Raw genomic sequence first — 42,867 nt, forward strand, 5'->3', positions numbered from 1 at the left:
CTCGCCCTCGTGCAACAACCACGCATCGGAAAGACCGAAGACCGAAGACCGGATTCTCCGGGATTCTCCGGGATTCTCCGGGATTCTCCGGGATTCTCCGGGATTCTCCGGGATTCTCCGGGATTCTAGAAATTTATTGTAGCCCATTCCGTGGGGAAGGACGATCAACGGCGCGTTGACCTCGTGCAGCGGTCCGCCGTAGCTCGCCGAGACGGCGAGGTCGAATTCGCCGCGCACCGCCTGCTCCCAGTCGATCGGCGTGATGCCGCGCTCGGCGAGGAATTCGGTGGTGCCGGTGGTGAACGCGCTCGATCCGATGCAGGTGAACGCGGTCTGGACGCGAAGGTCGCCGGCCCAGAGCGGCACCACGTCGAGCAGTCGGGTGGCCGCGGTGACGTTGTGCACGACCACCAGCACGCGCCGGGTGGTCGGGGTGGTTCGCCACCGCTCGCCGGGCGCGCCGATCAGCAGGTCGTTCCACTCCAGCGCCACGGTGATCATCCTATCGGCCGGGTGCGGTTGCCCGATCGCGGGAATTCGGGCGGCCGGTAGCGCGGTGGACCTGAGGTCGGGTTCTGGGGCCAGTCCGCGCTGTTCAGCGGCCGTGGTAGGTGAAGGCCGCCCGGCGGAGTGCCGCAGGGACCTCGTGGTGCGCGGTCCAAGCCACGATGCGCCTGCCCCGGCGGCGGAGTCGTGCGCTGGCGCTTCGCGGCCCTCGGCGACACCTGATGCCGCCCCGGAGCCGGGTGCTGAGTGAGTCCACCGGTGCGCCCCGGGTGTTGACGGCACGCGGGGCGTGTAGGGTGAGTGGTGGTCGTTGTATTTCTGGGTTCGTGTTTTGTGCATGCTCGCAGGATGTTGATGCGGGCGAGCTTCTTTCTTTGGTTTGCAGCTGGAGTGAGCCGCCGTCTGAGATCCCCCGGCCCGGGCCTCCGCACGGTGTGGGTGCCCGTGATACCCCAGCTCCCGAAGGAGACTGACATGACCAACGGAACCGTGAAGTGGTTCAACTCGGAAAAGGGCTTCGGCTTCATCGCCCCGGACGACGGCGGCCCTGACGTCTTCGTGCACTACTCGGCCATCGACGCCGGCGGCTTCCGCAGCCTGGACGAGGACCAGCAGGTGACCTACGAGGTCAGCCAGGGTCCCAAGGGCCCGCAGGCCGACCTCGTGCGCGCGGTCTGAGACTCCGCTGAGTTTCTTCCCGGCCCGCACCTCGTGTGCGGGCCGGGGACTACGGTTTCACCCGGCATCGCTCCCGCACCCGCCATTTGCGGTGCGGTGGAGGCGGGCCGAACCGATCTAGTCCAGCAGCACGCTCTCCGCCGTGACGACGCTGCCCGCCACTGGGCGCGCAACGAAACGGCTGGCCGCAGCCTGCTGCAACACCAGTTTTCTCTCTTCCGGTTGAGCCGAGCGCGTTTGCGCGGTTCCCGGAGCCGAGCCTTGTTTCTGCCTGCGGTCCTGCAGCGGCGACTCTCTGCGTTGCGCCAGGCCACAGGATCCTTCGACGTGCATTGGAGCCCGATGCGGGCTAACTACAGCCTGATCACGACCCTGCCCACAGTGTTCACAGTGGATGGTGACCTCGCTGGCGACGGTGTCACCCTGCTCGCCGAGCGGCTCTGGCCGCACCTGCTGACCGGACCACCGGACACGCTCGTGGACCTGGCCCTGGCCAGCACCATCGATACCGCCGGGCTCGACCTCCTGGTCGCTGCACGCACCTACGCGGCCCATCGGCACATCCCCCTCCACATCATCAACGCGGCGCCCCGGGTGCTTCGCGTGCTGCATGCGGCCGGAGTGAGCGCACTCCCGGGCCGCAGCCCCCGCGCCGAGTTCGCGACCACCACGGCCGCGACGCCTGCGCCTCGGCAGCACACCGCGGCGGTGATGGCCTGATGCGGCACTCCCGCCACGTCGCGCGGACGTTGTCCGATGACGCCTGGCAGATCACCGATGCCGAAGGCCAGCACACCGCGCGCATCGCAGGCACCGAACACGACGCGATCGCCCGCGCCCACCACCAGCTCGCCGCATACGGCGGAGGACGCGTGTTCGTCACCGACACCGACTGACCACCCCACTACCTGCCCGCTGAACGTGAAGCCGAAAAAGGCTGCGCCCGTGGGCATGAGCCTCCCCGAAAGGACCTTCCTGTGAACCTCTCCACCTCCCTCCGCCCCGGCAACGGGCCTCGGAGCGGCTCCGCGCAGGTTGACCGGCGCGGGGCTCTCCCGCGTCACGACCCGCGCCCACCCCGCGATCGGAGGCCGGTGGCGCCGGTGGCGTTCCTCGAGCCCAGCACGCCCCGCACCACCCCAGCCCCCCAGCCTCGGCGCACAGATCAGGACGAGGAGACTCTGCGCCCCCTCCGCGCCCCGTTTACCGCCGACGAGCCCGGAGGTCAGCGATCGAACGCATAAGCCCTGCGCAGCACGAACATTCGTACCCTGGTGGCATGAGCGAAGTTCTGACGACGCGTCGCGCCTACGCTTCGGTCAAACCCCGGATGCGAGGGTGGATTCACCTGGCCAGCGTGATCGGGTTCTCCGCATCCGGCATCGTGCTGATCACCCTGGCCGCCACGACCGGCCGGCCGACGACAACCGTGGCCGTGGCGCTCTACACGGCCGGGGTGCTCGGCCTGTTCGGTGTCAGCGCCGTCTACCACCTCATCACGTGGCGCTCCGAACGTGCTCGCACCTGGATGCGGCGGCTGGATCACTCGATGATCTTCCTGCTGATCGCAGGCACCTACACTCCGATCAGCCTGCTGGCCCTGCCCCAGGACACCGCGCGCATCGTGCTGGGCGTGGTGTGGGCCGGAGCGCTTGGCGGCATGCTGCTCAAACTCGCCTGGCCCCACGCGCCGCGCTGGGTCGGTGTCCCGCTCTACATCGCTCTCGGCTGGGTCGCGGTGTTCGTCCTCGGCGACCTGCTGCGCACCGCCGGTGTCGCGGGACTGGTGCTGCTGCTGGCGGGTGGCGTCCTCTACACCCTCGGCGCCCTCAGCTACGCCACCCGGTGGCCCGACCCGTGGCCGAGCACGTTCGGCTACCACGAGGTCTTCCACACCGCCGTCACCGCAGCGGCGATCTGCCACCACATCACGGTCTGGCTCCTCCTGCCCATCACACCCGCCACCTCTTGACGCGGCGAGCAGACCCCCGGCTCTCCCACCTGGGAGCGCCGGGGGTCTGTCATGTGGCGAGGTTGTTCAGGAAGACCATGCCGCTGTGGGCTGCGGCGGCGAGTCCGTCCAGCACTGCGCGGGTCAGATCAGCGGCCTCAACAGGCGCGGTCACCACGAAGTAGGCCACCAACGCCGCGGACAGCCACGCGGCGGCCAGTCGGGCACGCACAGGCACTTCTCCTCATTTCTCCGGCGGGCCGGTGTGCTCGGCGAGCTGGTCCTCGAGGGTGATGATCCGGCACGCCGCAGCAACCGGAGTGCCTTGGTCGATGAGTTCGCGGGCGCGTTGGGCCCGCCGCAGTTGCCGCCGCGAGTAGCGCCGGTGCCCCCCGGCCGAACGCTGCGGATCGATGAGGCCGGCCTCTTCCAGCGACCGCAGGAACGGCTGGGTCACCTCCAGCATCTCCGCAGCCCGCCCCATCGTGTAGGCGGGGTAATCCTCGTCGTCGAACTTCGCGTCGGCGCCGTGCCGATCCTCGTTCAATACCGCTCCCTCACCCCTCAACAAGGCCCCCGGCGCACCACTGGTGCACCGGGGGCCGCGAGGAGGTAATTACTCACTACTCAGGCCGCTCATCCATCCACGAACACCGGGAGTGGGGCGGCGGGGAAAACAATGACTCGACGACCCCCTTCTCACTCGCGTACGGATTGCGGACTTACCCTTTTTCGCTCCCTGGGGGCAACCGGCCGGTTGCCCCCAGGGAGCTGCCAATACAGCTCCACTTTCATCACTCGCGGCGCCGATTCGTCGATGATGGCGCTTTAGTGCTCTCCGTCTGTGGAGAGATACCCTAACAGGGCCAAGCGAGCATGTCTACAGCGGCCATCGCAGAAATTTTCCCGGGGCGAGGAGCCTGAAACTCGCAGCGGACGGGGCCTGCCGGAGACGGCTTAGACGCAGCCGTCCTCGTCGGGTTCGGACGGGTCGCGCAGCGGTCGCAGGCCACCAGCCAGCTCCGGAGTCAGAAACGAGTAGCGGCCGAGCATGTTGATGTGATGGCGCACGAACGGCAACAGCCGTGCGGCGTCGGCGTCGCGGACCTCGTAGCTGCCGGCGCGTAGCGCGGTGATCGCAGCATTGAGGTAGCGGGTGGTGAACAGCACGATCGCGTTGTGCACCAACAGGCGATGTCAGTAGGGCACGGTTTAGTGCTTGCCGTGATCGCCGGGCGCGTAGCGCTTCCATGTGGTTCTGGCTTCGGCGGCAAGTTGCTCGGTGGTGTTGGGGTGGTAGCCGAGCATTCCGGCGACGACGGGGGCGGGTGCTTGGAGGACGAGTTGGCGGATCGTGGTGGTGCGGCCGTCGCGCCTGGGGAGGCCGAGGTTGCGCAGCCAAAGGCGTAGCGAGGATGCGGGTCCGGCACCTGGAGGCCCAGACCGAGCAGGCTTGGTGCCTGACGCTAGTGACCAACGCCGTGGTGACCTGGACGACCGAGTACTACGGCCTGGCGGTGGAGTCGATGCGCGCTGCCGGGCGACGCATCGACGACGAGGTCCTGGCCCACATCTCCCCGGCGCACAGCGAGAACATCAATCCCACCGCGCGCGAATCTCCACGTGCACCGGCAGTTCGTCGTCGAGCAGCGGGCGCATCTCCCGCAGGTGCGCCAGCGCGATCAGCAGGGCCTGCTGGCCCCCGCGCGCCCAGTGCCCCATGGCGAGGTGGAGCAGCGGGAAAGCTCGAGCGGGGGAGTCCGCTGGGAGCGCCTCGTTCAGCCCGCCGGCGATGCTGATCGCCTCGGCCGGATCCTCGCCGGTCAGCTGGCCGCGCTGCAGGAGCAGGTCGACCAGCTCGACGGTAGTCCGATAGGCCTGCTCGTCGTCGGCCTCCCGCGACAGGGCATCGCGGCGTGCGTCGATGGCTTCGGTGAGTTCGGCCGGAACCTCGGTCATCCCGCCCCCTGCGCAGTGGCCCGGCCGTCAAGACCAGATGAAGGCGGCGGTGGTGGGGTGCGTCTTGCCGGCTCTGCTACCTTGCCAATCGTGACTGCCGGGTCGGCTGAAAGCCGCGCACAGATGGGGTTCCCGGCCGCGCGGTGAGCGCGGCGCGGGCTAGAAGCCCGCCCTCCGAACGCGTCCCAACGATCTTTCGGGATTGCGGAAGGAGGTGAGATCGATGTCCTCTCATGAGGTTTCGCCTGCTGCCTGGCAGGCCTTCCAGGACGAACACGAGGTGGGCACCGTCGTCGACGCGACCGTGGTGTCCGTTGTTCCGTTCGGCGCGTTCGTCGAGGTCGCGCCCGGGATCCACGGCTTGCTGCACAAGGATTCATGGGACCGGACCCCACGAGTCGGCGAGTTGATGCCGGTTCGCATCGCGGAATGGGGACCGCCGCGACTGAGCGTCGCTCCCGCTCGGTAGCACCTGGTGCGGGGCCAGGTTCACGCTGGTCCCGCACGAGCGATCGCAGGCGGTCACGGAGCCGTCCTGGTCGCGCACCCCCGTCACCTGCCAACACAGGCAAACTCATCCAGCACGAGAGGGCTGCGCCCAGGTCCCTTCCGTCCACAGTGGTCATTCGGCGGCGGTGGTCCGGGCTACCTGCTGGCGCGGACGGAGACAGGGACGCCGAGGAAGCGGATCGTGCCGTTGGTCGGCGCGTGGAGCGTGGGGATTCGGCTGGCAGGACGTGGTACCGGGCGCACCGATCAGCATGTCGTGCCCGCCTGATCGTGGGAATTCTGCTGACCGACCAGTGGGATGCCGGTTCCTCCGGGCTGCGGTGGGCTTACTGTTCCTGGCGTGAAGAAGACGATCACGCGACCGTGGCGCCTGACCACGGCAGTTCTGGCCTCCGCCCTGATCGGCGCGGCCGCGCCCGCCGCCTACGGCGCGTTCGGCGACGAGGCTCCGGTGCAGAGCGGACGGGGCACGCCGTACGTCGAGACCAGCCTGATGTTCGGCACCGTGCGTCCCGACGGCGGAGCTCCGGTCACCGACGAGCAGTTCCGCTCCTTCGTCGACGAGGTTGTCACGCCGCTGTTCCCGGCGGGGCTCACGGTGCAGGACGGTTACGGCCAGTACCGCGACGACAACGGCGTGATCGAGAAGGAGCGCTCCTTCGAGCTGGTCCTGCTCTACCCGGTCGCCGAGTACCAGGACAGCGACCCGAAGATCGAGCAGATCCGCTCCGAGTACACCAAGCGCTTCGCGCAGGAATCGGTGCTGCGCATCGACGACCGCTCAGCCGTGGACTTCTGAGCCGCTGAGTCACGTCGATCCGGGCTTGGTCGTCGTCGGCGGGAGCTGGCTGACCGCCGCTCGTCCGGCGTTTCCGAGGCGGCACCCGGCCGCGTCACCCGGGGTCGCGCCACCTCCGCGAGGAATTGAGGCGGGCCCCGGGTGACGGCGGATCAGGTGGTGCGGGGAGCGCGGCGGGAGATCGCGACGCCGATGAGGCAGATCACGCCGCCGAGCAGGGCGTAGGCCGTCGGAACTTCGCTCAGCAGCAGCCAGGACAGCCCGGTCGAGACCGCCGGGACCGCGTAGGTCGAGGCGGTGAGCCGGCCCGCGTTCATCCGGCGCAGGGCGTAGGACCAGGTGGTGAAGCCGACCGCGGTCGGGAACAGTCCCAAGTAGACAGTGCTGAGGATGGCGTCGAGCGGAGCGGTCTGGAGTTCGTCCAGCAGCTGCGGGGTCCACGGCAGGAGAACCGCGGTCGCGACCACGCAGCCGAGCCAGATCGCGATCAGCCCGTCGATGCCGCGCAGCGCGACCTTCTGGAGCAGCACGCCCGCCGCGTACAGGACGGCAGCGACCAGGCACAGCACCACACCCATCCCGTCGCGGTTCCCGGCCGAGCCGAACGCGATGATCGAGAGCCCGCCCAGGGCGACCAGCGAACCGGCGATCAGCACCTTCGAGTAGCCCTCGCCCAGGAACAGCCCGGCGCCGAACGCGACCAGCAGCGGTGCGATGTTCACCAGCAGCGCGGCCGTTCCCGCGTCGATGTGCAGTTCGGCGGTGTTGAGCACCACCGTGTAAGCGGCCAGCCAGAGCACCGAGTACACCGCGACGAGCACCAGGGTCCGGCGCGAGTTCGGCACCGGCGGGCGGCCGCGGAACCGGATCAGCACCAGGACGGTGAGCGCGGTCGCCGCGACCGCGAGGCGCAGCAACGCCATGGGTGCGGGGGACAGCGACTGCCCGATGCTTCGGATCGCCACGAAGGACGACGCCCACAGCAGCACGGTCACGAGGGCGGCGGCAGCGGCCCGGTTGCGCTCGTCAGTGGCGGGAGCGGGTTGGAGGGTCTGGGTCTGTTCGGTCACGACAATTATCGTTGCCAAGCCAAAACGAAAGGACAAGTGATTATTTCTACCGAAAGATTAAGCAATGCTGTACGGTTCTGGGTGTGCTTGACCTGCCAAGACTGCGCGTGCTCCGGGCGGTCGTCGCCACCGGATCGATCCGCGCGAGCGCTGACGCGCTCGGCTACACGCCGTCCGCGGTGAGCCAGCAGCTCGCCTCGCTGCAGCGCGAGACCGGCCTGCAGCTGTTCGAGCGGGTCGGTCGCGGGATCGAACCGACCACCGCGGGACAGACCCTCGCGGCCGAAGCCGAGCCGCTGTTCGCCGCGGTCAGCCGGCTCGAAGGCGTGGTCGGCGACCTGCGCGCCGGACGCATCGGCAGCCTGTCGATCGGCTACTTCAGCACCGCCGGGGCGACCTGGCTGCCCTCGATCGTCGCCGCGCTGCGCGCCGAATTCCCCGAACTGCGGCTGGAACTGCGGCTGACCGAGCTCGATGCGTCCGATCCGGACATCGACATCTTCGTCGAGCGGCCCGGCACCGAGCACCCGCCGCACGTGGAGGTGCGCCACCTCACCGACGACCCGTACCTGGTGGTCGTCCGCGACGACGACCCGCTCGCCGGGCGCAAGGAGGTGCCGCTGGCCGAACTGGCCGAAAGGCACTGGGTGGACAACGACTTCGCCGCCGGAGCGTGCCGGCAGGTGCTCCTGGAAGCGTGCGCCGAGGCGGGGTACGCGCCGCGCTTCGCGGTGGAGACCCGCGACTACCAGACCGCGATCCCGTTCGTGGCAACGGGAATCGGCATCACCGTGATCCCGCGCCTGGGCATCGGGAACCTGCCCGCCGGGCTGACCGCGGTCCCCGTGGTGGCGCCGGCGCCGATGCGCCGGATCAACGTCGCGGTGAAGAAGTCGATCGCCGACCACCCGGCCGCGCGGCGCACCGTCGCACTGCTGCACGAGCTCACCGCCGTCGACTTTTGAACCTCGCCCGGTGCGGGCACTCCTGTTGCACGAGCGATGGGAGGGAGCCATGACTTCCGAACCGAGCGCAGGGCGGACCGAGCAGCGCGCCGGGACGGCGCACAGCACCTGGGCGCTGGCCGGCTCGCCGCCCGCCGGGGCCCCGACCGGATGGCTCGCCTTCGCCGGCTCGATGCTGGGGCTGCTGGGGATCTTCAACATCATCACCGGCGTCACCGCGCTGGTCCGCCCCGGGTACTTCCTGGTCGCCCCCACCCGGCTGCTGGTGTTCAACTACCCGGTCTGGGGCTGGATCTGGGTCGTCTTCGGCCTGGTGCAGGTGGCCGTCGGCATCGGCGCGGTGTACGGCCGGGGCTGGGCCCGCTTCATCGGCATCGACCTCGCCGCGCTCTGCGCCATCGGGCACCTGGTGTTCCTCACCGCGTTCCCGCTGTGGTCGGTCCTGGTCATCGCCCTGTCGGTGATGGTCATCTACGGCCTGGTCGTGCGAAGTCCAGCAGGGCACGGATGACGTGGTGCCCGCTCATCGGCACGTGATCCGGACCGAATGCCACCCGGTCGCGCCGTCGGGCACCACGCCCTGCCGCCGCGGGGTCTGCGTCTGCCCGGTCCGGTCGGTGGCGCGGCATTCGATCACGTGCTCGCCGGGCGGGAGTTGCAGCACGGCCCGCCACATCCGCCAGGTGTCCCGGCTGACGTCGACGGCGAGTTCGGCGACCTGCCACGGCCCGCCGTCGGCGCGGACCTCGACCCGGTCGATCCCGGTGTGCTGCGCCCAGGCGATCCCGGCGACCGTGACCGCCCCCGCGGGCACCGGCGGCCCGGGCTGCGGCCGATCGATGCGGGACTCCGTCTTGATCGGTGCCTGCCGCGCCCAACCGCGCCGTTCCCAGTAGTGGGGCCGGTCGAAGGTCGTCACCTCGGCGTCCACCAGCCACTTGGTCGCCGAAACGTAGCCGTACAGGCCCGGTACGACCATCCGGACCGGGAAGCCGTGCTCGGCGGGCAGCGGCTCGCCGTTCATCTCGACCGCCAGCAGCGCGCCCCGGTCGGGTTCGAGCAGCACGTCGAGCGGTGTGCCCGCGGTGTAGCCGTCGACGCTGGTGGTGAACAGCTGCTGCGCCCCGGTCCGCACCCCGGCTTCGAGCAGCAGGTCGCGCACCGGTACCCCGGTGAACGTCGCGGTGGAGATCAGGTTCCCGCCGACCTGGTTGGAGACGCAGGTGAGCGTGATCTGCCGGGCTTCCAGCCTGCGCCGGAGCAGGTCGTCGAAGCTCAGCACGAGCTCGCGCTGCACCATGCCGTGCAGCCGCAGCTGCCAGTCCTCCGCGCGGAGCTGCGGAACGGTCAGCGCGGTGTCGATCCGGTAGAAGTCGCGGTTCGCGGTGAGGAAGGTCGGGGTGCCCGAGGACGCGAAATCGGCGCCTCGCGGGACGGGCGGGGACGGAACTTCCGGGATCCGCGCGGCGGCGGTTCGCCGCGAGGTCGACACCCCGGTCGCGTTCTGGAGGAAACTGCCCGCCAGACCGGCGACACCGGCCCCGACCAGCGTGATCCCAGTGGTGATCAGGAACCGCCGCCGATCGGAGTCCAGGCCCGTCGAGGCCATCCCGGCGACGTGGTGCAGCCACCAGAACACGACCACGCCGACAACCAGCGAGGTCAGCGCCGCGGCCAGGCCGCCGTCCGAGCTGGCCACCGCCGCGCTCACGCCGACCAGCCCGAAAACCGCGATCAAGGCGGCCCCGGGCCACGCGCGCCGCCGGGACAGCAGCCCGGCGCAGACGGCGAGCAGCGCGATCACGAGCGTCATGCCCACCATCAGCGCCATCTTGTCGCCGGTGCCGAACACGGCGATGGCGAACTCCTTCACCGGCTCCGGCGTCAGGTAGATCACCGAGTTGCCGACGGCCACGAGCGGTGAGGTGCGGGTGCCGGTGATGCCCGCGACCAGGTGCCCGGAGCCGAGCGCGGCGGCGGTGGCGAACAGCCCGACCACGGCTGCGCGCATCCGCGGGATGGGGACAGGGGTCATGGCTCCATTCGACGGCCCGAAAGCGGGCTGGGCCAGTCATGACGACGATTCGTAAGACAACGGCAAGACCTTGTGGATTGCTTACGGCCGACCGCTCGGACAGCCGGATCGGGCTGGTCGCTCGTACGGTCGTGGCGTGCGAGTTCTGGTCACCGGCGGTGCCGGGTTCATCGGATCGGCGGCCGCCGACGCGTTGGCCGCGAGGGGCCACGACGTCGTCCTGCTGGACGCGTTCCTGCCGCAGGCGCACGGGGAGGACCGGCCTTCGCGCCATCCGCTGGTGCGCGGCGATGTGCGCGATCCCGAGCTGCTCCGCGAAGTGCTCCGGGACGTCGACGTCGTGTGCCACCAAGCGGCGATGGTCGGGCACGGCCTCGATCCGTCCGACATGCCCGACTACGCGTCGCACAACGACTACGGGACGGCGGTGCTGCTCGCCGCCATGCACGCGACCGGGGTGCGCCGCCTGGTGCTGGCGTCCTCGATGGTCGTCTACGGCGAAGGGCGTTACCGCTGCCCCCAGCACGCGTTGGTCAAACCGGCGCCGCGGCAGGCCGAGGATCTGGCTGCCGGCCGGTTCGAGCCGAGATGTCCGGACTGCGCGACACCGCTGGAGCCCGAGCTGGTCCCGGAAGACGCCGACCTCGATCCGCGCAGCACCTACGCGGCGACGAAGCTGGCCCAGGAACACCTCGCCGCCGCGTGGGCCAGGCAGACCGGTGGCGGCACATGGGCACTGCGCTACCACAACGTCTACGGCCCGTGGATGCCCAGCGGGACCCCGTACGCCGGTGTGGCGTCGCTATTCCGCTCGGCCCTGCACCGAGGTGAAGCTCCGGTGGTCCTGGAAGACGGCCGCCAGCTGCGGGATTTCGTGCACGTCAGCGATGTCGCGGCGGCGAACGTCGCCGCGGTGGAGGCCGAGCCGCCGCCGGGCGAGCTGGACGCGCTGAACATCTGCTCCGGCGAGCCGCACACCATCGGCGATCTCGCCCGCGAGCTGGCGCGGGCGTGCGGCGGGCCGGAGCCGCACGTCGCCGGTGGTGCGCGGCCCAACGACGTGCGGCACATCGTCGCCGATCCGGCGAAAGCGCGCCGCGTGCTGGGTTTCCGGGCTGCGGTCGCGTTCTCGGACGGGGTGGCGTCCTTCGCGCACGCGCCGCTACGGGCGCCTGCCGCGATCGGCCTGGGCGAGCGGTAGCCGGACCTCGAAGCGGCACCCGGGGCCGTGGTTGCGGGCGGTGATGGTGCCGTGGTGCGCCTGCACGAGTCCGCGCGCGATCGCCAGGCCGAGCCCGGCCCCGGCGGTGTCGTCCCGCCGGGCCTGGTCGCCGCGGAACGCGACGTCGAACACCCGCTCCAGCTCGGCCGGTGCGATTCCGCCGCAGGCGTCGTCGACCCGCAACCACGCCTGACCGCCGTCGGTGCCGGAGGTCAGCACGATCGAGCCGCGGGCCGGGGTGTGGCGGATCGCGTTCGACAGCAGGTTCCGCAGCACGCGGGAGAGTTCCGGATCGCTGCCCTGCACCACCGGCCAGTCGCTGGTGGCGGTCCGCAGCTCGACCTCGCGGTGCCGGGCCAGCGGATCCACCACCGCGACCACTTCGTCCACGACGTCGCGCAGCGGCACCGCGGAGAACTCCAGCTGCACCGCGCCCGCGGTGATCCGGGACAGCTCGAAGAGGTCCTCGACCATGGCCGACAGCCGCTCGCTCTCGGACCGGATGTGCGTGGCGTAGGCGCACACCTCGTCCGGTTCGCCGACCACACCGTCGGCCAGGGCCTCGGCCATCGCGCGAATTCCGGCCAGCGGAGTGCGCAGGTCGTGGCTGATCCACGCGACCAGTTCCCGGCGAGCGGCCTCGGCGGCCCGCTCCCGCGCGCGTGCTTCCCGCTCCCAGACGCTGCGGCGGGCGATGCTGCGGCCGAGCAGGACCGCCACCGGCACGGTCACCACCGCGACCGCCGTGCAGATCACCACCGCGGTGGTCAGCTGCGGCCCGAACATGAAGCCGGTCACGCCGACGATCCCGGCCAGGGTGGCCAGCAGCGGCGTCAGCACCAGCGCGGTCAGCGCCGAGGTCAGCGACCGCTTCCGCAGGAAGTAGAGCAGCGCGGCACCGGCGAACGCGACGGGCAGCGAGAGCCCGACCGCGTAAGGGACGACGTGGGTGAGTTCGGTGATCACGTCCATGCGGTGGCCCCGGTCGGTGGCTCCGCGGGATCGTAGCGGTACCCGACACCCCAGACGGTGCTGATCCGCCGGGGACGGGCGGGATCCGGCTCGATCTTCTCCCGCAGGCGCCTCATGTGGACGGTGACGGTCGAGTGGTCGCCGAAGCTCCAGCCCCACACCGCTTCCAGCAGTTCGGTCCGGCTGAACGCCCGCCCCGGGTTGCGCAGCAGGAACACCAGCAGGTCGAACTCACGACCGGTCAGCGACAAGGCGGCACCGTCGAGCGTGCACCGCCGGGCACCCACGTCGATCTGCAGGCCACCGTCGCGCAGCGATTCGGCCGCAGCCGTGAGCGCAGCGCGCGATCGGCGCAGCACCGACCCCACGCGCAGCACCAGCTCGCGCGGGCTGAAGGGTTTGACGACGTAGTCGTCGGCGCCGAGCTCCAGCCCGAGAACCCGGTCGGCCTCCTCGCCCAGCGCGGTCAGCATCACCACCGGGACCGGGCTGTCCTCGCGGATGCGGCGGCACACCTCCAGCCCGCCTATCCCGGGCAGCATCAGGTCGAGCACCACCAGGTCGGGCGCGGCCGCGGTGAAGGACCGCAGTGCGGTTTCCCCGTCACCGGCGAGATCGACCTGGTAGCCGGAGCGCTCCAGGTACCGGCGGAGCACGTCGCGCACCGCGTGGTCGTCGTCGACGACGAGGATCCGCCCCGCCTCGTCCTGCTGCTTCATCCGATCACCAGCTCGTCGCGATCAAGTGGTTCACCGCCAGCGCGGTCATCGCCTGCCCGGCCAGCCACCAACGCCGCTGCCGGTCGGGCAGCAGGGCGGCACCGACAGCGAACCACACCGCGAACGGCAGCCAGATCCGCTCGACCTCGGCCTTGCTCAAACCGGAGATGTCGGCGGCCAGCACCGCTGCGGTCGCCGCCAGCACCAGCCAGGCAGCCGCGCCCCGGTCCACCGCGGCTCGGCGGACGGCCACCGCGGCGAACGGGCCTGCGGACAGCAGCAGAGCACCGATGTTGCCGAACACCCAGTACTCGTACGGCCGTTGGGCGAAATCGCCTTGGTGGTAGCGCTGGACGACCAAGTGGTAACCGTCCAACCACCAGAACCCGTACCACGCGAACACGGCGACCACACCGGCCACGCCCGCTGCGGCGAGCAGCAGCGCACGGGCCCCACGAGTCCACAGCACCACCACGACCACGAGCGGGAAGAGCAGCACCAGCCCGTAGCTCAGGAACAGTGCGAATCCCAGCAGCACGCCAGCGCTGACCGCTGCGCACGCGGCCCACAAGCCACGGCGTGTGGCGGCAATGGCCAACAACGCGATCCCGGTGGTGGAGACCCCGGTGAACATGCCGTCGGCGGACACCCCGACCCACACCGCGCCGGGGAACAGCACGAGGAACGGCATGGTGGCCCGGGCCGCGTCCGCGCCCGCGAGAGCCCGCACGGTGACCGGCACGGCCACCGCCGCGAGCTGACCGACCGACATCGACACGACCGCTGCCCAAGCCCCACCACCGAGCCCGATCCGGTCGAGCCACACGTAGCTCAGCAGGGCGCCGGGCGGATGCCCGGACACGTGCACGGTCCAGGAGTCGGGCTGTCCGGCCAGGATCCGGTCGGTGAAGACGCGGAGCGCGGCACCGATGTCGGTGACCCGCGGTACGTCGTGCAGGTATTCGGTCCACTCGGTCAACCGCCCGGCGATGCCGTTCTGCCACCCGTCCACCAGCGCCAGCGACACGGTCCACACCATCCCGGCGAGGTACCCGGTCACGAGCAGGCGGCCCCACGGCAGGCGCGCGGCCAGCACCGGACCCCAGGTGATGACCGCACCGGCGGTGACGATCGCGAGCGGGGTTCCGGGGCCGACGCGGGGCAGCCAGTACCCGAACAGCGGTGCGGCATCGGCGTACAGCGGACCACCCGCGCGGTTCAGCAGGAAACCGGCTGCGGCCGAGCCCACCACGACGACGACAGCGACGGCGAGCGCGACCAAGTCGGCCCGCCACCGCCGGTCCGCGGTGGGGCTGGGGGTTGTCGGCACCAGCGCGAGGCTAGTCCGGGCGCAGACCTTCGCCAACGCGCCGGCGGCAGCCGTCAGCAACTCGTAAGAACTCTTCTCGCGTAAGGAATCCATAAGGTCGGTTGGAGTTCTCGGCACCGACCGCAGTGCGTTTCACTGGCCTGTGTGAACGACGTCGATGTGGTGCTGCCCTGCCTCGACGAGGCCCGGGCACTGCCCGGTGTGCTCGCTGCGATGCCGCTCGGGTTCCGCCCGATCGTGGTGGACAACGGTTCTTCGGACGGGTCGGCCGAGGTTGCCGAGGAGCACGGCGCGGTGGTGGTCCGGGAACCCCGGCGGGGTTACGGGGCGGCGGTGCAAGCGGGCTTGACGGCGGCGACTGCTGAGTTCGTCTGCTTCCTGGACTGCGATGGCTCGTTGGACGCCGGGGAGCTGCCGACGATGGTCGCGCTGTTGCGCGCGGGACAGGCGGATCTGGTCGTCGGGCGGCGGGTTCCGGTGACCGCGGCCGCGTGGCCGTGGCATGCGAGGACGGGCAACGCGCTGATCGCGGGACTGCTGCGGCGGCGGGGGATTCCAGTGCACGACATCGCCCCGGTCCGCGCCGCGCGGCGGCTCGACCTGCTGCGCCTGGGAGTCGAGGACCGCGCCTTCGGCTACCCGCTCGAACTGCTGTGCAAGGCGGCGGAGGCGGACTGGCGGGTGCACGAGCTGGACGTGTCCTACCGGCCCCGCGCGGCCGGAACCAAGTCCAAGGTCTCCGGGTCGGTGCTCGGCACGGTCCGCGCCGTGCGCGACATGGCAGGTGTGCTCTGGTGAGCCCGACCGCGCTGCTGGTGATGGCGAAGGCCCCCGTGCCCGGGTTGGTCAAGACCAGGCTGTGCCCGCCTGCCACGCACGCCGAGGCAGCGCACATCGCCGCCGCGAGCCTGCGCGACACGATCGACGCGGTGCAGGGCACCGCACGGGCCCGACCGGTGCTCGCATTGGCCGGGGAGCTCGATTCGGCCACCGGCGCAGTCGAGCTGCGCGACGCGCTGCGCGGGTGGACCGTTCTCGGGCAACGTGGCGACGGCTTCCCCGCGAGGTTGGCGGCCGCCCACGCCGACACCGCAGCGGCGCATCCGGGATTGCCGGTCGTGCAGATCGGGATGGACACCCCGCAGGTGACGCCGGATCTGCTTTCCGAGGCGTGCGCTGCGCTGGACGTCGCTGACGCGGCCCTCGGCATGGCCGAGGACGGTGGCTGGTGGGTGGTCGGGTTCCGCGACCCGGCCGCCGCGAGCCTGCTGGAGCTGGTGCCGACTTCCCGTCCGGACACGGGTGCGCGCACGCTCGCGGCGTTGCGCACTGCGGGTCTGCGGGTCGCTTCGCTGCCGCAGCTGACCGATGTGGACACCATGGGAGATGCGTTGCGGGTCGCCGGTTCCGTGCCGGATTCCCGCTTCGCTTCGAGCCTGCCCGCAGGGCTCCGCCGCTGACCGGTGCGGTTCCTGCTCATGCGTCGGATCGGCGGAGCTCGCTCGCGAGGTGGCGCGTTGTGCCCCACGCGGCCAGGCAGAGCACGAGCAGCGCGGGCCACAGCAGCACATGAGCGGTACCGGTGAGCCATCCGGGGCCATTCGGTGGCGGGTTTCGTTCTCATGGCAGATGGGGGTCTCCTTGCTGTTGCGTTGTGACCGGTCTCTTCGGTGTCGGCGGGTGCGATGATGTTGAGTGGCGGGTGGCGACCTCTGGAGGAGGCCGGGATGAGCGATCCGGACGAGCGCGAAGTGATCGACGTGGGAGGTCCGAACGCGGCGCGGATGTACGACTACTACTTGGGCGGGTCGGCCAACTTCGAGGTGGACCGGGCTGCGGCCGAGGTGGGCCGCGCCGCGATGCCGGACGCGGAGACCTATGCGCGCGCCAACCGGGCCTTCCTCGGGCGGGCGGTGCGATACCTGTGCTCGGTGGGCATCGACCAGTTCCTCGACCTCGGTTCCGGCATTCCGACCAAGGGCAACGTGCACGAGATCGCGCAAGGGGTGAACCCTCGGGCCCGCGTGGCTTACGTGGACATCGAGTCGGTGGCCGTGGCCCACTCGCGCCGCATGCTCGCGCAGGTCGACGGGGTGACCATCACCCGCGCCGACATCCGCCGCCCCGAGGTCGTGCTGTCCGCGCCGGGAGTTGCCGGACTGCTCGACTTCGACCGGCCGATAGCGGTGCTGGCCGTGGCGATCCTTCCGTTCGTGCCGGACGACGTGGAGGCCGCGGCCGTTCTCGCCGCGTACCGCCAGGCGTGCGCACCGGGCAGCTACCTGGCGATCTCGCACATCTCGCAGTTGGCGGCCAGCGCGGAGCAGGTGGCCGCGGCGGAGCAGGTCATGGCCCGCACGCCGACGCCGGTGAAGTGGCGGTCCGCCGATCGCATCGCCCCGTTGCTCGACGGCTACGAGATCGTCCCGCCCGGGCTGCTCCCCGTGCCGCTGTGGCGACCGGACGGTCCGGTCGAGCCCGAGCAGGTCGTCCGCGCGAACGCCTTCGGCGCCGTCGGTGTCCTGCGCTGACGTGCTGCCGGTTCGGCGGCTCTTCGGTGCCGTGGGCTGCTCTTGCGCGGCACGTGAGGGAGTCCTGAATCATGTTCGCCACCAATGCTGTTCGCGGTGAGTCCGAAGTGGACATCGGTCGGTCGGCCCGTTCCGGGTGTTGCGTGCTCGTCGTCATGCATCGATGATGGCACCGGGTCGAACGGGTTTTCGAGCGATTAATGGTCGCCCGATGGGATGATCATCGGTGGCCGGACGTTGCTCGCCCGGTGCCGCGGGCTCCGGAGGCTCCTCGGAATAGTGCTCTGACCTGCGGAGTTGTTAAATGCATGGGAGACCGCTCGACACGAGGTGGTACTGACCGGGCGCAGGAGCTGCTGGCCCGGGAGCGCGCGGACGCGCTCGCCAGGGTCGAGTCGCTGCAGCGGCACCTCGCCGCGATCGGTGACATCTCGACCTGGACCGGCACCGATGACGAGCACGACCCGGAAGGGGCGACGCTCGCCTACGAGCGCGCCCAGGTGCAGGGCCTGCTCTCCGATGCCCGGCACGAGCTGGATGCGCTCGACCGCGCCGTCGCGAAGCTGGAGAAGGGCACCTACGGAATCTGCGAGCGCTGCGGGAAGGACATCGCCCCGGAGCGGCTGGAGGCCTTGCCCGCCGCGACCACCTGCATCAGCTGCGCATCACTGCGGCACTGAGTCGGCGGTCCGGGCGAACGCCCGGCGGTAGTCGCGCGGTGTCACGCCGACGATGCGGCGGAAGTGGTGGCGCAGCAGGGAAGCGCTGCCGAACCCGCACTCGCGCGCGATCTGCTCGATGCCCAGCTCGGTGTCCTCCAGCAGTCGACGCGCGTGCAGGACGCGCTGCGTGGCCAGCCACTGGTTCGGCGTCGTGCCGGTTTCCGCGACGAACCGGCGGGCGAACGTGCGCGGGGACATCTGCGCCCGTGCGGCGAGGGCGGCGACGCTGTGCTCGACGTCCAGGGTTTCCTGCATCCAGGCCAGCACGGGTTCGAGGCTTTCGCCGGTGCATTCGGGTACGGGCAGATCGATGAACTGCCGCTGGCCGCCGTCGCGCTGCGGTGGCACCACCATGCGCCGGGCGATCCGCGTCGCAGCCGTCGAGCCGAGCTCGCGGCGGACCAGGTGCAGGCAGGCGTCGATGCCGGCCGCGGTCCCCGCGCTGGTCACGACGTCGCCGTCGTCGACGTAGAGCACGTCCGGGTCGAGCTCGGCGGTGGGGAAGCGGTGGCGGAACTCGGAGACGTAGAACCAGTGCGTCGTGCAGCGGCGACCGTCGAGGAGCCCGGCCGCGCCGAGCAGGAACGCGCCGGAGCACACCGAGAGCATGGTCGCCCCGCGCACTGCGGCTGAGCGGAGCCCGTCGAGCACGTCCTGCGGGTAGTCGTCCCGGATCCGCGCGGCGGGCACCGCCACTACGTCGGCGCGGGAAAGCTCGTCGAGCCCGTGCCCGGGGACCACCTGCATCCCCACCGAGGTGCGCACCGGCTCGCCCGGTCGTTGTCCGCAGATGCGGAAGTCGATCGGCGGCACCCCGTCGGCGGTCCGGTCCAGGCCGAAGACCTCGCACAACACGCCCAGCTCGAACGGGGCGACGTCGTCGAGGACGACCGCGGCCACGCTGCGCAACACGTCCTCCACGGTAGCTGGCAGGATTTTGACGCACAATGGCATTGCTGCCGCTTTCGGCGGGATCCGGTGCATCCCACGCTGGTGCTGAGCGAACCCCGAGCGACCAGGAATGGCACACCATGAACATGCCGCTCGACCGGCCGTTCGCCGCCGGACTGGCCGGAATCCGCCGCTACTTCGCGGTCCAGAACTGGCTGTGGTCGCGCTACTTGACCACCTTGCAGCCGTGGGAAGCGGAGACCGAGATGCGCTGGGTCCGCAATCCGCTCAACCGGCGCTGGGAGCTGCGCGGCGGTGTGCTGCCGCCGTGCGAAGCCGAATCCACTTAGGACGCCTCCGCCCGTGCACGTCCGGCAGGGCCGCGTACGTCGGGTGCGGTACCGCGAGTGTCGCTCGCTGACGGACGACTCGGCGCCTCGCCGGGCCGATGCTGGATCCGACGTTGGAACGGGTTCGGAGGTGTCGTGATGTTGACCGAGTTCATCGCCCAGTGGGGTCCAGGCATGCACGGAGGTCCGGGGTGGTTCATCGGGCCGATCTTCTTCCTGCTGTTCCTCGGCCTGATCGCCACCGTCGTCGTCCTCGCGGTGCGCCGTCGGCCGTGCCGGAAGGCCGCGGGTGAGCGGGCGCGGGAGATCCTCTCCGAGCGCTACGCCCGCGGGGAGATCAGCTCCGAGGAGTACCGGGAACGGCTCGACGGCCTGAGCTGATCCTGGGCGGAGTGCGGACGCGGTCGGTTGCTGCTGGTCAAGGCGCTGTTGGCAACGGCCGCGTTCTGCGCGTTCCGAAATGGTGGAGAAGAAACAACCAGTTACTCGTAGGCGCCGGTGAATTTCCAACATATCCCCGTTTGGGGGAGCGCGTTCTCCGTCGTGGCGGGTTACCGTCTGGGCAGGTGCGCACTACCCCGGATTCGTCCGGGACAACACTGGGGGGAGAGGTCGAGGACGGCGGTGCATCGCCGTCCCTCGGCCGCTCGATCGACCACGGGAGTGGTCTGCGATGGATCTGATCACGAGGTGCAGCGAACTCCCGCACGAGAAGTTGTGCGAGGAGATCCGGATCGCCGGACTGGCCTACAAGCACGCCTTGGACGTCGGCTCGAAAGCCGACGTGGAGATGGCCGAATCGGTGCTGAACTGGTTCCTGGACGAACTCGCCGACCGGTTGCGGGGCAGCGCCGCGCCGATGGCCCGCGACAGCCGGGAGGACGAACCGGTCCCGCAATGACCGGTCGGGGCTCTGCGGCCCGATGCCGCACGCCCCGGACAGGTGCAGGTCAGTGCATGCGGGAGGCCATGCGGGACCCCGGTTCGGAGAGCCGGCCGCGGGCGGTCACCAGCGCGGTGCGGGCGTCTTCGCGGTCGCCGTGGGCGAGGTGCTCGGCTGCGGAGCGGACAGCGGTCGCCGCGTCGGCGGAGATCTCTATCTGCGGGTGCTCGTCGAGCATGCCGACTGCACGGGTCAGCTCCTGCTGCGCGCGGTCGGCCGGGTTGTTCGGAGCGGTCAGTAAGTCGATGAAGGCTGTGTCCACCGCATCGCGCAGGGCCGCCTCGGTCGAGCTGTGCTGGGCAGTCACGAGCCGTGAGTCTAGGCGCTGACCCCGACAATCCTGGCCGAAGATCACCCGCTCGAGTGGTCCTCAGGGAGTCGATCATCACGATGAGCTGCGAGATCGGATTCCGCGTGATCGAGCCGCCGCCCGCCGCGGCCGTCGGGCCGCTCGTGGTGGGTCGGATCATGTCCACTGAGGACGTCCGGGCGGCTTCCCGGCGCGTAACCTGGCGGATGATGTTGTTCGCCAGCGAACCCGGGAAGTAGGGGAGAGCGATGTTCTGGACCATCCTCGGATGGGTCGTCTTCGGCCTGATCGCGGGCTTCATCGCCAGGGCGGTCGTGCCGGGCAAGGACGACATCGGCCTGCTGGCCACCATCGTGCTCGGCGTCGTCGGTTCCGTCGTCGGCGGGTTCCTGTGGGGCCTGCTCACGGTCGGGTTCCGCGGCTTCCAGCCGGCGGGCTGGATCGGTTCGGTGATCGGCGCGGTGATCGTGCTGGTGATCTACAACAAGGTCACCGGCCGCAAGCGCCTCCGAAGGTAGGCCGCTCGAAGCGAAGAACCGCGGTTCCGGTCTCCACCGGAACCGCGGTTTTTGCGTCGGGGCTGGTCAGCGGGAGGCGCTGATCACGGCTTCCGCCCGACCCCGGCCAGCCCGGTGAGCCGCTCCGGGTGCTCGCCGACCTCGGTCGGCGCGACCGGGCGCCACTCCGGCAGGAAGACCACTCCCGGGTCCACCAGCTCCAACCCGTCGAAGAAGCGGGTCACCTCGGCCTGCGAGCGCATCGTCAAGGGTGTCGTGGTGCGCTTGCGGTAGAGGTCGGCGTGCGCCGGCGCCACGTCGGGGCGGCCCTCGTTGGAGGCGTGCGAGATCACCAGGAAGCTGCCCGGGGCCAGCGCCTCCCGGTAGCGGTTGACGACCTCGTACGGCTCGTCGGCGTCCGGCACGAAGTGCAGCACCGCGACCATCATCAGCGCGACCGGCTGGCTCAGGTCCAGCAGCTCGGCGACCTCCGGGCTGCCGAGCACCCGCTCCGGATCGCGCAGATCGGCGTCGACGATCGCCGCCTCCGGGTTGTCGCTCAACAGCTTCTTGCTGTAGGCGACCGCGACCGGGTCGGTGTCGACGTAGACCACGCGCGAACCGGGCGCCGCCAGCTGGGCGACCTCGTGCACGTTGCCGACGGTGGGGATGCCCGAGCCCAGGTCGAGGAACTGGCGGATGCCCCGGTCGACGCAGAACTGCACCGCGCGCCGCAGGAACGCGCGGTTGGCCTGCATCACCAGCGGCAGGTCCGGCCACATGTCGATCGCTTCCTCGGCCATCTGCCGGTCGATCGCGAAGTTGTGGTCGCCGCCCAGGTAGTAGTCGTAGACCCGCGCCGCGTTCGGCTTCTCCAGGTCGATGTGCCCGTGCTCGGGCGCCACCTCGGACATCCAGATCCTCCTCACGGCCGGGCGGCGCGTACCGGCCGCCCAGCCGTGATGCTAATCGCGCCCGATATGCCCGGGCTAGACCGCGTGTTCGGCCGAGTTGCCGAGCCGGACCACCACGCCCAGGGCCACCAGGGCGACTGCCGCGCCGGCGGTCATGGTGATCGCCATCGCCGGACCGTCGTTGCCCAGCACGCCGACCAGCGGTGCGATCAGCGCGCCGAGCCCGAACTGCGCGGCACCGAGCAGTGCGGCCGCGGTCCCGGCTGCTTCGCCGTGCCGGGAGAGCGCGAGCGCAGGTGCGTTGGGCAGCACGAAACCCATCGCTCCCAGCACCAGCCACATCGGCACGATGAACCCGTAGAGCCCGCCGGTGCCGGTGGTGGTCAGCGCGGTCAGGACCACGCCCGCGGTGGTGGCCGCGACCAGCGCGGCGAACACGATCTGCTTGGGGCTGTAGCGCTTGAGCAGCACGACGTTGAACTGCGAGGCGCCGATCAGCGCCACCGCGCCGACGCCGAAGACCAGCCCGAACGCCTGCTGGTTGAGCCCGAACTGCTCCTGGAGCACGAACGACGAGCCCGAGATGTAGGAGAACAGCGCGGACATCGCCAGCGCCGCGACGATCGCCAGCAGCACGAAGTCGCGGTCGGTGATCAGCTGCCGGTAGGTGCGCAGCACCGGGCGGAACTGCGCGGCCTGGCGGCGTTCCGGCGGCAGCGACTCGCGGAGCGCGAAGACGGCCACCACCAGCAGGACCGCACCGAGGATCGCCAGCGCGCCGAACACCCCGCGCCACGACCCGGTCAGCAGGATCGCCCCGCCCAGGCTCGGCGCGAGGATCGGGGCCACGCCCATCACCAGCATCAACCGCGAGAGCGCGGTGGCTGCGGCGTTGCCGGTGAACAGGTCCCGGACCACGGCCAGCGCGACGACCATGGTCGCGGCCGCGCCGACGCCCTGCAGCGCGCGCAGCGTCCCGAGCACCGCGATGTTCGGGGCGAACAGGCACGCCAGCGACGCCAGGATGTGCAGCGCGGTCCCGGCGATCAGCGGTAACCGGCGGCCGACGATGTCGGAGAACGGGCCGATCAGCAGTTGGCCGACGCCGAGGCCGAGCAGGGTGCCGGTGAGGGTGAGCTGCACGGTGGAGGCGCTGGCCTGCAGGTCGTTGCCGATGGCGGGCAACGCGGGCAGGTACATGTCGATGGTCAGCGGGCCGAGGGCGATCAGCGCCCCCAGCACCACGATCACCCGGAAACGGTCGAACCCGGTCGGCTCGTCGGTCGCAGGTCGCACGTCCCGCGCCGCCGGAGGGCTTTGCACCGCAACGTTGTCCATCGCTGCCTTTCGAATTCGCCTGGAACGGCGGAAGAATCTGACGCGCTCTCCAGCGACGGTCGCGATCACTTTGTTCCCGGGATGGCGGGGAAATCGCTGTGATGCGGACTACACCGGTTGGAAATCGCCGCTGCACCGGGATTTTCCGCACAACACGTTAACGGGGCTAAAAGTCTATTGTGGATCGTATTCCCGGGTTCCGGTAAAAGTGCGATGAACTTTTCCGGTCCGGGCCGAGATTTCCGGGAGCGCCGGTGGGCACGCGCCGAGCTCGGGCCGACGTGGTTTCGCGCTCCTGCGCCGAGAGGGCTCCGCCCGGCGCCTGCCGGGGGGTAGGATTTCCGGGTTTGGCGAGGTCGGTGAAGTGGAGCGGGCGATGCACGGGTACACCGAGGACAAGGACAGCTACCTCAAGCGGCTGGCGCGCATCGAAGGGCAGGTCCGCGGCCTGGCCAGGATGATCGAAGAGGACAAGTACTGCATCGACATCCTCACCCAGATCTCGGCGGCGACGAAGGGGCTCCAGGCGGTCTCCCTCCGCCTGCTCGACGAGCACCTCAAGCACTGCGTCGCCGAAGCCCTCGCGGAGGGCGGCGAGAACGCCGACGAGAAGGTCCGCGAGGCCAGCGAGGCCATCGCCCGCCTGGTCAAGTCCTGACCGGCCGGTCGTGACGGGGGCCGGGGCGGCTGGCCGCCGCCCCGGCCTGGTGGTCAGCTCTGCGACAGCAGCGTGCGCATGGTGTCGATCTCGGCCTGCTGGGTGTCGATGATCTGCTGGGCCATCTGCTTGGCCGCCGGGAACTGGCCGCCGGACAGCTCCGCCTGCGCCATGGTCACCGCGCCCTCGTGGTGCTTGATCATCAGGTCCAGGAACATGCGGTCGAACTCCGCGCCCTTGGCCTGCTCCAGCTGCTTCATCTCGTCGGCGGACATCATGCCGCCCATGCCGCCGTGGTCACCGCCCATGTCGCCCATGTCGTGACCCATCGAAGCGTGATCGGTGCTCGGCGCCTCGGCGCCCCAGTCGCGCAGCCAGCCGGTGAGCGTCTGGATCTCCGGCCCCTGCGCGGCCTCGATCTGCTTGGCCAGGTCCTTGACCTGCTGGGACTGCGAGCGCTCCGGGACCAGCTTCGACATCTCGATGGCCTGCTGGTGGTGCGGGATCATGCCCTGGGCGAAGGTGACGTCGGCGGCGTTGTGGGCCGCCTGCTCCTGGCTCGCCGGGGCCTGCGGTGCGGGGGCGTTGCCGGCTTCCTGCCCGTTGCTGCAGCCGGCCAGTGCGATCGCGGCGACCGCGCTGATCGCGATCGCGAATGCGCGCGTGCGCTTCATGGTGTTCCTCGTCTTTCGTGAGCTGGATCGGGAATGCGTCATCGAGCCGCGGCGGGATTGCCGCGGCCGATCAGCTGCCGATCAGCGACGAAGCACGCACAGCGCCGCGAGTCTTCGCGGAACGGGTAACGGCGGGGGGAGGAGTGCGGGCAGAGCTGCTGCGAGGTAGCGCGGCAGCACGGCCGCAGCGCGGATGGCTCGGCTGAGCTGGGGGAGCAGCAGCACCAGGAAGCCGAGCATGATCGCCAGGCACAGGTGCAGCGCACCGTGGTCGTCCGGAGCCGGCGCGGGCTGCTCGTGGTGCTCGGCCGCTCCCGCGTGCATGGCGACTGCGGCCGGTGGCTGCGGCGCGTGGGTCTGCTCGTGCTGCTGCGCCGGGACGTGGTGCATGAGCACGACGCAGAACGCGAGGACCAGCAGGAGTCCCCAGCGGAGCAGGCCCGGACGTTCGCGCACGCCGCTTACCATACCGGGGCTGGGTTTGCCGGGCGTCAGGACTTCACCAGTCGGGCGATGGCGTCGCTGGCCTCGCGGACCTTCTCCTCGGCCTGCTCGCCGCCCTCGGTCAGCGCTTCGGACACGCAGTGCTTGAGGTGCTCGTCCAGCAGTCCCAACGCCACGGCCTGCAGGGCCTTGGTGGTGGCCGAGATCTGGGTGAGCACGTCGATGCAGTACTCGTCGTTGTCGATCATCCGCGCCAGGCCGCGCACCTGGCCCTCGACCCGCCGGAGCCGCTTGGCGTAGTTGTCCTTGTCGTGCGTGTAGCCGTGCATCGGCACCTCCTCGGAATCCCGATGCCTTTATACCCCAGGGGGGTACTTGTCGGCAAAGTCGATCAGATGAAGCCCTCGGGCTTGACCGGCGCCTTCGCGGTCCCGGGGTTCTCCCGCTCCTTGCGCGCCAGGTACAGCACGCCGCCCAGCTGGACCAGTGCGGCACCACCGGTCAGGGCGACCGCGATGAAGGCGTAGACCGGCCAGCCCGAGATGAAGCCCAGCACCACCGCGATGACGAAGAACAGCAGCGTGCGCACCAGCAGGGTGGTGAGTTGGTTCTTGCTCATCAATCAGGGGCCTTCCTGCTCGCGTCCACCCCGAGTGTAGGTGGGTGGACGTCCGCGCTGGTCGTGGGCGGGTTGCCGGGGCCCGTTGGGGCGATTGACGCGAGGACCGGGCGATCCTATTTTTGCCAACAGGTGTCCTCACATTGGGAGGGAGCGCCGATGTCGAAGCCGACACCGCTCGGTCCGGACTCGCTGATGTGGCGCTACTTCGGGGACTGGCGCGGGCTGCTGCTCGCGCTGTGGGCCGGGTCGATGCAGAACATGCACCCCCAGCTGGGCGCGGGCGTGGATGAGCACTCGCAGTTCTTCGACGAGCGCTGGGAACGGCTCTACCGGTCGCTGTACCCGATCGGTGGCGTGGTCTACGACGGTCCGCGCGCGGAGCAGACCGCTCGGCAGGTGCGCGGGTACCACGACACGATCAAGGGCGTCGACAAGCACGGGCGGCCCTACCACGCGCTCAACCCGGACACCTACTTCTGGGCGCACTCGACCTTCCTGGTGATGCCGATCCTGATCAACGAGCACTTCGGCGAACCGCTCAGCGAGGAGCAGAAGGCGCAGGTCTACGCCGAGGGCGTGCAGTGGTACCGGCTGTACGGGATGAGCATGCGCCCGGTGCCGCCGGACTGGCCGAGCTTCCAGCGGTACTGGGACCACATGTGCCGCGAGGTCCTGGAGGACAACAAGGCGACCCGCGACGTCCTGGACCTCTCCCGGATCGGCAAGCCGCCCACGATGCGGTGGCTGCCGGAACCGCTGTGGAAGCTCGCGCGCATCCCTATCGGCCGCGGTTTCACCTGGCTCACCGTCGGCCTCTACGACCAGGCCATCAGGGACAAGCTCGGCTACCGCTGGACCGCGCGCGACGAGCGGCTGATGCGCGTCGTCGGCCGAGCGCTCGCCGTCGTCTGGCGCTTCGTGCCGTTCGAGCGGCGCTACCACCCGCGCGCCCGAGCCGCGTGGCGCCGCGTTCGAGGCAAAGCGCCGGCCGACGCGCCGCTGGTCGAAACGCCGCCCCGCAACCTCCCACCGCCGGATCGCCGCGACGACCCCAAGCACTACTCGCCCGCGCAGGCCGGCTGACTACCTCCTGCTGGCGGTATGCGCCGGGGCCCGCGCGTGCTGGGATCACCAGTGGTGATCCGCCGCCTCGCCACGAGATTCGCGCGCGCTCCTGCGCACGCGAAGGGGAGGAGGTCGTTGATGATCCGTCGGACGTGCGCGATCGTCGCCGCGCTCATGCTGGCCCTCACCCCGGCCGCCGCCGCGGCCGAGGTCGAGCCGGTGGCCAAGAACCTGGACATCCCGTGGGGACTGGCGTTCCTGCCCGACGGTTCGGCGCTGTTCACCCAGCGCGACACCGGGCAGATCATGTCCCTCAAGGACGGCCAGGTCACCGAGGTGCAGAAGATCGACGAGTCGGAGCCGACCGATGGCGAGGGCGGGCTGCTGGGCCTGGCCGTGTCGCCGGGGTTCGAGTCCGACCGGACCGTGTTCGTCTACTACAGCACCAGCGAGGACAACCGGATCGCCAAGCTGCGCCTCGGCGAAGTCCCGCAACCGATCCTGACCGGCATCGCGAAGAACCGCTACCACAACGGCGGCCGGCTGGCCTTCGGCCCCGACGGCATGCTCTACGCCACCACCGGCGACGCCCAGGACAAGGGCACCGCGCAGGACCTGAACTCGCTCAACGGCAAGATCCTGCGCATGACCCCCGACGGAAAACCCGCGCCGGACAACCCGTTCGGCGACTCGGTGGTCTACTCGATCGGCCACCGCAACCCGCAAGGCCTCGGCTGGGACGGCGCAGGCCGGCTCTACTCGTCGGAACTCGGCGACGCCACCTGGGACGAGGTCAACCTGATCGAGGGCGGCAAGAACTACGGCTGGCCCGACTGCGAAGGCGAGTGCGGCAACGGCGAGTACGTGGATCCGCTGGTCACCTGGTCGGTCAAGGACTCCTCGCCCAGCGGCCTGGCGGTCCACGGCGACAACCTCTACGTCGCGGCCCTGCGCGGCCAGCGCCTCTGGCAGATCCCGCTCAACGGCGACGGCACGGTCGGCGAACCGAAGTCGCTGTTCCAGGGCGAGTACGGCCGCCTCCGAACCCCGGTCGCGGCCCCGGACGGCACCCTCTGGGTGACGACCTCGAACCAGGACAACAACGGAGAACCAGGCCCCGACGACGACCAGATCCTCAGCATCACCCCGTAAGGGCTTGTCCCCGAACTCGTTCTGCGTGGCGGTGCGGGTGCCAACCCTGATGTCTGCCAATACCAAATCCTGAGTGGAGGGCCCTTCCTGCTGAACACGTCGGCAGCAAGGGCCCTCGCTGCGTCGTCGGGGTCAGCGGAGGTTGAGGCCTCCGTCGAGCATGATCACTTCGCCGGTCAGGTACGTGCTGGCGCAGAGGGACGCGACCAGGTCGGCGACGTCGGACGGCTGGGCCGGGCGTCGCATCGGGGCCTTCTCGTTCCACAGGGCGTGGGCTTCGGTCCAGTCCTGCGTCATCGGCGTGTCGACCAAGCCGGGTGCGACCGCGTTCACCCGGATCTCCGGTGCCAGCGCCGCTGCCAGCAGTTTGGTCACGTGGTTGAGCGCGGCCTTGCTCGCGGCGTAGGGGATCGACGATCCCTTCGGGCGGACCCCGGCGTGGCTGGTGATGTTCACGATGCTGCCACCGCCCGGCTGGGTGGATGCGCGAAGTGCCGGCTGCGCTGCTGTGCAGAGCACCCACGGGGCGATGAGATTGACCTCCAGCAAGCGCCGCCAGTCTGATGTGGTCGCGGCGGCGAGATCGGCGTGCGGAATCGGCCAGCTGATTCCGGCATTGTTGACCAGCACGTCGAGCCGCCCGCACTGGTCGAGCGCGCGCTCGACCAGCTGCTCGCTCTCGTGCTCGTCGGCGAGGTCGGCCTGCACGTAGATGCCGTTGAGCTCTCGCGCCAGGCGCAGGCCGGTGTCCCGGCTGGTCCGCGAGTGGACTACGACGAGAGCTCCGTCGGCGGCGAAGCGACGTGCGATGGCCTCGCCGATCCCCGACGTCGAACCGGTGACGAGCGCGACCGGCTGATCCGTGTTCATGGGGCGATGTTGTCAGAGCGCCGGAAGCAGCCGACTTCCCGGCTGTGCTCTCCCCGAGCTGCGGGGTTGACAATTCCCTCGACAACAGGCTCGCGGGTTTCGAAGAATGAGCGCTCGCCGAATTCCTCTGGAGGAGCCGCATGACCGCGACGCATCGCGCTGCCAGCACCGTGCCGGCGCTGACCCACTTCGCCGGGCGCGCAGGTGACCACAACGACCGGGCGATGACCGGTTCGCGGGTCGTGGCGGCGGGTCTCGCCGCGCGCTTCGGTGCCGAGCCGGCCGTCATCGGCGAACCGCGTCCGGCACTGTCGGTGGGGTGGGCGGAAGAACTCGCTGCGGCTCTGCCGGAAATGCAGGCCATGTCCCGGCGGTACGAGCAGCTGCTCGCCGACGGAGGCGTCCCGGTGACCGCGCTGAGCCGTTGCTCGGTCGCGCTCGCGACCTTGCCCAGGATCGCCGCTCATCGGCCCGACGCGGTAGTGGTGTGGTTCGACGCCCACGCGGACCTCAACACGCCGCAGACCTCGCCGAGCGGGTACTTGGGAGGCCTGGCCCTCAGCGGTCCGCTCGGCCTGTGGGACTCCGGGCTCGGCAGCGGGTTGCGGCCGGAGAACGCAGTCCTCGTCGGCGCGCGCGACATCGACCCGCCGGAGCAGCGCCTGCTCGATCGCGGGGAGATCGGGCTGGTCCGAGTCGGCGACGGGCTGCCCGCAGAGCTGCGACGTGCGATCGCCGGTCGTCCGGTGTACGTCCACCTCGACTGCGACGTGCTCGAACCCGGCATCGTGCCGACCGACTACAACGTTCCCGGCGGGTTAAGCCTCGCGGAACTGCACCGGTCGGCCGAGGTGCTGGCCGAGAGCGAAGTCGTCGGCGTCGAGATCGGCGAGTTCGAATCGGACTCGGAAGCATCGACGGCAACCCCGATCATCGACGCCCTGGAACCTATCCTCCGGGCAGTGCAGCGACTTTGACAGGCGGGGGCACCTTCCGCCGAAGGTGCCCCGCAGGTTCAGCGTTCCAAGTACCAGTCGCGGGGTGGGTTGGAGACCTTCGGGGTGGTGCGGTCGACTTCGGGTTGGGCCGCCCAGCGGATTCCGTTGGCCAGGACGTGCTTGATCTCCGGTTGGTTGTAGACCGGGTAGCGCTCGTCGCCCGGGCTGAAGTAGAAGATCCGGCCCTTGCCGCGGTTGAAGGTGACGCCGGAGCGGAAGACCTCGCCGCCGGTGAAGGAGCTGATGAAGATCAGCTCGTCCGGGGCCGGGATGTCGAAGAACTCGCCGTAGGTCTCCTGCTCCGGGATCACCAGCGGGTTGGGCACGCCCTCGGCGATCGGGTGCGTCGGGTCCACCGTCCACACCACCTCGCGCTCGGCCGCGTTTCGCCAGCTCAGCGAGCAGGTGGTGCCCAGCATGCGGGTGAAGATCTTCGAGAAGTGCCCGGAGTGCAGGACCAGCAGCCCCATGCCGGCGAGCACGTGCTGCTGCACCCGGTGCACGACCGCGTCGTCGACCTGGTCGTGGGCCTTGTGGCCCCACCAGAGCAGGACGTCGGTGTCGGCCAGCACCTCCTCGGGCAGTCCGTGCTCGGGGTCGCTGAGCAGCGCGGTGCGCACGGTCGAGTCCGGCAGCTGCTCGCTGATCCCGGCGGCGAGGGCGCCGTGGATGCCGTTGGGGTAGTACTCGTCCATCCCGGCAGGGGCCTTCGTGGACTCGTGGACGCCTTCGTTCCAGACGGTGATGCGCAGCTCGCTCATTCGACGGTGACCTCTCGCTTCTCGGCGGCGGACTGGTAGCAGGCGTCGATGACCCGTGCTCGTTTCAGTGCGAGGGAGCCGTCGTTGGCGGGCCACTGCGCCGGGTCGCGGAGGGTGCGGACGAAGTTCTCCACCACCCCGGCGTGTGCGCGGCCGGGTTCGGCCGTGGGCTGGTAGTCGGCGATCTCGCCGTCCACGTCGCGGTACACGTGCATGTCGCCGACCAGCGCCTTCGTCGCTCCGACGGCCTTGAGCTCGGCGCCGCCGTCGGTGCCGAGGACGCTGAAGTCGATCAGGTCGTCCGGGCTGCGGAACGCTGCCCAGGAGGTCTCCAGCACCAGCGTGCCGCCGCCCTCCAAGCGAACGAACGCGGACGCGAAGTCCTCCACCTCGTACTCGGAGATGCTCTGGTCGGCCGTTTCCCGCTTCATGCCGCCGATTCCGCGAGGCCCGAGTTCCGAGTAGGTGACCGCGCTGACGGACAGGACGCGTGGCTCGCCGAGCAGGTGCAGCGCGTAGTCCAGCACGTGCACGCCGATGTCGGCCAGCGGTCCGCCGCCGGACATCTCCTGGTTGGTGAACCAGCTGCCCAGCAGCGGGATGCCGCGACGGCGCATCCAGGACGCCTTCGCGTAGTACGGCCGACCCAGCTCGCCTCGCCGGATGATCTCGCCGAGCGCCTGGATGTCACCGCGCAGCCGGTGGTTGAACACCACGTCCAGCACCCGACCCGCGGAGCGGGCCGCGTCGACCATCTGCTCGCCTTCAACAGCGTTGCGGGCCAAGGGTTTCTCGCTGAGCACGTGCAGTCCGCGCTTGAGCGCGGCGATGGCGATCGGCGCGTGCAGGAAGGTCGGAACCGCGATGCTGACCGCGTCGAGATCGGGGACCTCGAGCAGGTTCTCCCAGTTCTCGAACAGCATCGAAGCCCCGTACTGCTCGCCGAGCGAGCGCAGCAGCTCCGGTTCCTTGCCCGCGATCGCGACGATCTCGACATCCGGCAGGTCGCGGTAGGCGGCCAGGTGCTGCTGGCCGGCCCAACCGATACCGACGACGCCGACCCGGATCGGACTCATGGATACGGTCTCCTTCACCTTGTGCGGGTGTTTCAACCTTTGATCGCGCCGGTGGTCAGACCGGCGACGATGCGCTTCTGGAAGATCAGCACCAGCAGCAGGAGGGGCAGGGTGACGATCACCGAGGCCGCGCTGATGGTGCCGATGGGTTGGTCGAACTCGTTGGTGCCGGAGAAGAACGCGATGGCCACCGGCACGGTGCGGGCGTCCGGGGTGGAGGTCAGCGTGACCGCGAGCAGGAACTCGTTCCACACCGAGATGAACACCAGGATCGCGGTGGTCGCGATGCCCGGCACCGCCAGCGGCAGGATCACCTTGCGGAACGCCTGGAACGGGGTTGCACCGTCGATCAGCGCGGATTCCTCCAGTTCGAAGGGGATTTCGCGGAAGAACGAGGTGAGCACGAAGATCGCCATCGGCAGCGCGAAGGTCAGCTTCGGGACGATCAGGCCGAGCAGCGTGTCGTAGATGCCCAGGTCGCTCCAGATCTTGAACATCGGGGCCGCGATCGCGATGACCGGGAACGTGGTCACCGACAGCACGGCGCCGAGGATCAGCCCCTTGCGCGGGAGCTTGAGACGGGCCAGCGCGTAGGCGGCGAACGAGGCCAGCAGCAGGGCCAGCGAGGTGGTGACCACGCCGACGATGACGGAATTGCGCAGTGCGGTCAGGAATTCCCCGTCCTGCAGGACTTCGGCGTAGTTCTGCAGCGATGGCGCGGTGGGGAACAGGGTGCCCGAGGACAGCTCGGCGCCGGTCTTCAGCGAGGTGTTGATCAGCCAGTAGAACGGCACCAGCGAGGCCAGCATCACCAGCACGGCGAAGACCAGCGTCAGCGGTCGCGGCCGGTCCCGGCGGCCGGCGGGTGGGGGTGTCGACGTGGTGGTCGGGGCGGGGACGAGGACGGTGGCCATCAGATCTCCATTTCCTCGCGGGCCGGGGGAGCGCTGCTCATCGGCCGTCCTTCGCCACGTCGCGGATGTTGCCGCCGGCGAAGCGGATGTAGACCAGGGACACCACCATGACGGTGGCGAAGGTCAGGATGGACAGCGCGGAACCGGGCCCGATCAGCCGTCCCTCGCGCAGCTCCTGGTAGGCGAGCATGGACATGGTTTCGGTGCCGCTGGCGCCCTTGGTCAGCACGAACGGCAGGTCGAAGATCCGCAGCGCGTCCAGCAGCCGGAAGATCGCGGCCAGCGCGATCGCCGGGCGCAGCAGCGGCAGCGTGACCCGCCAGAACGTCTGCCACCGGGTGGCGCCGTCCAGGTCGGCCGCCTCGTAGACGTCGGGCGGGATGACCTGCAGCCCGGCCAGCACGAGCAGCGCGACGAACGGCGCGGTCTTCCACACGTCGGCGACGATGATCACGGCCATCGCGTAACCGGGCTCGGCCAGCCACACGTGCTCACCACCGGGCAGGCCGAGCGCGCGCAGCACCCCGGTCACCAGGCCGAGGTTGGAGTCGAACATCGCCTGCCAGGTGATCGCCGAGACCACGGTCAGCACGGCGTAGGGGACCAGCAGCGTGGAACGCAGCAATCCTCGACCGCGGAAGGCCATGTTCAGCAGCAGGGCCATCGCGACGCCGAGCACGATCTCCAACCCCACCGACACGACCGCGAAGAACAGCGTCTGGCGGAACGCCTCCCACCACTCCGGCGAGGTCAGCGCGTTCCAGTAGTTGGTCAGCCCCACGAACTGGGACAGGCCGGCCTGCCGCACGCTGTAGACGTTCAGCGACAGCCACACCGCGTAGCCGATCGGCACCGCGGCCACCAGGAACATCACCACCAGCGCGGGCGAGACCATCCACACCGCGGTGCGCCGCTGCTGCTGGTCGACCCGGCGGCGCCGGCGGGTCGGGGTCGTCGTGGTCATCAGAAGGTCTCCTGCGCGGTCCGGATGTCGGCGGCCATCTTCCGCACGCCCGACTCGACGTCGGTCTGCCCGGAGATCACCTGGTGGACGTTCTTGTAGATCGCCCGCGACAGCTGCGCGTACACCGGTGATTTCGGGCGGGGCCGGGCGCTGAGCACCGACTTCTTGAGCTGGGGGATGAACGGCAGTTCGGCGATGACCTGCGGATCGTCGTAGGTCGCGGCGCGCACCGGGGCCTGGGAGTGCTCCAGCACCATGGTCTTCTGGAACTCGGCGCTGGTGGCGTGGTCGATGACCGCCACCGCGCCGGCGGGGTTGTCGGCCTTCGCGGCGATGGCGAGGTTCCAGCCGCCCAGCACCGCCGCGGGTTCGCTGCGCTCGTCGAAGGCGGGCAGCGGCGCCGCCGCGGTGCCCGGTCCGGCTCCGGTCTGCTTGATCTGGCTGAACGCGCTCGGCCACTGCCGGAGGTAGCCGGCGCCGCCGGACTCGTAGGCCCGCCGTCCGGAGTCCTCGTCGTAGGTCAGGCTCGCGCGGTCGACGGCTCCGGAGTCCAGCCCGGAGGTCATCAGCCGCAGCACGGCGCGGGTCTGCGGGGAGTCGACGGTGACGTTGCCGTCCTCGTCGATCACCGAACCGCCCGCGGAGTAGAGCATCTCCAGGAAGTTCACGGTGAGGCCTTCGTAGCGCTTGGCCTGCATCTCGACCTCGTGCTGCGGGTCGGACGCGGCGTTGGCGTAGACCTGGGACCAGGTGGTCGGCGGCGGCACCCGGTCCTGGCGGTAGAACAGCAGGCCCGCGTTGGTGTAGAGCGGCACCGCCCAGTAGCGGTCGTCGTAGCGCGCGGTTTCCAATGTGGACGGTATGAGGTCGGCGCGGTGCTCCTCGACCAGTCGGCTGTGGTCCTGGATCCAGCCCTGCGCGGCCCATTCGCTGACCCAGGTCACGTCCATCAGGTAGATGTCGCAGCCGCGGGACCCGCCCTCCAGGCGCTGGATGGCCTGCGCGCGGGTCGAGTCGGTGTCCTGCCCGAGCTCGCGGTAGTGCGCGGTGACGCCGGTTCGCTTGGCGTTGAACGATTCCACGAGGGTTGTGAAGGTCCCGTTGTCCCGGTTCCCGCAGATCGTGACGTCACCGCTGGCGCCGTTGGCGATCGCCGGGTCGAGCACGGGGGCCTGGGGTGCGTGCTCGCCGACCGGTCCGGTGGCCGGGGCGCTGGTGCAGCTGGTGAGGGCGATCGCCGCGGTGGTGGCGAGGATCGCCCAGGAGGGTGCGCGTTTCGGTGGCATGGTCTCTCCGCTTCGCAGGTCCGTCTGCGGTGCCCCGGACGGCATCCGGTCACCGGTCGAACTGCGGCGTGAGACGATCAAATGGTCAGCCGTGCGCACGCGGCGTGTCAAGGCATCTCGTGCAACAGTCCGCGGATTCCGTCGGCGGAGAGCACGTTTTCGATCCCCGCGACCACCGCACCGGCCAGGCCGGCGGAGCGGCCCAGCGTGCTGTTGGCCAGCGACAGGTTGCGGGTGGCCAGCGGCAGGGCGCGGCGGTAGACGACGCTGCGGATCCCGGCGAGCAGGTCGTCGGCAGCTGCGGTGATGAGCCCGCCCAGGACGATCCGCTTCGGGTTGTAGAAGTGCACCAGCATGGCCACGACCTCGCCGATCGTCGCCGCTGCGGTGCGCACCTGCCGCACGGCGGTGGCATCACCGTCGCGCAGCAGCTGGGCCAGGTCTTCCACGTTGCGCGGCCCTCCGTCCTCGGTGCGCAGCGCGCGCAGCACGGCGTCGGCGGAGGCGACGGCTTCGACGCAGCCGACGTTGCCGCACTGGCAGACCACGTCGTCGGCGCCCGGCACCCGGATGTGCCCGATGTCGCCGGCCGCGCCGTCGGAACCGCGGTGCAGCTCGCCGCCGGCCGAGACGATGCCGCCGCCGATCCCGGTGCCGACCTTGAGGAACAGCAGGGGGGATTCCTCGACCGGCAGCGCGCGGGCCTCGCCGAGTGCCATCAGGTTGACGTCGTTGTCCACCGAGGCGGTGCAGGAGAACCGGTCGGCCATCGTCTCGGCGACCGGGAAGCCGTCCCAGCCGGGCATGATCGGTGGCCGCACGGGCATACCCAGCTTCGAATCCACCGGGCCGGGCAGGCCCATCACCAGCGCTTTCACCTTCTCCGGCGGCATCTCGGCGGCGGCGAGCAGCTTGCGCAGGTGGTCGGTGAGCACGTCCAGCGAGCGTTCCGGGCCGACGGAGATCTCCAGCTCGACCTCGCTCTCGGCGAGCACGTCCTGACCGAGGTCGGCGACCGCGAGGCGGGTGCTGTGCACGCCGACGTCGGCGGCGAGGACGGCTCCGGTGCGCGGTGCGATCGCCAGGCGGTGCGCGGGACGTCCCCGGCCGCCGCTGCCGACCGGTCCGCGTTCGACCACGGCACCGGCGGTGATCAGCGCGTCCAGATGACTGTGCACAGTGGACCGCGACAGGCCGGTGGCGCGCACCAGGTCGACCCTGCTCTCGGCCGCGCCCGAGGCGATCAGGCGCGCGAGGCTGCTGTGCACCAGGCTGTCGTCGGCGCGTCCGGACGTCCTCGGCACCGCCAAGCGGACCGGTTCCCACCCCATCGTCGTGCTCCTGACGTCCCGCCGATTTATGTCTGAGAAGAAAATAAATGGTAGCTCTTGTAGGCGTAAAGGCGGAGATCTAACTTTGACCTCGACGTAATTCGGGCGTGAGACACCCGTGGAAGTCAATCGATCCGACCGAAGGAGGCTCCTCGTGAGCCCTGGACCGTCCGGTCGCGGCGTGGCCATCCTGGGCGCCGGGATGATCGGCGAGGTGCACCGCCGCGCCGCCGTGCTCGCCGGTGCTGACGTGGTCGGCGTGCTCGCGTCCTCGGCGCAGCGGTCGAGCGAAGTGGCCGCGAGCTGGGGAGTGCCGGCGTACCGCGAACTCGCCGATGTGCTGGCCGACGATCGCGTCGACGTCGTGCACGTGTGCACTCCCAACGCCACCCACGCGCCGTTCGCCGAAGCCGCGTTGCAAGCGGGCAAGCACGTGATCTGCGAGAAACCGCTGGGGGTTTCGCTCGCCGAGGCCGAGCGGATGGCCGCCGCGGCCCGTTCGAGCGGCCTGGTGGCGGCGGTTCCGTTCGTCTACCGCTACCACCCGGTGGTGCGGGAGATCCGGGCGCGCCGCATGGCCGGCGAGTTCGGCGCTTGGAACCTGGTGCACGGCAGCTACTTGCAGGACTGGATGCTCTCGCCGGACGCCTCCAGCTGGCGCGTCGACCCGGAGCTGGGCGGTGCGTCGCGGGCCTTCGCCGACATCGGTTCGCACTGGTGCGACCTGGTCGAGTGGGTGTCGGGGGAGACCTTCAGCGACCTGCTCGCCGAGCTGAGCATCGCGATCCCGACACGGCCGGCCTCCGCCGGGCGGACCTTCGCCGGGCCCGCCGCGGCCTCCGGCGACCGGGTCGAGGTGCGCACCGAGGACTCGGCCGCGTTGCTGCTGCGCACGGCCTCCGGCGTGCTGGGGTCGGCGACGATCTCGCAGGTCGCGGCCGGGCGGAAGAACCGGTTGTGGTTCGAGCTCGACGGCGCGCTGGGCAGCGCGGTGTTCGACCAGGAGGAGCCGGAGCGGATCTGGCTCGGCGGCACCGACGGCAACCGCATCCTGGTCCGCGACCCCGAGCACGGATCACCCGAGCAGCGGCGGCTTTCCACGCTCCCGGCCGGGCACGCGCAGGGCTACGCCCAGTGCTTCGAGGCGTTCGTCGCGGACACCTACGCCGCGATCGACGGCGCCTCCCCGGAAGGCCTGCCCACGTTCGAGGACGGCCTGCGCTCGGCCCGGCTCGTCGACGCCGTCCTCCGCTCCGCCCGCAACAACTCCTGGACGAAGGTGTGACCATGCAGCTCGGAATGCTCACCGCGTGCCTGCCGCAGTGGACGCTGGACCGGATCGCCGGCTGGGCCGCGCAGGCCGGTTACGAAGCGCTGGAAGTGGCGGTCTGGCCCGGCACCGGCGGCCGCGACTTCGAAGCCGCGCACCTGCCGGTCGCCGACTTCGGTCCGCGGCAGGTCGAGGAAACCCTGGCGCTGTTCGACGAGCACGGCCTGGCGCTGTCGGCGTTCGCCTACTACGAGAACAACCTGCACCCTGATCCGGTGCGGCGCGAGGAGATCCGCACGCACCTGCGGCACGCGATCGACGCGGCGCAAGCGCTCGGCGTGCCCTACGTCGGCACGTTCATCGGTCGCGATTGGACGAAGCCGGTGGCCGACAACCTCGCCGAGGCCGAGCGGATCTTCCCGGAACTGGTGGACTACGCCGGCGAGCGCGACGTGAAGCTCATCGTCGAGAACTGCGTGATGGAGGGCTGGCACCCCGACGGCTACCCGGGCAACCTCGCGTACTCGCCGGAGCTGTGGGAGTGGATGTTCGGGCTCGGGCTGTACCTGAACTGGGACCCGTCGCACCTGATCTGGATCGGCATCGACCCGGTGGAGACCATCGCCCCCTACGTCGACCGCATCGTCCACGCCCAGGCCAAGGACGTCGAACTCGACCCGCGCGCCCGGCAGCGCTACGGCTTCTTCGGCAAGGTCGACAAGGGCGGCAACCCCTGGGACATGGGCTGGTGGCGCTACCGCGTCCCCGGCCTGGGCCAGGTCGACTGGGCCCGGGTGGTGGACCGGCTCTACGAGCACGGCTTCACCGGAACCCTCTCGGTGGAGCACGAAGACCCCGTCTGGGGCGGCACCGACGACCGCATCACCCAGGGCCTCGACATCGCCCACCGAACCCTCCGGCCGCTCATCGTCGGCTGACCCGGCATCGACGATCGAATTCGAGCCTCGTCACCACCGACGGGTGCTGCGCCCTGGTCCGCGACTCCGACGCGGATCCCTAGCTGCTAGGGCGTGTGCACGGCTCCCAGCCGAGTGCTGATCTGTGCGGCTGCCTCGCGCACCATCGGGCCGAGCGCGTCGAACCGGTCGGGCGTGATCCGAATGCTCGGCCCCGAGATCGAGATCGCGCCCACCGGCTGGTGCCGGGCGTTGAGCAGCGCGGCGCCCAGCGAGTTGATCCCCGTGCTCAAACCACCGGTGTTGCGGGAAAATCCGTCTTCCCTGGTTCGCTTCAGCGCTTCGCGCACGAGCCCGGGGTCGGTCATCGACTCGGGGGTGTCCGCCACGAGCTCGCCGTCGAGGTACGCGTCGATGAACTCGTCCGTCGATGCGGCGAGGAAGGCCAGCCCCGTCGCCGAGCTGTGCAGCCGGGCCCTGGCGCCGAGCGGCAGGAAGGCCCGAAGTGGGTGCGCGGTGTCCAACCGCTCGATGAGCACCAGGTCGTTTCGGCCTGGCGCGCACAGGTGGATCGTCTCCGTCGTCGACAGCTGCAGCTCGCTCATCACTGGCAGCGCCACCTCGCGGAGGGACTCCTTGGAGTCCTTGCCGCACACCGCCATCGCGTGGTAGCTGATCGACCACCGCACGGGTGTGGTGTCGGAAGGCCTGATCCAGCCGACGTCTTGCAGCGTCAGCAGGCATCGCTGGGTGGTGCTCTTGGGCAGCTCGGTGGCCCTCGCCACCTCCGAAAGTCCCACGGGCTGGGCCTCTGCGACCGCTTCGAGAACCCGGAATGCCGACACGACGCTGTTCGTGACAGACACTTGCGCGCCTTCCTGAGAGTGAACTAGCTTACAGCGCACGGTCCACGCTGGAGCACAGTGTGCCGCACAGTGGACCGATAGGCAAGGCCCTAGGAGGTTGAGCTCGTGGCGCAATCGATCGCTTTCGGGGTTTTCGTCCTCGCGTTCGCCGTCGCGGCGATGCGGAACGTGAACATCGGAATCGTGCTGTTCCCGGCCGCGTGCGCGGTCGGCCTCGGCCTGGCGGGCATGGCCTTGGACGACGTCATCGCCGGATTCCCGCTGAGCATCCTCGTTCTGCTGGTGGGCGTGACGTACTTCTTCGGCATCGCGCACAGCAACGGCACCATCCAGTGGCTCGTCGACACCGCACTGGCCAGGGTCGGCGACCGGGACCGCCTGCTACCGCTGACGTTCTTCGTCCTCACCGCCACGATCTCCGCCATGGGCGCGCCGCTGGGCGGCTTGGTGACCGTTCCGATCGGCATGAGCGTGGCCCACGAGCGCAAGATCGATCCGATGCTCATGGGGTTGGCGATGGGAACCGGGCTGAGCGCGGGAGCGTTCGCGCCGACGAGCCTGTTCGGCATCATCACCACCGGCACGGCCGCGGAAGCAGGTATCGCGATCAGCCCAATGCTGTTGTTCGGCGTCGCGTTGCTGGTGAACCTCGTGTTGCTCGCTGGCGCCTACGTGCTGTTCGGCAAGCAGCGTCAGCAGGCATCGCAGGAACTCGAGCCGGAGCAGCGCGCCGTGCACGTCGGTCCCGCGCTGTCGCAGTACGGCCAATCCACGTTGACCGCCGACATCCGAGCCGAGGCGGACGTCGTGAAGCGGTCGCGGCCCACCCTCGTGCAGCTCGTGACCTTGGCTGCCATCGGAATCCTGATCGTCCTCACGATCGTCATCGCACTGCTCGGCGGCGAGCCTGACATCGGAGTGCTGTGCTTCGGCCTCGGAGCCTGCCTGGCGCTGGTGGAGCCATCAGCGGCCAAGAAGGCGATGACGCGGATCGATTGGGGCTCAGTGCTCCTCGTCGGCGGGATCATCACCTACGTCGGTGTGCTCTCCGAGATGGGCGTGTTCGACGCGCTGGGAGAGCACGCGGCCCACGTGGGGGTGCCAATGCTGGCTGCGCTCCTGCTCTGCGTGGTCGCCGGGCTGGTATCGGCGTTCGCATCGACCACGGGCATGCTGGCTGCCCTCGTTCCGCTGGCGCTCCCGCTGATCGCCAACGGTGGAGTCCCGGGGTGGGCGCTGATCTGCGCCATCGGGCTGTGCGCATCGATCGTCGACGTGTCGCCGTTCTCGACCGTGGGAGCGAGTCTCGTGGCATCGACGGTCGACGACACCCAGCGTCCACGAATGACCCGCTTGCTCACCTGGTGGGGCATGTCCCTGGTCGTCATCGGCCCGGTCGTGCTGACGCTCCTCCTGATCCTTCCGGGGAAGGCCTTCACATGACGTCGCTGCTCGCAGATCTGCTCACCCGCCCTCTGGTCGATCCGGGCCGCACCGCGGTGACCATCGACGGCGACAGCCTCACGCGTGCGGAGTTGGTCGCCGCCGCCAGCGGTTTCGCGCGGTCACTGCCAGGGGGCAGCGGCCCGATCGCGATCCAGGCCGATCGATCACTGCGAACTGTCGTCGCCGTCGTCGGATGCATCGCAGCTGGCGTGCCGTTCGTGCCGATCGCGCCGGATGCGGGCGTCGCCGAACGCGAACACGTGCTGACCGACTCGGGGGCGACGCACTTCGCGGGAGACTCCGCGCCCCCGACGTTGACCGCTCTACCCGTCGATCTCGTCGGCGCCGTCAGCACGGCCGATCCGGTACCTCGGCCGTCCGATTCCGAGACCGCCGCGATCCTCTACACGTCGGGTACTACCGGTGTCCCCAAGGGAGTGCTCATCAGTCGCTCGGCGATCGCTTCCGGGGTGGAAGCGCTGGCCGAGGCCTGGCAGTGGACCGCGGCGGACACGGTCGCTCATGGACTTCCGCTGTTCCACGCGCACGGACTGATCCTCGGCGTGCTCGGTTCCCTGCACATCGGTTCCCCTTTCGCGCACACGGGAAGCCCCACCCCTGCCAACTACGCATCCGCCGGAGCAACGGTGTTCTTCGGGGTGCCGACGATCTGGAACCGAATCGCCGACGATCCCGAGTCCGCCCGGGCTCTGCGCGATGCGCGCCTGCTGATCTCCGGCAGCGCGCCCCTGTCGGTCCGGACCTTCGAACGCATCCGCGCGCTCACCGGACACGCGCTCATCGAGCGGTACGGGATGACCGAGACGCTGATCGCTCTCAGCACGCGTGCCGACGGCGAACGCAGACCGGGCTGGGTCGGTGTCCCGTTGAGCGGCTACACCACCCGGCTTCGGACCGAAACCGGCGACGTGGTGCCGGCCGACGGAGAATCCGTGGGGCGACTGGAAGTTCAGGGCCCTTCCCTGTTCGACGGCTACCTCGGACTGCCAACAGCGACCGAGGAGTCCTGGACCGAGGACGGGTGGTTCATCACGGGTGATCTCGCGGTCGTCGACGAACAGGGCTTCCACCGCATCGTCGGCCGCGAGTCGGTCGATCTGATCAAATCCGGCGGCTACCGGATCGGTGCGGGCGAAGTCGAAGAATGCCTGCGCAACGTCACCGGTGTTGGCGAAGCGGTCGTCGTCGGCGTACCCGACGAGGACCTGGGGCAACGCATCGTCGCTTTCGTCATCGTCGACGACCCCGGCGGCGAAGTCGCGCCGACCAGCCACTTCGGCGATCAGCTCATCGCTCACGTCGCTGACGAGCTGTCATGGCACAAGCGCCCCAGGGAGATCCGCTTCGTCGAGGAGTTCCCCCGCACTCCGCTGGGAAAGGTGCAGAAGAAGGTCCTCCTCGACGACATCACGAGCGCGCATTGACCGTTGCTCGCACCCGCTGGACGAGGCGATCAGGAGAGACGAAGACGATGACCCACACTCAGCCGGTCGATGCCTACGCGCAGCACCTCGGAATCGCCGTCACCGGTCACGGCGGCGGTCGTGCCGACGCGACCGCGACGGTGTCCCCGGACCACCTCAACCCGCACGGAACGGCGCACGGGGCGTTCATCGTCACCGTGGCAGGGGCTGCGCTGGCAGCTGCGGCGAACGACGCCGAGCACAGCGGGGTGGTCAGCGCCATCCACATCGACTACCTCCGACCCGCCCGCCTCGGAGACCGCTTGACCGCTGTCGCGCGAGCTGCCGAACGGCTGCCCAAGGAGGACATCTTCGAAATCCGGGTCACCGACGACGAGGACAACATCGTCGCTCGAGCCTCGGGACGGGCGAACCGGCGGCTGCGCTCATCGGCAACTGGGGCTGAGGCCAGGTACGACGCCCTTCACTTGTCGTCCGATCGGGTGACCGGTCGGCGTGCGCCGGGGAGTTCGGGGTCGGCTGGCGTTGATGATGATCCGCATGGTTGAGAACGGTGCGGACAAGGACGAGGGCGTTGGTGGTGCCGGGACGCGGGCCGACGAGGAGCGGTTGGCGCGGACCCGGACCGGTGGGATCTGGGTGTCCGTCGTCGTCGCGGTGGTCGTGCTGGTCTTCCTGCTCGTCTTCATCGTGCAGAACTCCGACAGCGTGACCGTGCACTTCCTGTGGATGGCGGGGAACCTGCCCCTGGGCGTGGCGATGATCTTCGCGGTGCTCGCCGGCGCCCTGCTGGTCGCGCTGGTCGGCACCGCGCGGATCCTCCAGCTCCGCCGCTCCGCCAAGCACCGCGCCCGCCGGACCAAGTGAGGTCGTGGGGGGGCCCCCCCAACCCCAC

At 69.9% G+C, this 42,867-nt stretch carries 53 protein-coding genes and 2 pseudogenes; 29 read left to right on the forward strand and 26 right to left on the reverse strand.

Going from position 1 to position 42,867, the window contains the following annotated elements; genetic code table 11:
- Positions 1 to 492 (reverse strand): annotated as a pseudogene (locus tag OU415_RS29375) (hypothetical protein); the annotation flags it as partial.
- A 489-nt stretch (positions 493 to 981) separates the two neighbouring features.
- Between OU415_RS29375 and OU415_RS29380 the strand changes: the two are divergent.
- The 4 genes from OU415_RS29380 (at position 982) to trhA (ending at position 3,157) form a co-directional block, all read left to right on the forward strand.
- Positions 982 to 1,185: a cold-shock protein gene (locus OU415_RS29380; protein WP_270952600.1), complete on the forward strand. Its 204-nt coding sequence runs from the start codon at positions 982 to 984 to the stop codon at positions 1,183 to 1,185.
- A 381-nt stretch (positions 1,186 to 1,566) separates the two neighbouring features.
- Positions 1,567 to 1,905, forward strand: coding sequence for an STAS domain-containing protein (locus OU415_RS29385; RefSeq protein ID WP_270952601.1), 339 nt, complete (start codon positions 1,567 to 1,569; stop codon positions 1,903 to 1,905).
- Positions 1,905 to 2,081, forward strand: a complete 177-nt coding sequence (locus OU415_RS29390; RefSeq protein ID WP_270952602.1) for a hypothetical protein — start codon at positions 1,905 to 1,907, stop codon at positions 2,079 to 2,081. Before OU415_RS29385 ends, OU415_RS29390 begins: the two co-directional genes overlap by 1 nt.
- A 383-nt stretch (positions 2,082 to 2,464) precedes the next feature.
- Positions 2,465 to 3,157: a PAQR family membrane homeostasis protein TrhA gene (trhA, locus tag OU415_RS29395; RefSeq protein ID WP_270952603.1), complete on the forward strand. Its 693-nt coding sequence runs from the start codon at positions 2,465 to 2,467 to the stop codon at positions 3,155 to 3,157.
- 49 nt (positions 3,158 to 3,206) lie between these two features.
- Here the strand turns inward: trhA and OU415_RS29400 are convergent, their stop codons facing one another.
- The 3 genes from OU415_RS29400 to OU415_RS29410 form a co-directional block, all read right to left on the reverse strand.
- Positions 3,207 to 3,368 carry a hypothetical protein gene (locus tag OU415_RS29400; RefSeq protein ID WP_270952604.1) on the reverse strand — a complete coding sequence of 54 codons (162 nt, stop codon included), beginning with the start codon at positions 3,366 to 3,368 and terminating at the stop codon, positions 3,207 to 3,209.
- A gap of 12 nt (positions 3,369 to 3,380) precedes the next feature.
- Positions 3,381 to 3,683 (reverse strand): MerR family transcriptional regulator, encoded by a 303-nt coding sequence (locus tag OU415_RS29405; protein ID WP_270952606.1) that lies wholly within the window; start codon positions 3,681 to 3,683, stop codon positions 3,381 to 3,383.
- 410 nt (positions 3,684 to 4,093) lie between these two features.
- Positions 4,094 to 4,321: a Tn3 family transposase gene (locus OU415_RS29410; protein ID WP_270952607.1), complete on the reverse strand. Its 228-nt coding sequence runs from the start codon at positions 4,319 to 4,321 to the stop codon at positions 4,094 to 4,096.
- Between the two features lie 230 nt (positions 4,322 to 4,551).
- On the opposite strand from OU415_RS29410, the pseudogene OU415_RS29415 reads away from it, so the two are divergent.
- Positions 4,552 to 4,737: pseudogene (locus OU415_RS29415) on the forward strand (Tn3 family transposase); the annotation flags it as partial.
- Here the strand turns inward: OU415_RS29415 and OU415_RS29420 are convergent.
- Positions 4,733 to 5,095, reverse strand: coding sequence for a hypothetical protein (locus OU415_RS29420; protein ID WP_270952665.1), 363 nt, complete (start codon positions 5,093 to 5,095; stop codon positions 4,733 to 4,735). The pseudogene OU415_RS29415 and the gene OU415_RS29420 overlap by 5 nt on opposite strands.
- Before the next feature lie 223 nt (positions 5,096 to 5,318).
- Here OU415_RS29420 and OU415_RS29425 point away from each other — a divergent pair, with 223 nt between their 5' ends.
- A complete protein-coding gene (locus OU415_RS29425; protein ID WP_270952608.1) occupies positions 5,319 to 5,564 on the forward strand; it encodes a S1 RNA-binding domain-containing protein in 246 nt (81 codons plus the stop codon).
- A 381-nt stretch (positions 5,565 to 5,945) separates the two neighbouring features.
- Positions 5,946 to 6,404, forward strand: coding sequence for a DUF3574 domain-containing protein (locus OU415_RS29430; RefSeq protein ID WP_270952609.1), 459 nt, complete (start codon positions 5,946 to 5,948; stop codon positions 6,402 to 6,404).
- A 152-nt stretch (positions 6,405 to 6,556) separates the two neighbouring features.
- Here OU415_RS29430 and OU415_RS29435 read toward each other — a convergent pair whose 3' ends face one another.
- Positions 6,557 to 7,474 (reverse strand): DMT family transporter, encoded by a 918-nt coding sequence (locus OU415_RS29435; protein WP_270952610.1) that lies wholly within the window; start codon positions 7,472 to 7,474, stop codon positions 6,557 to 6,559.
- A gap of 83 nt (positions 7,475 to 7,557) precedes the next feature.
- Between OU415_RS29435 and OU415_RS29440 the strand changes: the two genes are divergently transcribed.
- Both OU415_RS29440 and OU415_RS29445 read left to right on the forward strand, forming a co-directional pair.
- Entirely contained in the window at positions 7,558 to 8,439 is an 882-nt protein-coding gene (locus OU415_RS29440; protein ID WP_270952611.1) for a LysR family transcriptional regulator, read from the forward strand.
- 49 nt (positions 8,440 to 8,488) lie between these two features.
- Positions 8,489 to 8,950 (forward strand): DUF7144 family membrane protein, encoded by a 462-nt coding sequence (locus OU415_RS29445; protein ID WP_270952612.1) that lies wholly within the window; start codon positions 8,489 to 8,491, stop codon positions 8,948 to 8,950.
- A gap of 12 nt (positions 8,951 to 8,962) precedes the next feature.
- On the opposite strand, the gene OU415_RS29450 is transcribed toward OU415_RS29445, so the two are convergent.
- On the reverse strand, positions 8,963 to 10,474 hold the full coding sequence (locus OU415_RS29450) for a molybdopterin-dependent oxidoreductase (RefSeq protein ID WP_270952613.1): 1,512 nt from the start codon (positions 10,472 to 10,474) through the stop codon (positions 8,963 to 8,965).
- 136 nt (positions 10,475 to 10,610) lie between these two features.
- On the opposite strand from OU415_RS29450, the gene OU415_RS29455 reads away from it, so the two are divergent.
- Positions 10,611 to 11,675: an NAD-dependent epimerase/dehydratase family protein gene (locus OU415_RS29455; protein WP_270952615.1), complete on the forward strand. Its 1,065-nt coding sequence runs from the start codon at positions 10,611 to 10,613 to the stop codon at positions 11,673 to 11,675.
- Here the strand turns inward: OU415_RS29455 and OU415_RS29460 are convergent.
- From OU415_RS29460 to OU415_RS29470, 3 genes are read right to left on the reverse strand one after another with little or no spacing between them, the layout of a single operon-like run.
- Complete coding sequence (locus OU415_RS29460; protein ID WP_270952616.1) at positions 11,637 to 12,668, reverse strand: sensor histidine kinase; 1,032 nt, start codon at positions 12,666 to 12,668, stop codon at positions 11,637 to 11,639. The two genes, OU415_RS29455 and OU415_RS29460, sit on opposite strands and share 39 nt — an antisense overlap.
- A complete protein-coding gene (locus tag OU415_RS29465; protein WP_270952617.1) occupies positions 12,659 to 13,387 on the reverse strand; it encodes a response regulator transcription factor in 729 nt (242 codons plus the stop codon). The genes OU415_RS29460 and OU415_RS29465 overlap by 10 nt, the downstream gene beginning before the upstream one ends.
- Before the next feature lie 4 nt (positions 13,388 to 13,391).
- Positions 13,392 to 14,720 (reverse strand): hypothetical protein, encoded by a 1,329-nt coding sequence (locus OU415_RS29470; protein WP_408641930.1) that lies wholly within the window; start codon positions 14,718 to 14,720, stop codon positions 13,392 to 13,394.
- A gap of 141 nt (positions 14,721 to 14,861) precedes the next feature.
- Here OU415_RS29470 and OU415_RS29475 point away from each other — a divergent pair, with 141 nt between their 5' ends.
- From OU415_RS29475 to OU415_RS29490, 4 genes are all read left to right on the forward strand, one after another.
- Entirely contained in the window at positions 14,862 to 15,515 is a 654-nt protein-coding gene (locus tag OU415_RS29475) for a glycosyltransferase family 2 protein (protein ID WP_270952619.1), read from the forward strand.
- Complete coding sequence (locus OU415_RS29480) at positions 15,509 to 16,177, forward strand: TIGR04282 family arsenosugar biosynthesis glycosyltransferase (RefSeq protein WP_408641931.1); 669 nt, start codon at positions 15,509 to 15,511, stop codon at positions 16,175 to 16,177. Before OU415_RS29475 ends, OU415_RS29480 begins: the two co-directional genes overlap by 7 nt.
- Positions 16,178 to 16,444: 267 nt before the next feature.
- Entirely contained in the window at positions 16,445 to 17,248 is an 804-nt protein-coding gene (locus OU415_RS29485; protein ID WP_270952620.1) for an SAM-dependent methyltransferase, read from the forward strand.
- A 308-nt stretch (positions 17,249 to 17,556) separates the two neighbouring features.
- Positions 17,557 to 17,928 (forward strand): TraR/DksA family transcriptional regulator, encoded by a 372-nt coding sequence (locus OU415_RS29490; protein ID WP_270952622.1) that lies wholly within the window; start codon positions 17,557 to 17,559, stop codon positions 17,926 to 17,928.
- Here the strand turns inward: OU415_RS29490 and OU415_RS29495 are convergent.
- Complete coding sequence (locus OU415_RS29495) at positions 17,914 to 18,882, reverse strand: GlxA family transcriptional regulator (RefSeq protein ID WP_270952624.1); 969 nt, start codon at positions 18,880 to 18,882, stop codon at positions 17,914 to 17,916. The genes OU415_RS29490 and OU415_RS29495 overlap by 15 nt on opposite strands.
- A gap of 119 nt (positions 18,883 to 19,001) precedes the next feature.
- Between OU415_RS29495 and OU415_RS29500 the strand changes: the two genes are divergently transcribed.
- The 3 genes from OU415_RS29500 (at position 19,002) to OU415_RS29510 (ending at position 20,112) form a co-directional block, all read left to right on the forward strand.
- On the forward strand, positions 19,002 to 19,211 hold the full coding sequence (locus OU415_RS29500) for a hypothetical protein (protein ID WP_270952626.1): 210 nt from the start codon (positions 19,002 to 19,004) through the stop codon (positions 19,209 to 19,211).
- Between the two features lie 138 nt (positions 19,212 to 19,349).
- Positions 19,350 to 19,592, forward strand: coding sequence for an SHOCT domain-containing protein (locus tag OU415_RS29505; RefSeq protein WP_270952627.1), 243 nt, complete (start codon positions 19,350 to 19,352; stop codon positions 19,590 to 19,592).
- Positions 19,593 to 19,884: 292 nt separating this feature from the next.
- Positions 19,885 to 20,112 carry a hypothetical protein gene (locus OU415_RS29510; protein WP_270952628.1) on the forward strand — a complete coding sequence of 76 codons (228 nt, stop codon included), beginning with the start codon at positions 19,885 to 19,887 and terminating at the stop codon, positions 20,110 to 20,112.
- A gap of 49 nt (positions 20,113 to 20,161) precedes the next feature.
- On the opposite strand, the gene OU415_RS29515 is transcribed toward OU415_RS29510, so the two are convergent.
- A complete protein-coding gene (locus OU415_RS29515) occupies positions 20,162 to 20,461 on the reverse strand; it encodes a hypothetical protein (RefSeq protein ID WP_270952629.1) in 300 nt (99 codons plus the stop codon).
- 83 nt (positions 20,462 to 20,544) lie between these two features.
- Here OU415_RS29515 and OU415_RS29520 point away from each other — a divergent pair, with 83 nt between their 5' ends.
- Positions 20,545 to 20,703: a hypothetical protein gene (locus OU415_RS29520; protein WP_270952630.1), complete on the forward strand. Its 159-nt coding sequence runs from the start codon at positions 20,545 to 20,547 to the stop codon at positions 20,701 to 20,703.
- A 9-nt stretch (positions 20,704 to 20,712) separates the two neighbouring features.
- Entirely contained in the window at positions 20,713 to 20,982 is a 270-nt protein-coding gene (locus OU415_RS29525) for a GlsB/YeaQ/YmgE family stress response membrane protein (protein ID WP_270952631.1), read from the forward strand.
- 83 nt (positions 20,983 to 21,065) lie between these two features.
- Here OU415_RS29525 and OU415_RS29530 read toward each other — a convergent pair whose 3' ends face one another.
- A complete protein-coding gene (locus OU415_RS29530; protein WP_270952632.1) occupies positions 21,066 to 21,875 on the reverse strand; it encodes an SAM-dependent methyltransferase in 810 nt (269 codons plus the stop codon).
- 75 nt (positions 21,876 to 21,950) lie between these two features.
- A complete protein-coding gene (locus tag OU415_RS29535; RefSeq protein WP_270952634.1) occupies positions 21,951 to 23,171 on the reverse strand; it encodes a multidrug effflux MFS transporter in 1,221 nt (406 codons plus the stop codon).
- Positions 23,172 to 23,589: 418 nt separating this feature from the next.
- Here OU415_RS29535 and OU415_RS29540 point away from each other — a divergent pair, with 418 nt between their 5' ends.
- The gene (locus OU415_RS29540; RefSeq protein WP_270952635.1) at positions 23,590 to 23,871 is read left to right on the forward strand and encodes a metal-sensitive transcriptional regulator; all 282 of its coding nucleotides are present in this window, start codon (positions 23,590 to 23,592) and stop codon (positions 23,869 to 23,871) included.
- A gap of 53 nt (positions 23,872 to 23,924) precedes the next feature.
- Here OU415_RS29540 and OU415_RS29545 read toward each other — a convergent pair whose 3' ends face one another.
- From OU415_RS29545 to OU415_RS29560, 4 genes are all read right to left on the reverse strand, one after another.
- A complete protein-coding gene (locus OU415_RS29545) occupies positions 23,925 to 24,545 on the reverse strand; it encodes a DUF305 domain-containing protein (RefSeq protein WP_270952636.1) in 621 nt (206 codons plus the stop codon).
- 81 nt (positions 24,546 to 24,626) lie between these two features.
- Positions 24,627 to 25,001 carry a hypothetical protein gene (locus OU415_RS29550; protein ID WP_270952637.1) on the reverse strand — a complete coding sequence of 125 codons (375 nt, stop codon included), beginning with the start codon at positions 24,999 to 25,001 and terminating at the stop codon, positions 24,627 to 24,629.
- A gap of 35 nt (positions 25,002 to 25,036) precedes the next feature.
- Entirely contained in the window at positions 25,037 to 25,318 is a 282-nt protein-coding gene (locus tag OU415_RS29555; protein WP_270952639.1) for a metal-sensitive transcriptional regulator, read from the reverse strand.
- Positions 25,319 to 25,380: 62 nt separating this feature from the next.
- Complete coding sequence (locus OU415_RS29560) at positions 25,381 to 25,608, reverse strand: hypothetical protein (RefSeq protein ID WP_270952641.1); 228 nt, start codon at positions 25,606 to 25,608, stop codon at positions 25,381 to 25,383.
- 159 nt (positions 25,609 to 25,767) lie between these two features.
- On the opposite strand from OU415_RS29560, the gene OU415_RS29565 reads away from it, so the two are divergent.
- Positions 25,768 to 26,694 (forward strand): oxygenase MpaB family protein, encoded by a 927-nt coding sequence (locus OU415_RS29565; protein ID WP_270952642.1) that lies wholly within the window; start codon positions 25,768 to 25,770, stop codon positions 26,692 to 26,694.
- Positions 26,695 to 26,814: 120 nt separating this feature from the next.
- Entirely contained in the window at positions 26,815 to 27,828 is a 1,014-nt protein-coding gene (locus OU415_RS29570) for a PQQ-dependent sugar dehydrogenase (RefSeq protein WP_270952643.1), read from the forward strand.
- A gap of 132 nt (positions 27,829 to 27,960) precedes the next feature.
- Here OU415_RS29570 and OU415_RS29575 read toward each other — a convergent pair whose 3' ends face one another.
- The gene (locus tag OU415_RS29575) at positions 27,961 to 28,698 is read right to left on the reverse strand and encodes an SDR family NAD(P)-dependent oxidoreductase (RefSeq protein ID WP_270952644.1); all 738 of its coding nucleotides are present in this window, start codon (positions 28,696 to 28,698) and stop codon (positions 27,961 to 27,963) included.
- Between the two features lie 140 nt (positions 28,699 to 28,838).
- Here OU415_RS29575 and OU415_RS29580 point away from each other — a divergent pair, with 140 nt between their 5' ends.
- On the forward strand, positions 28,839 to 29,675 hold the full coding sequence (locus OU415_RS29580; protein ID WP_270952645.1) for an arginase family protein: 837 nt from the start codon (positions 28,839 to 28,841) through the stop codon (positions 29,673 to 29,675).
- A 38-nt stretch (positions 29,676 to 29,713) separates the two neighbouring features.
- Here the strand turns inward: OU415_RS29580 and OU415_RS29585 are convergent, their stop codons facing one another.
- The 6 genes from OU415_RS29585 to OU415_RS29610 all read right to left on the reverse strand — a co-directional run bounded on the left by OU415_RS29585 (position 29,714) and on the right by OU415_RS29610 (position 36,028).
- A complete protein-coding gene (locus OU415_RS29585; RefSeq protein WP_270952646.1) occupies positions 29,714 to 30,457 on the reverse strand; it encodes a ThuA domain-containing protein in 744 nt (247 codons plus the stop codon).
- The gene (locus OU415_RS29590; protein ID WP_270952647.1) at positions 30,454 to 31,533 is read right to left on the reverse strand and encodes a Gfo/Idh/MocA family protein; all 1,080 of its coding nucleotides are present in this window, start codon (positions 31,531 to 31,533) and stop codon (positions 30,454 to 30,456) included. The genes OU415_RS29585 and OU415_RS29590 overlap by 4 nt, the downstream gene beginning before the upstream one ends.
- Positions 31,534 to 31,565: 32 nt before the next feature.
- Positions 31,566 to 32,342 (reverse strand): carbohydrate ABC transporter permease, encoded by a 777-nt coding sequence (locus tag OU415_RS29595; RefSeq protein ID WP_408641932.1) that lies wholly within the window; start codon positions 32,340 to 32,342, stop codon positions 31,566 to 31,568.
- 142 nt (positions 32,343 to 32,484) lie between these two features.
- A complete protein-coding gene (locus OU415_RS29600) occupies positions 32,485 to 33,411 on the reverse strand; it encodes a carbohydrate ABC transporter permease (RefSeq protein ID WP_270952649.1) in 927 nt (308 codons plus the stop codon).
- Positions 33,411 to 34,697, reverse strand: a complete 1,287-nt coding sequence (locus OU415_RS29605; protein ID WP_270952650.1) for an ABC transporter substrate-binding protein — start codon at positions 34,695 to 34,697, stop codon at positions 33,411 to 33,413. Before OU415_RS29605 ends, OU415_RS29600 begins: the two co-directional genes overlap by 1 nt.
- Before the next feature lie 107 nt (positions 34,698 to 34,804).
- Positions 34,805 to 36,028, reverse strand: a complete 1,224-nt coding sequence (locus OU415_RS29610; RefSeq protein ID WP_270952652.1) for an ROK family transcriptional regulator — start codon at positions 36,026 to 36,028, stop codon at positions 34,805 to 34,807.
- A 154-nt stretch (positions 36,029 to 36,182) separates the two neighbouring features.
- Between OU415_RS29610 and OU415_RS29615 the strand changes: the two genes are divergently transcribed.
- A complete protein-coding gene (locus OU415_RS29615) occupies positions 36,183 to 37,313 on the forward strand; it encodes a Gfo/Idh/MocA family protein (protein ID WP_270952654.1) in 1,131 nt (376 codons plus the stop codon).
- Between the two features lie 2 nt (positions 37,314 to 37,315).
- Positions 37,316 to 38,236, forward strand: coding sequence for a sugar phosphate isomerase/epimerase family protein (locus OU415_RS29620; protein ID WP_270952655.1), 921 nt, complete (start codon positions 37,316 to 37,318; stop codon positions 38,234 to 38,236).
- An 86-nt stretch (positions 38,237 to 38,322) separates the two neighbouring features.
- Here the strand turns inward: OU415_RS29620 and OU415_RS29625 are convergent, their stop codons facing one another.
- Entirely contained in the window at positions 38,323 to 39,081 is a 759-nt protein-coding gene (locus OU415_RS29625; protein WP_270952656.1) for an IclR family transcriptional regulator, read from the reverse strand.
- A 105-nt stretch (positions 39,082 to 39,186) separates the two neighbouring features.
- On the opposite strand from OU415_RS29625, the gene OU415_RS29630 reads away from it, so the two are divergent.
- Genes OU415_RS29630 through OU415_RS29645 form a run of 4 tightly spaced genes read left to right on the forward strand, consistent with a single transcriptional unit; the run spans position 39,187 to position 42,839 of the window.
- A complete protein-coding gene (locus tag OU415_RS29630) occupies positions 39,187 to 40,524 on the forward strand; it encodes an SLC13 family permease (protein WP_270952657.1) in 1,338 nt (445 codons plus the stop codon).
- Positions 40,521 to 41,972, forward strand: coding sequence for an AMP-binding protein (locus OU415_RS29635; protein ID WP_270952658.1), 1,452 nt, complete (start codon positions 40,521 to 40,523; stop codon positions 41,970 to 41,972). The genes OU415_RS29630 and OU415_RS29635 overlap by 4 nt, the downstream gene beginning before the upstream one ends.
- Positions 41,973 to 42,019: 47 nt before the next feature.
- Positions 42,020 to 42,520: a PaaI family thioesterase gene (locus OU415_RS29640; protein ID WP_270952660.1), complete on the forward strand. Its 501-nt coding sequence runs from the start codon at positions 42,020 to 42,022 to the stop codon at positions 42,518 to 42,520.
- Complete coding sequence (locus tag OU415_RS29645) at positions 42,513 to 42,839, forward strand: LapA family protein (RefSeq protein ID WP_270952662.1); 327 nt, start codon at positions 42,513 to 42,515, stop codon at positions 42,837 to 42,839. Before OU415_RS29640 ends, OU415_RS29645 begins: the two co-directional genes overlap by 8 nt.
- The last annotated feature ends 28 nt before the right edge of the window (positions 42,840 to 42,867 follow it).

This window comes from Saccharopolyspora oryzae (assembly GCF_027853915.1).
Taxonomy (GTDB): domain Bacteria; phylum Actinomycetota; class Actinomycetes; order Mycobacteriales; family Pseudonocardiaceae; genus Saccharopolyspora; species Saccharopolyspora oryzae.

What these genes read in the sequence shown, in the direction of transcription:
- OU415_RS29380 (WP_270952600.1), top strand. Translation starts at nt 982, where the DNA reads ATGACCAACGGAACCGTGAAGTGGTTCAACTCGGAAAAGGGCTTCGGC.
- OU415_RS29390 (WP_270952602.1), top strand. Translation starts at nt 1,905, where the DNA reads ATGCGGCACTCCCGCCACGTCGCGCGGACGTTGTCCGATGACGCCTGG.
- trhA (WP_270952603.1), top strand. Translation starts at nt 2,465, where the DNA reads ATGAGCGAAGTTCTGACGACGCGTCGCGCCTACGCTTCGGTCAAACCC.
- OU415_RS29420 (WP_270952665.1), bottom strand. Translation starts at nt 5,095, where the DNA reads ATGACCGAGGTTCCGGCCGAACTCACCGAAGCCATCGACGCACGCCGC.
- OU415_RS29425 (WP_270952608.1), top strand. Translation starts at nt 5,319, where the DNA reads ATGTCCTCTCATGAGGTTTCGCCTGCTGCCTGGCAGGCCTTCCAGGAC.
- OU415_RS29445 (WP_270952612.1), top strand. Translation starts at nt 8,489, where the DNA reads ATGACTTCCGAACCGAGCGCAGGGCGGACCGAGCAGCGCGCCGGGACG.
- OU415_RS29450 (WP_270952613.1), bottom strand. Translation starts at nt 10,474, where the DNA reads ATGACCCCTGTCCCCATCCCGCGGATGCGCGCAGCCGTGGTCGGGCTG.
- OU415_RS29460 (WP_270952616.1), bottom strand. Translation starts at nt 12,668, where the DNA reads ATGGACGTGATCACCGAACTCACCCACGTCGTCCCTTACGCGGTCGGG.
- OU415_RS29465 (WP_270952617.1), bottom strand. Translation starts at nt 13,387, where the DNA reads ATGAAGCAGCAGGACGAGGCGGGGCGGATCCTCGTCGTCGACGACGAC.
- OU415_RS29485 (WP_270952620.1), top strand. Translation starts at nt 16,445, where the DNA reads ATGAGCGATCCGGACGAGCGCGAAGTGATCGACGTGGGAGGTCCGAAC.
- OU415_RS29490 (WP_270952622.1), top strand. Translation starts at nt 17,557, where the DNA reads ATGGGAGACCGCTCGACACGAGGTGGTACTGACCGGGCGCAGGAGCTG.
- OU415_RS29500 (WP_270952626.1), top strand. Translation starts at nt 19,002, where the DNA reads ATGAACATGCCGCTCGACCGGCCGTTCGCCGCCGGACTGGCCGGAATC.
- OU415_RS29505 (WP_270952627.1), top strand. Translation starts at nt 19,350, where the DNA reads ATGTTGACCGAGTTCATCGCCCAGTGGGGTCCAGGCATGCACGGAGGT.
- OU415_RS29510 (WP_270952628.1), top strand. Translation starts at nt 19,885, where the DNA reads ATGGATCTGATCACGAGGTGCAGCGAACTCCCGCACGAGAAGTTGTGC.
- OU415_RS29520 (WP_270952630.1), top strand. Translation starts at nt 20,545, where the DNA reads ATGAGCTGCGAGATCGGATTCCGCGTGATCGAGCCGCCGCCCGCCGCG.
- OU415_RS29525 (WP_270952631.1), top strand. Translation starts at nt 20,713, where the DNA reads ATGTTCTGGACCATCCTCGGATGGGTCGTCTTCGGCCTGATCGCGGGC.
- OU415_RS29530 (WP_270952632.1), bottom strand. Translation starts at nt 21,875, where the DNA reads ATGTCCGAGGTGGCGCCCGAGCACGGGCACATCGACCTGGAGAAGCCG.
- OU415_RS29540 (WP_270952635.1), top strand. Translation starts at nt 23,590, where the DNA reads ATGCACGGGTACACCGAGGACAAGGACAGCTACCTCAAGCGGCTGGCG.
- OU415_RS29545 (WP_270952636.1), bottom strand. Translation starts at nt 24,545, where the DNA reads ATGAAGCGCACGCGCGCATTCGCGATCGCGATCAGCGCGGTCGCCGCG.
- OU415_RS29555 (WP_270952639.1), bottom strand. Translation starts at nt 25,318, where the DNA reads ATGCACGGCTACACGCACGACAAGGACAACTACGCCAAGCGGCTCCGG.
- OU415_RS29560 (WP_270952641.1), bottom strand. Translation starts at nt 25,608, where the DNA reads ATGAGCAAGAACCAACTCACCACCCTGCTGGTGCGCACGCTGCTGTTC.
- OU415_RS29565 (WP_270952642.1), top strand. Translation starts at nt 25,768, where the DNA reads ATGTCGAAGCCGACACCGCTCGGTCCGGACTCGCTGATGTGGCGCTAC.
- OU415_RS29570 (WP_270952643.1), top strand. Translation starts at nt 26,815, where the DNA reads ATGATCCGTCGGACGTGCGCGATCGTCGCCGCGCTCATGCTGGCCCTC.
- OU415_RS29575 (WP_270952644.1), bottom strand. Translation starts at nt 28,698, where the DNA reads ATGAACACGGATCAGCCGGTCGCGCTCGTCACCGGTTCGACGTCGGGG.
- OU415_RS29580 (WP_270952645.1), top strand. Translation starts at nt 28,839, where the DNA reads ATGACCGCGACGCATCGCGCTGCCAGCACCGTGCCGGCGCTGACCCAC.
- OU415_RS29585 (WP_270952646.1), bottom strand. Translation starts at nt 30,457, where the DNA reads ATGAGCGAGCTGCGCATCACCGTCTGGAACGAAGGCGTCCACGAGTCC.
- OU415_RS29590 (WP_270952647.1), bottom strand. Translation starts at nt 31,533, where the DNA reads ATGAGTCCGATCCGGGTCGGCGTCGTCGGTATCGGTTGGGCCGGCCAG.
- OU415_RS29595 (WP_408641932.1), bottom strand. Translation starts at nt 32,342, where the DNA reads ATGCTGGCCTCGCTGGTGCCGTTCTACTGGCTGATCAACACCTCGCTG.
- OU415_RS29600 (WP_270952649.1), bottom strand. Translation starts at nt 33,411, where the DNA reads ATGACCACGACGACCCCGACCCGCCGGCGCCGCCGGGTCGACCAGCAG.
- OU415_RS29605 (WP_270952650.1), bottom strand. Translation starts at nt 34,697, where the DNA reads ATGCCACCGAAACGCGCACCCTCCTGGGCGATCCTCGCCACCACCGCG.
- OU415_RS29610 (WP_270952652.1), bottom strand. Translation starts at nt 36,028, where the DNA reads ATGGGGTGGGAACCGGTCCGCTTGGCGGTGCCGAGGACGTCCGGACGC.
- OU415_RS29620 (WP_270952655.1), top strand. Translation starts at nt 37,316, where the DNA reads ATGCAGCTCGGAATGCTCACCGCGTGCCTGCCGCAGTGGACGCTGGAC.
- OU415_RS29635 (WP_270952658.1), top strand. Translation starts at nt 40,521, where the DNA reads ATGACGTCGCTGCTCGCAGATCTGCTCACCCGCCCTCTGGTCGATCCG.
- OU415_RS29640 (WP_270952660.1), top strand. Translation starts at nt 42,020, where the DNA reads ATGACCCACACTCAGCCGGTCGATGCCTACGCGCAGCACCTCGGAATC.
- OU415_RS29645 (WP_270952662.1), top strand. Translation starts at nt 42,513, where the DNA reads ATGGTTGAGAACGGTGCGGACAAGGACGAGGGCGTTGGTGGTGCCGGG.